Genomic DNA, 41,459 nt, shown 5'->3' with positions numbered 1-41,459 from the left:
ACACAGGAGATTACTTATATCTAAAGATCTTCCCTCCCCCTGCATAGCAGGGGGTTTATTTTTACTGTCACACAAAAAAAGAGCTCCCGGGCACAAATGCCCGGAAACTCTCATAATTCATAAAAATCAAAAAAATCATCCAACCCGAAGTCTGAATTTCTGAATTTCCTTCTCACTGGAAACTCTCTCAATTTCAGCACCTAGGCTTCTCAATTTTTCTTCAAAATTCTCATATCCACGCTGAATATAAACAATGTCATCGACAACCGTAACACCCTCAGCAGCCAGTCCTGCAATAACAAGCGCTGCACCTGCACGAAGATCCGGAGCACTGACACGTGCACCTGTAAGCTTCTTCACGCCATCAATAATTGCGGAGTTCCCCTCCACCTTGATGTTCGCTCCCATTCTGGAAAGCTCATCTGCATACTTGAAACGGTTCTCAAAAATACTCTCAGTAACAATGCTTGTACCCTCAGCCAATGCCAGTGTAACTGCAATCTGTGGCTGCATATCTGTCGGATAACCAGGATAAGGCAGAGTCTTCACATGAGTACGATGAAGTTTATGCGGCGCACGAACACGAACCGCATCATCAAACTCCTCAACCTCACATCCAATCTCCTCAAGCTTGGCAGTTGTAGCTTCCAGATGCTTCGGAATAACATTCCGTACAGTAACATCTCCGCCGGTAGCTGCTGCTGCAAACATAAAAGTACCTGCTTCGATCTGATCCGGAATAATAGAATACTCTGTACGGTGAAGTTTTTCAACACCGCGGATACGGATTACATCTGTACCGGCACCCTTAATATTGGCTCCCATACTGTTCAGGAAATTGGCCACATCAACAACATGCGGCTCCCTTGCAGCATTTTCAATAATGGTACGGCCAGCTGCCATAGAAGCTGCCATCATAATGTTAATTGTCGCACCAACAGAAACCACATCAAGGAAAATGTGGCTGCCATGAAGATTCTCAGCCTTGGCAACAATTGCGCCATGACGGATATCAACCTCCGCACCAAGAGCACGGAATCCCTTCAGATGCTGGTCAATCGGTCTGCTTCCGATATTACATCCACCTGGAAGCGGAACCTCCGCATGCTTGTACTTACCAAGCAAAGCACCAAGAAGATAATAAGAAGCACGAATCTTCTTAATAAATTCGTAGTCAACACTGAGATTGCCGATGGTAGAACCATTGATCTTTACAGTAGATTTATCGACACGATCAACCTGAGCACCAATCTCTGCAATAGCCTCAAGCAGAACATTGATGTCCCTTACATCTGGCAGATTCTCGATTAATATAGTTTCATCAGTCATAATGGCTGCTGATAATATTGCAAGAGCAGCATTCTTCGCGCCTGCAATATCCACTTCTCCAACCAGAGGATTGCCGCCTTTAATCACATACTGTTCCATAACACACCTCTATTATTTTACTCCTCTATGAGCAAGAAACTTTCTCTGAATTTACGACGGAAACATACGTTCCGCAACACCGTTTTTTAGGTCAGTTGTATATTATAACACATATTTCGGATTTGTAAACTATTTCTCTCCCCGTTTCAGTGCATCCAGCACGATCTGAAGGCTTCCCTCCAGATCTTTATCTTCCTCGTCTACAACAATATCCGCATATTTCTCATACAATACAGTACGTTCCTCATAAAGACTCTCCAGTGTCTGGCCCTCTTTCAGAACAACTCCACGGTCTTTCAGATTGCCAAGACGTTTGGACAGCAGCTTCAGAGAAATCTTCAGATATACCACAACTCCTTCTGATTTCAGATGCTGCATTGCCTCATCACAATACACGACACTGCCACCTGTGGCAATGACCGTATTCTCAACCTGGATAGACGCATTCACACGATTCTCCACCGCCTTGAACCCGTCAATTCCATCCTGCTCAATAATCTCACTTAAAGTTCTCTTTTCTTCCTTCTGGATCAGCAGGTCTGAGTCAATAAACTGGTAACCAAGCACTTTCGCAAGTACAACACCGATGCTGCTTTTTCCCGCACCAGGCATCCCTATCAGTGTAATATTATTCATACTGTGTCCTTTCATTTTAACATAGCTGTAACAAAATCTCAACAATCGTTCCTGTGCCGTATTATTCTCAGCGTTTCTTCTTACCGTTTTTCTTCTTCACGCTGTAGCCAAAAGTTCCCACCTTCCGGTCACCAGCCAGATATTCCCCGTGGGAATAAACCAGAAGTCCTGCATCATTGAGATGGAACTTGTTGTTTTTGTCCATATATGCTTCATCCGCATGGACCGCAAGTACATCTGCAAGAAACATATCGTGCGATCCCAGTTCCTTCACCTCACGTACTCTGCACTCGATGGAAACCGGCGCTTCCCCGATCATCGGAGCAGAAACATACTGCGCTTTCTCTTTCGTAAGATTCAGTTTTTCGAATTTGTCAACATCCCGGCCGGAACGGACTCCGCAGAAATCCGTCGCAAAAGCCAGTTTTTCTGTTGTAAGGTTAATAACAAACTCTCCCGTTTTTTTCAGCATTCCATAAGAATAACGGGATGGTCGGACTGAAATATAAGCCATCGCCGGATTCGTACAGACCGTTCCTGTCCACGCAACGGTAATAATATTATCATTGCCCTCTCCATCCGTGACACTGACCATCACTGCCGGCAGCGGATAGATCATATTTCCCGGTTTCCAAATCTGTTTTGCCATTGATCCGGCCTCCTTATGCGTAATCGCTGTTCATCAGCTGAGCAGCCTCCATCATAGCCGGAATCAGCTGTTTCTTTCTGGAAACCACACCCGGCAGGCAGAACGCATCCCCGTCCGGTTTCTTCTCAAAAGCGATCTCTGCCATCTGCTGGCTTCCCTCACCATAAAACAGAAGCTCTGTAGATTCCTCCAGAATATTCGTCAACATAAAGTAAACTCTCGTGATATCGTGACGTCCACACTCGCTGACCATAAACGGCATCAGCTTCTCCTTGATCTCTTTCAGCTCCTCGCTGTCCATGGAACTGATCTGGCCCACACCAAAGGAAACATTGCCCTCGCCGATAAACTTCTTGTAATCCTGGTAAAAAATCTCCTCCGGGGATTTATCTTTCAGATTACTTCCTGCTGAGAACATCTCTCTGGCAAAATCCTCGATCTTGATTCCCGCGATCAGGGCAAGAGCACTGGCAGCGATCTTATCCGTCTGTGTACAGGTCGGTGAACGGAACATCAGCGTATCTGAAATAATGGCCGCACAGAGAAGTCCCGCAATTTTTTCCGGAATCTCCAGACGCTGCTCTCCGTAGATCTCATAAAGGATCGTACCCGTACATCCCACAGGCTCATTACGGAATGCTACCGGTGTCATGGTCTGCAATGTTCCAAGCTTATGATGGTCAATAATCTCAAGAATTTCCGCCTTCTCAATATTATCAACAGCCTGATCCACCTCATTGTGATCCACCAGAACAACTTTTTTCTTGTGCATGTCCAGGAAATTACGCCTGGAAATCGTTCCGATACACTTTCCATGAGGATTGATAACCGGGAACGCTCTGTGGCGGTTTTTGACCATAACATCCTGGATATCATCTGTAAAATCCTCGGTATTAAACGTAACCATGTTATCCCGTTTCATAACATAGCTGACCGGAATACTCTGATTGATCAGACGGGCGATGTTAAAGGTATCATAAGGTGACCGGATGATCACGATATTTTTTTCGTGGGCCAGCTTCACAACCTTCTCGGAAACCACAATGTTCAGCCCTACAATAATACAGCTTACATTCTGGCTGATGGCCTGAAGATGATCCTCCTCACGGTCTCCCATGATGATCATATCATTCTCCTCAATAAATTCCTCCATCATCTTCGGATTGGCTGTTCCAACCAGAACACGTCCCTTGACAAAATATCCGTGGCCATTTCCTTCCACCACTTCTCCGCCAACCGTCTCCGCAATCCTCTGATACTGTGTCCGCGCATTGGAAAGCAGATAACTGTCTGTGGTATCCATATAAGTCTTGGCAATATCTCCGATGGTCACAAGACCTTCCAGGCATCCCTCCTTATCACGGATCGGAAGGGATACGATTCCGTTCTCCTGCATCAGATCCCAGGTATTTTTCAGTGACATGTTTTTGTCTGCCTGGGGACTGAGACGGATATCCATATCCTTGACCTGTGTTCCGATATTTCCCAGATAAGCCGGCGGCTGTACACCAAAACGGTTCAGCACATATCTGGTCTCCTCATTGATCTGACCAGCTCTCTTCGGAATATATCTCTTACTCTGTGTAGTCCTGTTTTTAATATCCGCATAAGCGATCGCCGAACAGATGGAATCCGTATCCGGATTCTTATGTCCGATTACAAATATTCTCTCCTGTTTCTTCATTCACATCCATCCTTTTTCATCCAAAAATATAACAATTAATCAAGTTTGATGTTCGCAAAAAGTGAACCAAGAGATGTGGTTGCCTCTTCTCCTGACTCCGGCAGTTCAAAAGTCTCTTCCTCAACTTCCTTCGCCATCAGATCCGATGCCTCTTTGATACTCAGGCTCAGCTTGCCATCCTTGATCGCAATTACTTTCACCTTAACCTTGTCTCCCACACTTATCGCCTCTGATGGCTTCTTAATTCTTTTTTCGCAGATCTGGGAAATATGAACCAGACCGGAAATTCCGTTTCCAAGATCAACAAACGCACCATAAGGCTGCAGGCTCTCAACCGTTCCCTCTGTCACGAAACCAACCTCAATATTGGAAATCTTGTTTCTGCGCTCCTTCTCTGCTTTCTCACGGAGAAGTTCCTTTGCAGAAAGTACCAGTCTCTTTTTCTCTTTATCTACATCAATTACCTGAACCTGAAGCGGCTTGTTCAGGTACTCTTCTGTATCCTCTACATAATTCAGCGCAAGTTTGGATGCCGGGATAAAACCTCGAACACCTTCCACATAAGCAATGGCTCCGCCGTTTATGATTCCCTTTACAACAACATCCAGTGCTTCCCCGGATTCCTGAAGCTCCTTCAGTTTATCCCATGCAAGTACATCTGCTGCCTCTGCTCTGGAAAGAAGAATATTTCCCTGTCCGTCATCTTTCCTAAGAACGGTTGCCTGGATCTCTTCTCCCGGCTGAACTGCCTCTTTAATATTAAATCCCGGCTCTCTGGAAAATTCCTCTGCCGGAATAAATCCCTCAGCATAATATTTAAGATCAAGAACAACTCCTGTCTCATCCACACTGACCACTGTCCCGGCGATGATATCACCTTCCTCAATTTTCTTAAAAGAAGCCTCCAGCTCCTGCTCAAAATCTTTCATAGACTCCGCCATTTCCTGACCTCCGTTCACGCTTCATCTTTTCATCATTTACTTCCGGCCTTTTTCTTATTCTTTCTGCCGGATTTTCATTTTAATCTTAATTATTATAGCATGGGCAAACCACCGACGCTATTATTTTTTTGAATGCAAAACAGCCTCTTTATACAAAAAACCTCCGCACATTGGCAGAGGCTACATTTCCTGATATTTTTCCCCATAAAACGAGGAGTGCCCCGGTAGTGGCTTACCGGGGCGATTATTATGAAAAAAATTGTATGTGTAATGATACTGATACACACCATTACAGCGTCTTTCGTAGTGTTCTTTCGAACTGTTATTATAGTATCAGATAAATATGAATAAATTATGAACAGCCCGTGAACTTTTAGCGTATTTGCACAATTTCTTTTCTGTTTTTCCTCTTTTTTTATAAAAACGCCACATTTGCTTTATTGACAAGCGTTCTAAATATTGTACATTTTGTACATTTCCAGTAAACTTAAGAATAATAATCCCAATAAAAGTGCCATTCTGAACACCTTTCTCCTACTGACGGGAAAGCATACCCTTAATAAACTCGATCGCTTTCTCAAAAATATTCTTTACATCAGACTTTGTAACACCCATATCTTTCAGAGTACTGTATGCATCGCTTACATAACCTTTAATCTGGTCATCACTGATGTCGATTCCTCTGAATTTGCTGATAATATTCACGAGAGAATTCTTATCATCCTCAGAAAGTGTCACACCATAATGATCTGCTGCCTCATCAATTCCCTGTGAAATCTCATCATCAGAAATCTGATTGGAATCAAAAAGCCCTTTTACATAAACAATAATATCTCCAACTTTATCCGGGTCAGACGCAAGAGATTCGATCTCATTATCCTTAAGAATCTCCTCTGCCTGGCTCATAACAGAGCTGGAATCAGATGCCATAACCATCATTGGTGAAGTACATGAGATAACTCCTGCAACAACCAGTGCTGTGATCCTGTTCATTTTTTTCATAATATTCATCCTCCAGAAGGGCCCTGCCCTCTATCCATAATCTGTAACTGTTTCCAGTTCCATAATTTTCAGTTCCTTATTGACGCCACTCAGTATAACACAACACCCCACCCTTCTGTAAACTGGAATTTTCCTGTTTTTCGCCCTGTCAGGTCTGACTTTATGTATAAGTTCAAAAATATATTCACAATATTTTCATATTTTCAACAAACTTTCCTAACATCTCCTTTATAGAATAAATATTGTAAATTTTTCATTACTTACTTATGTCTGACACCTCAGACATAACCTCCTTTCTATGACAAGTTATATAGATCCGGGTGGGATACCTCTCCAATTGTCCCGTCCGGAAACGCAAAAAGAACCTGGAACAGCTGCCCGGGTTCTTTTTGCGTAATGTTTTATTTATTATTTTTTTCTTCGTAGATACAGTTGGCAAGCATGGCAAACTGCTCCAGTGTCAGCGCTTCGCCTCGAATATTCAGCGGAAGCCCGCACTTCTCAAATATCTTCTCGATCTCTTCTTTTCCAAGGGAAAAATCTCCGGAGTTTTTGATTCCGTTTACAAGAGTCTTTCTTCTCTGGTTAAATGACGCACGGATGAGTCTGAACATGAGGCGTTCATCATGAACCTCAACCGGTGGTTTCTCATACCGTGTCAGCTTGATTACCGCACTTCCGACCTTCGGTCGTGGCATGAAACAGTTTGGTGGTACATTGGCAACAATCTCCGGCTTCGCGTAATACTGAACAGCCAGGGAAAGCGCACCGTAATCCTTGGTTCCAGGTCCCACCTGCATACGGTCTGCAACTTCTTTCTGCACCATAACCGTAATGGAATCCACAGGAACATTCTTCTCAAAAAGTCCCATGATGATCGGTGTCGTAATATAATACGGCAGGTTAGCGACTACCTTTACAGGCTTTCCGCCATTCTTTTCATCGGCGATCTTTTTGATATCTGTTTTCAGGATATCGTTGTTGATCACCGTTACATTATCCCATTCTTTCAGAGTATCCTTAAGAATCGGAATCAGAGAACTGTCGATCTCCACAGCAGCCACTTCTCTGGCTGCCTCCGCAAGATACTGTGTCATGGTTCCGATTCCGGGACCGATCTCCAGTATAAAATCATCCTTCGTTATTCCGGAAGAATCAATGATCTTTTCCAGAACATGTTCATCGATCAGAAAATTCTGACCAAACCTTTTCTGGAAAACAAAATGATACTTTTGAAGGACTTCAATGGTATATTTCGGGTTACCAAGATAAGGTCTGGCCATATTTTTTACCTCTGCTTTTCTGTTTATTTTCAGCTGAAATCCTTTTCAAGAAGTACGGTGAATCCATCACGGTCCACACGCTTCTTGGAGCGTTTAAATAATCCGCCCTGCGCTTTTGCCATGGCATTATCCAGCATGGTCTTCACAGTTCCGATACACATCGGCTGATCTTCCTTCTGGTTTACTCCGATCAGATTATACAGGGCAAGCATACCCATCTGATCAATACGGAATCCATTCTCCATGGTATAAACCTTGGCAAAATTAACAAGTTCATCGTTTGTAAATACAGGAATATTAATCATGGACGTAAACTTTTTCGCAAGTTTCGGATATCTTGCAATGAGCTTACGCATGCCGATCTTTTCATCCTCGAGGATCACGATCATACCCTTTGTATTTCCATTCATTACTTCATCAAGCTCATCTGCTGTTTCCTGGGAAAGCTGGTTTGCGTTCTCGATAACAAGGAAACCGCCTGCAAGCTTGGATGCAATCTCTGCAATATTTTTTCCGTTAAGGTCTTCCGCAAATATGTAGGCAACCTTGGATGCCTCAATATTCAGCTCCTTGCAGATTGCCGGGATCAGACTTGAAATCAGTCTTGTTTTTCCAGTTTCTCTGCCACCCATAACGATTACATTTCCTGTCTGGGATGTATGATCCGCAGCGCCCGTCTGCACATCACAAAGCACATCCAGCAGCTGTTCTTTCATTCCCGGAACTGCTACAAAATAAGTGAAAAGCTGTTTCTCTTCATCTGTGAGCTGTCTTTTTCTGGAGATAATGGTATTCGGATCAATTTCCGGCTGAATATCCTCGATGAACCGCTCAAGCTGCTCTTCCTCCGTGAGTTCTTCTTCACTGTCGTCCTCTTCCATATCTTCTGTAAGGCTTGAGATAAAATCATCCTCTTCGTCATCTTCTGCCTCACTCTGGGCTGAAACATCATCTGTGCTGTATTCTTCTTCCTCATCAAGAGGTGTCTCTTCTTCTACGACAGTAGCAACATCATCCAGTTTCTCCGCTGTCTTTTCAGCAGCGTCATCTTCCGAAACAGCCTCATCCAGAGATAATTCCTCCGGCATATCTGTCAGTTCTTCAATATCTTCAAAAGCGTCCTCTTCCACTGGCTTGGAAACACCGGCCGGGCCATTGAGAAATTCTGCTTCTGCAGCCTGCATATCTTCTTCTGTAACCGGCTCTTCATCTTCGTCCAGAATCAGATCCGGAACTCTTGTGCGCTCACGCTCAGACTGCTTCGCATCTTCTGCCTGCTGTGCGGAAATCTGCGCCATAATATCTTCAATATCTGCAGCATCCGGCTCTTCCGGAACAAATTCATCCGCTACGATATCCAGATCGTCTTCGTCATCTGTCTCCTCAGTTACATCTGACATCTGTACATCCGGTGATTTTTCTTCTTCCGGAATATCAATTCCCTGCTCTGTTGCGGCAGCAAGAATTGTATCCTCCAGATTGAACTCCTGCTCTTCTTCTGTTTCTGCCTTTGTTTCTTTATCCTTGGCCACCTCAGCCGCAATTTCATCAATACTTCCGAAAATTTCGGATGCGTCCGGAATTTTGGCTGCAGCGCTTGCATTTTCCGGGTCTACATTGATCATTGATTTCGGAATCTTAAGCTGTGGCATACGGATTGTCGCTGAGAAATCAGGTTTTCCTTCCTCGTTAAGCGGAACGCCGGATGGCTCTTCTGATTCCTTTTCCTGAGACGCCTTCATGATCTCTGCAACACTCTGGGATAATTCCTGTTCTGTAGTCTGTACAGGCTCTGCTGCTTCTTTCTGGATCTCTGCTTTTAATTCTGCAGTTCCTCCGGACAGATTTTCGATACCGGATGACAGCAGTTCTTCTCCATCTTCAGATTCCGGAATTTCTTCCTCTGTGTCCTCAGAATCCGTTTCCTCATATTCTGCTGATTCTTCTGTGGCAGCAGTTTCTTCTTCCGGTGTTTCTTCACCTTCCTGAACATCCTCTGCCTCTTCCTCAGTGGAATCTTCTGATTCATCCTGTACGTCTTCTTCCATATCCTCTGGTTCTTCCGCTGCCTTCTTATGACCGCCGAAGATATCCCGGATACCTTTGGAAATCTTCTCCTGGAAAGTCTCAGCACTGTTCAGATCTCGTTCATCATCTACCTGAATCGTATCTGTAACCGGTCTGGATTCCTCATACTCGGACTCCCCTGCCGTTTCTGTTTCCTTACTTTCCCTGATCTCCTTCGCCTTTTCCGGCGGAATCAGTTTTGGAATAAAACGCTGTTCGTATTTCTCTTTTTCTTCTCCTGTGAGAACTCCCATACGCTGTTTCAGGTCAAGGGCCTTCATCACATAATTTCCATCATTAAACCAGAGAATCATCTCATTGCAGAGATCCAGGCACTTCTGCTTGTCTCCTGCCTTGTAATAGAGTTTGGCCAGTTCATAGGACCAGCGCTCTGTAAACTCTTTCTCCTTATATTCCTCAAGAATACGGATCTGTTCATTCAGAGATGCATTCTTCGCTCTGGCAATCTTGTATCGCAGTATATACTGACTGTTATCGTTACCTGCCACTTCTCTGTACTCATCAAAGAACTCTGTGGCTTCACTGATCTGTCCCATTTTCAGGGAAACTTCAATCAGGCGGTAAAGTATGTTCTTGCCAATCGGCGCTCTGTGATAGGCAAGAAGAAAAATTTCCTTGCTCTCCTCATAGCGCTTGTTAGCTGCGTAGATCTCGCCCACAACGCAAAGGGTACGGACGTTTTTCACACGACGCCAGTCGATACTGTCAACGATCTGCATGGCGCCTTTGTAATCCCGGGCTTCAACCAGTTTGTTGATCTCTCCCAGCTTGACGCGAAACTCCTCTTTATCCAAAATATTCACCAACTTTCCATAATCAGAATCAGTTTACCATATGCATACGGGCTTGTCAAAACCCTTTAGGCATATAAACATGCCCTTTTACCACCTGAAAAACCTTGTTAATCTCAAACTGATGACTCACAAAATCATCCAGTCCCGTACAAGTAATCAGTGTCTGAATATCGTGTATACTTTCCAGAAGATATGTCTGTCGGTTGCTGTCCAGCTCCGAAAGAACATCATCCAGAAGCAGAACCGGTGTATCTTTGATTTTCTTTTTTACCAGATAAATCTCAGAAAGTTTCAGTGAAAGAGCTGCTGTTCTCTGCTGCCCCTGGGAACCATATTTCCGGATATCGATCCCGTTTACCTTCACGCAGAAATCATCTCTATGCGGTCCCACAGAAGTCAGTTTCATCCGGAGATCCCGATCCCGGTTCTGTGCCAGTTTCTGCTCAAACTCCGATTCTGTCACACTTGGTTCATACAGAATCTCCAGTTCTTCCAGTCCGCCGGTCAGTCCTCTGTGAAGGCCTTTTGCAATCTCATTCAGCTCTTCCACAAATTCTTCTCTTTTTCCGATGATTTTTTTTCCATAATCAACCATCTGCATATCCCAGATATCCAGCGTACTTTTCAGGCCCGGATTCATATAACAGTCTTTGAGAAGACGGTTTCTCTGATTCACAATGTGATTGTAGCTGGCCAGCTCTGTGATATAAACACTGTCCAGCTGACAAAGCTCTGAATCCAGAAAACGTCTTCTCTCGCCTGGTCCGTTCTTGATAATATTAAGATCCTCCGGAGAAAAAAACACCAGATTTACCACTCCGAGCAGCTCTCTCGCCTTGCGAATCGGCAGCCCGTTAATGGCAACTCCTTTTGCTTTGTTCTTCCGGAGGTGCATATCTACCTTGTATGAAAGTCCACCCTTTTTTACCATCATTCGGATATGGGATTCCTCATTCTCAAAACGGATCATTTCCCGGTCCTTGCTTCCCTTGTGGGATTTGCTGGTTCCGGCCAGATAAACTGCTTCCAGAATATTGGTTTTTCCCTGGGCGTTGTCGCCGTAGAGAATATTGGTTCCCTGATCAAAATTCATCTCCAGCGACTCATAATTCCTGAAATTATTCAATCTGATGGATTCAATGTACATTCTTTCACCCAATTACATAAATATCTTTTCCATCGTAGGAAATGGTATCTCCCGGATGGATTTTTCGTCCACGGCGGTTCTCTACCTCACCGTTTACCAGGACGAGTCCGTCGTTAATCGCATATTTTGCCTCAACGCCGTCCTCCACAACGCCAGCCAGTTTCAGAGCCTGGCCAAGTTTGATAAATTCGTCTTTAATTCTGATTTCCAATTTTTTACCCTCTTAAATTTTTCTTTCCCGGATTCGGTTAACACTTTCCAATATATTGTCCAGTGGCGGTAGTTAAATACCCCCGTTTCCGATGTTTTCCTAAAAGGTGGTAATTTAAAATACCACCTTTTGGCAGTTTTCAGAGCTTATCCTATGTCCATTATATTGCACAAGCTGTTATCTGGCCTGATTCTGGTTGATATTTACCGGAAGAATCAGGTACGTATAATTTTCTTCGTCGTCCCGGATAAAGCAAGGAGCTTTCGGGTTTACAAGATAAATTGTAACGGTTTCATCATCAATAACACGAAGTGCATCGATCAGGAATTTCGGGTTAAAGCCAATCATAATGTCTTTACCCTCTTTCTCAATATCAATCTCTTCATTCATGGAACCCATTGTGGAATCAATACGCAGCTCCATATCATTATCTGTAATGTTAATAATAATCGGTTTTTTATCAACTTCACGAACCAGGAGTGTTGCACGGTCAATACAATCCAGGAATTCTTTTTTGTTGATTTTGAGTTTTGTTTCATAATCACTGGAAAGCATCTGGTCAATTCTGAAATATTCACCTTCAATCAGTCGAGAAACCACCATAGTCTGATCAAATTCAAATAAAATATGGTTTTTTGTGAAGTAAATGCTTACCTGATCATCCACTTCGCCGGAAAGAATCTTGCTTACCTCACTTAAAGTTTTTCCCGGAACTACCACCTTACGGTCAGAATATTCTCTCTTAAGGGGCATTTTGCGGATAGCAATTCGGTGTCCATCCAGAGAAACTACCTTCAGACAGTTATCTTTAATTTCAAAAAGTTCACCGGTCATTAGTTTGTTGTTTTCATTAACAGCAATAGAAAAAATGGTCTGCCGGATCATTTCTTTCAGTGTGTACTGAGAAATTGTCAGCGGTTCATCCTTTTCGATCATTGGTAAGTAGGCAAAATCTTCTCCTGATTTGCCAGGAATATTGAATTTTGCTTTTTCACATGTGATGGTTGCTGAATATTTATCATCTGTTCTGATAGTAATATCATTATCCGGAAGTCGTCTGATGATTTCATAAAAGATTTTTGCATCGAGAGCAACTTTTCCTTTTTCTTCAATCGTACCATCTACGATTGTTTCAATTCCCAGTTCCATGTCATTGGTGGTAAATTTAATCTGGTTTGTTGTTGCATCCATAAGAATACATTCCAGTATTGGCATGGTAGTTTTTGATGGAACTGCTTTGAGTGCGATACTTACACTTTTTAACAGACTTGATTTGGAGCAGATAATTTTCATAATGTGTATAACTCCCTTTCTGGATAAATTGTGGTTTTTATAAATATATTTATAGAAAAAATCCGCCGTAACCGCCGTAGGGGGCCAGATTTTGTGAAAAACTCCCACGAGGCCAGTGTTTTCAAGGTTTTTCGAGTGGGATAACTTTGTGTAAAAGTGGTAGTTTCGGATGTGAATAACGCGGGGATAAAATTACCGCCGTTTTTTCGCAAAAAAGTTGTACACATCTCTCCACATACAATCAACACGTTATACACCAGTAATGTGGAAAACTTTCCTAACCTTGTGGATTAATCTTCTTTTTCAATATATCAATGGTATTTTTTAAGTTATCGTCGGTCTGCAATTCGTTTTCAATCTTTTCGATACCGTGCATAACCGTAGTATGGTCACGGTTTCCGAGAGCTTTTCCAATATTTTTCAGTGGTGTGGAGATAATTTCGCGGCAGAGATACATGGAAACCTGACGTGGCATAACGATTTTTGAATTTCGTTTGTTTCCACTTAAGTCTGCGGGTGTTACTCCGTAATGATCAGCAACAACGGATATGATATAATCCGGTGTAATTATTTTTTTCTCATCCGGAGAAATAATATCTTTCAGTGCCTGTTCGGCAAGTTCAAGAGTAACCTCTTTTTTTTCAAGTTTGGCTCCTGCCATAACCTTATTAAAGGCACCTTCCAGCTCACGGATATTGGATTTGATATTTGTAGCAATATATTTGATAACGTCTTCACTGATGCTGTAACCGTTCATTTCCTCATTTTTATGAAGAATTGCCATTCGAGTTTCGTAATCTGGCAGTGTAATATCTGCGATCAGACCCCATTCGAACCTGGAACGGAAACGTTCTTCCAGAATTTCCATATCTTTCGGAGGTTTATCGGAAGATATGATGATCTGTTTTTTGGCACTGTGAAGACTGTTAAATGTGTGGAAAAATTCTTCCTGAGTGGATTCTTTTCCTATAATAAACTGAATATCATCGACGAGAAGAACATCAATATTTCTGTATTTTTCACGGAATTTGCTCATTGCCGTGTTATTTCCGTTTCGGATGGTTTCGATCAGTTCATTTGTAAATTCCTCACTGGTTACATAGAGAACCCGGCTGTTTTTGTCGTGTTCCAGTATAAAATGAGCGATGGAATGCATAAGATGCGTTTTTCCGAGACCGGCTCCGCCGTAAATAAACAGAGGATTGTAGGTATCCCCCGGAGATTCGGCAACTGCGAGAGCTGCTGCCTGGGCGAATTTGTTGTTACTTCCTACAACGAAGGTGTCGAAGGTGTATTTTGGATTTAAATGTGCTTCTTCGTAACGTGTATCACGATTCTGTTTATCATAGGAAGGTTTTTTTTCTTCTTCTTTCTTGAGGAGATCTTTTTCCAGAACGAATTGAACTTCGCATTCTTCCATGCCTGTCAGTACACAGATTGTAACCTGGAGAGGTATTTTGTAGCGTTTGGTGATGTAATTAACACCAATACCTGCCTGCTCAGAGGGAACGGCCACTGTTATTAGATTCCCGTCAACCTCATAAACTTTCAGTGGCTTAAGCCAGGTATTAAAAGGGACATCAGTCACCTCATATTCAGATTTGACAGTTTGCAGGATCTCCTCCCATTTTTCAATAACAGCGTTCATTTTTTCCTCCCATGAGTATTATAATAACCCCAGTCTGCGACTGGAGACAGATATCCTTTTATATATTACAATGAAAATGGTGTTTTCGCAATGGAAAACCTTGAGATTTTGGGGAAAACAATGTGGATAATTTGGGGAAATTACTGTGGATTAGGGTGGAAAATAGTGTATAACTGGCAAATTGGTTTCCATAAGTCGACGTTGTGTGGAAAACACGGAGAATTTATGTGTATAAAATTATCCACTGTCAAAATACCGCAAATAAAGGGATTTTTTGAAGATACTGAAAAAAATAATCCGGAAACAGTGGATAGTTTTGCCGGTAATCCACTAGTTATCCACAAGTTATCCACAAAATGTGGATAATGTTACGTAAACCATAAGCGTAATCCACATATGGGTAAAAAATAAAAACCACGAGGCCGGCGGTATTTTTCAAACCCCTGATTTTATTGGGTTTTTTGCAATTTTCCCTTGACGAAAAGGAGGTTTATTTATATAATTGAAACGATGTTCTGAATGATAAGTTATTTCATAACAATTAAAAATAGATAAAGGAGGTGCTTTACCTATGAAGATGACATTTCAGCCAAAAAAGAGATCCAGAGCTAAAGTTCACGGCTTCAGAGCTCGCATGAGCACAAAGGGCGGACGTAAAGTATTAGCTGCAAGAAGATTAAAAGGAAGAAAACAGTTATCAGCATAAGCTGCAAGACCGCATTTATGTGGTCTTTTCTTCTATCCGGAGAAATATCCGTGCAGACGGAATTTAATTAAGGAGGATTCGTTTGATCAGATCAGAGTCCTTAAAGAAAAATCAAGATTTTAAAGTTGTATATCAGAACGGAACATCATACGCAAATCGGCTTCTGGTGATGTACGTGCTGAAGAATCAGCACAGGAAGAATCGTCTGGGAATATCAGTAAGCAAAAAAGTAGGGAATAGTGTGGTTCGCCACAGACTCACCAGACTGATCAGAGAAAGTTATCGTCTCAACGAAACAGATTTTGACAGTAACCTTGATATTGTAGTAGTAGCGAGAGCTTCTGCCAAGGGCAAAGGCTTTCACGAGATCGAGAGTGCTTTTATGCATCTTGCAAAGAAGCATCATATAACAGGGCATGAACATGATAAAGAAATTTCTGATTAAGATGATAAGACTCTATCAAAAATATATATCGCCGATGAAGAGAACGAAATGTCCTTATATTCCCACATGTTCTCAATATGGTTTGGAAGCAATCGAAAAATATGGCGCATTCAAGGGCAGTCTTCTTGCGGCATGGAGGATTCTGCGATGCAATCCTTTTTCCCATGGAGGCTATGACCCTGTGCCATGAATTATTTTGTGACTGTCTGGCCTTTTCTCGGGCAGGGCAGTTACCATTGGACTTTTACAATTGAATAAGAAGTCTAGGAGGAAATGAATTTGGAACTGTTTTTAGCAACAAAAACCGGAACTCCTATTATCGGACAGATCGCGTCTGTGATGGGATGGATCATGGATGGCATATATAAGATGCTTGACGGCCTGTTCGGAATCCAGAACATTGGTCTTTGTATCATTATCTTCAGTATTCTTATCTTTGCCTTTATGACACCGCTGCAGATCAAGCAGCAGAAATTCTCCAAGTTAAGTGCGATCATGCAGCCCGAGATCCAGAAGATCCAGAAGAAATATCAGGGTAAAAAAGATCAGGACTCCATGATGAAAATGAACGAAGAAACCCAGGCTGTTTATCAGAAATATGGTGTTTCTCCAACCGGTAGCTGTGTACAGTTAGCTATTCAGATGCCTATTCTGTTTGCACTGTATCAGGTTATCTACCGGATTCCTGCTTACGTTGGAAGTGTAAAGAACATTTTTACTGGTGTAGTTGATAACCTGTTAGCTGTAAACGGATACACAGATATCCTGCAGCAGTTTATCACAGACCATTCCATGACACGAGTACGTCTCGTTATGGACAGTGCCGGAAATGCTACAAGTAACTCTATTGTTGATTTTCTGTATGCGCTTTCTCCTTCCCAGTGGAAAGAGCTGGCAAAGATGGACCAGTTTTCAGGATTTTCTGATATGATCACAAGTACTTCTCATGATATTTCCAAGATGCAGGGCTTCTTTGGTCTGAATATCGCAGATCAGCCTCTGTATTATATCATGGAGTTCATTAAGAACCATGGTTCTCTGTTACTTGCAATCGTAGCACTTCTGATCCCGGTTCTTGCATGGGCAACTCAGATGCTGAACCTGAAGCTTATGCCACAGGCTGCAACACAGCCGGCAGACGGAAATGATCAGGCCAGCGCAATGGCAAACTCCATGAAAACCATGAACATGGTCATGCCTCTGATGTCTGCATTCTTCTGTTTTACATTCCCGGTTGGTCTTGGTATCTACTGGATCGCCAGTGCTGTCGTTCGAAGTGCCCAGCAGTTTGCGATCAATCGTCATCTTGATAAGATGAACATTGATGATCTGGTTAATGAGAATATGAAGAAGATCGAAGCAAAACGTGCGAAAGAGGGACTTCCGCCGCAGAAGATTACCAACCAGGCTCATCAGTCCGCCAAGAATATCAATAAACCTGTAATCAATAAGGGTAACAGCGGAAACAATGGTGCTTCAGACAGAGCACATAAGGTTGATGCAGCTTATGAGAAAGCAAGAAATGCAAAATCAGGCAGCATCACAGCCAAAGCTAATCTCGTAAGAGACTTTGATGAGAGAAATAAGAAGAAATAATCAGGAACGGAGGGGTTCGTAATGGAGGATTACATTCAGTTTTCAGCAAAAACAAAGAATGAAGCTATCACAAAAGCGTGTCTTGAGCTTGGAACTTCCAGTGACCAGCTTAATATTCAGGTTATCAGTGAAGGCAGCTCCGGATTCTTCGGAATCGGCAGCAAACCTGCCATAATTAAAGTTCGCAGAATCGAGCCAGTTTCTGATATGCAGGAGATCGATGATCTGGTAGAGTCCGTGAAACTGGACGCTATCAAAGAAGAGAAGAAATTAGACAAGCCATTTACTCCAAATGTAAAGAAAGAATCTGCACCGAAAGTAGCTCCTGTAAAGGAGAAGAAACCGGTGAAGACAGAAGCTGTACAGGTGGAGAAAGCATCCGAAGAAGCACCTGTGAAGGTTGCAGCGCCGAAGGAAAGACCGGCAAGAGATTTCCAGGGCAAAGCAAAACCAGCACGTGAAAAACAGCCGAGAGCTCCGAAGGAGCGTCAGCCGAAAGAAACACGTGAGAGAGCACCGAAGCAGGGCAGACCGGTAGAAATCCTCAGCGATCCGGAGAAGATCAAAGAAGTTGAGGAGAGAGCAGTCGTATTTCTTCGTGATGTATTCGGTTCCATGGATCTTGGAGAAGTGGAGATCACATCGAAATACAACACTGCAGACGGTTCTCTGGATGTAGATTTTGAAGGTGAGGATATGGGTATCCTCATCGGAAAAAGAGGCCAGACACTGGATTCATTACAGTATCTGACAAGCCTTGTAGTAAACAAAGGCGAATCTACTTATATTCGTGTAAAGCTTGATACAGAGGACTACAGACGCCGCCGTAAAGAAACTCTGGAAAACCTCGCAAGAGGAATTGCCTTCAAGGTAAAGAAAACCAGAAAACCGGTAGTTCTGGAACCGATGAATCCATACGAGAGAAGAATCATCCATGCGTCTCTGCAGGGCAACCGCTATGTAGAGACAGTCAGTGAGGGAGAAGAACCTTACAGACATGTAGTGGTAAAACTGAAACGTAATAATTACTGATTCAGTGAAAAAAATAAAAGCCGTATCCCGGAGCGTTAAGCTCTGTGGATGCGGCTTTTTTTCATAAAATCGGAAATTAAAAATTATCATTGCAATCTCCGTAACAATTCTTTATAATCATTGAAGAGCAAATAATAAAAGATATTTCTGCAGCGGATATCCGGAATGCAGAGATCAGCTTTATAAATATGGAAACTGACAGAAGATGTTATTCTAGGTGAAAGCGTGAATAACACGTGTTTTTTGCGTGTAAAAAGCTTTTCCGGAGTAACATTTTTTCGTTTAACCGGATAAAGGAGAGTGAAAAATGGAAGAGACAACGATTGCTGCGATTTCCACAGCCATGAGTGCTTCGGGAATCGGGATCGTCAGGATCAGTGGCCCGGAGGCTTTTGAGATTGCATCCAGAGTATACCGTTCCAAAGGTGGGAAAAAATCTCTGAAAAACGTCCCAAGCCATACCATTCATTATGGATACATCTATGATAACGAAGAGATGGTAGACGAAGTGCTGGTTATGGCCATGCGCGGACCACGGACATATACGGGAGAAGACACCATCGAAATTGATTGTCACGGCGGCGTTTTGGCTATGAAAAAAGTACTGGAAACCGTGTTGAAAAACGGAGCCATTATTGCCGAACCAGGAGAATTTACCAAGCGAGCATTCCTCAATGGAAGGATCGATTTATCCCAGGCAGAAGCCGTTATGGACGTAATACAGTCCAAAAATGAGTACTCATTAAAGAATTCTGTAGGTCAATTGAAGGGCTCGGTCCGAAAAACCGTACAGAAAATCAGAGAAAAATTACTGTACCATATAGCGTACATTGAATCAGCATTGGACGACCCGGAGCACTATGATCTGACAGGATATTCCGAAGAATTAGAGCAGATTGTAGCAGAAGAAAAAGAAAAAATACAGAATCTGTTAAAGACATCCGGAGACGGAAAAATCATCCAGGAAGGCATCCGGACAGTAATCCTGGGCAAGCCAAACGCAGGAAAATCATCCCTGCTGAATCTGCTCCTGGGAGAAGACAGAGCTATCGTAACTGACATCGCAGGAACCACAAGAGATGTTCTGGAAGAGTATATCAATCTGCATGGGATCACATTAAAGATCGCCGACACAGCAGGAATCCGCCAGACCGAAGACATTGTAGAAAAAATCGGCGTATCCAAAGCCAAAGAAATGGCAGCAGACGCAGACCTGATTCTCTATGTTGTAGATTCATCCGTACCGCTGGATGAAAACGATGAAGAGATCATAAAAATTTTGCAAGAGAAAAAGACAATTGTCCTCTACAGCAAGACAGATCTTAAATCTGCTATAGATATAGAAGATTTAAAGAGCAGAATAAACCAGCCAGTGATCCCGATTTCCGCAAAAGAAGAAACAGGAATCACAGACCTGGAAGAAAAAATCAGAGAAATGTTCTTTAGTGGGGAGATAAACTTCAATGATGAAGTATATATCACCAATGAACGGCACAGACAGGAGCTTTTAAAAGCGCAGGAGAGTCTTTCTCTGGTAGAGAACAGTATAGAGAGCGGAATGCCGGAGGATTTTTATTCCATAGATCTGACAGATGCATATGAGAGTTTGGGGCGGATTCTGGGAGAATCGCTTGGGGAAGACCTTGTTAATGAAATATTCTCTAAATTTTGTATGGGCAAGTAGTTCCCACGTGGATTGCGTGAGTACGCAGGGACTTGGCTATGCATATGCATAGGCTGCGGAAACCCGCAGAGGTATTTCACATTGGAATGTGAGAAAACCGCAAAGGGGCACAAGGCCGCGCCCCTCTGCACACCCCTGGGCCTTTTTTTACAAAGTGCAGCGATTGTAGAACACGGAAAGTTACTAACTTATACCTGTATGCTTCTGTACTGGCAATTCAACACTAAGCCGAAATGCGACAAACAGAAAGTATTACAAAAAGCAGCGAAAACCCCGCAGACGTGCACCGCACGTCGAGAATCTCGTTACAGCTACACTGCAACAATCGGCACAGCGTTCCACGCTCAATACCGAAGCATACAGAAATAAGTCAATAAAGCTACATTTACCACAATCGAAGCACTAAAAACAACATCGGCACAACGCTCCACATCCAACACCGAAGCATACAGAAACAAGCCAACACCGCTCCACATCCCCACAACCAAGAACTCTTCAAAAAAAGCCCGAGGGGTGTGCAGAGGGGCCGTGGCTTTACGGCCCCTTTGCGGTTTTCCTTAGCTTCCCAAAGAAAAAAAACTCAGCCCCTTGCCAAGGAAGAAAAACATACATTACAAAATAAACATAACAAAAACAGAAATAAAAAAGAAATAAAGGAGAAAAAGCATGAAAAATCTGGAACAGTTTTTCGACATCATAGTAGTAGGCGCCGGCCACGCAGGCTGCGAAGCATCACTGGCATGCGCCCGCTTAGGGCTCAATACCGTCATGTTCACAGTCAGCGTAGACAGCATCGCCCTGATGCCCTGCAACCCCAATGTAGGCGGCAGCTCCAAAGGGCACCTCGTCCGCGAACTGGACGCCCTCGGCGGAGAAATGGGCAAAAATATAGATAAAACCTTCATCCAGTCCAAAATGCTCAATCAGTCCAAAGGTCCGGCAGTCCATTCCCTTCGTGCCCAGGCCGACAAACAGGCCTACAGCACAGAAATGCGAAAAACCCTGGAAAACACAGAGAACTTAACCATCCGCCAGGGCGAAGTAACCGAACTTCTGGTAGAAGACGGCCATATCACCGGTGTAAAAACCTTCTCAGGAGCCACTTACCACGCAAAAGCCGTAGTCCTCTGCACCGGAACCTACCTCAAAGCCCGCTGTATCTACGGTGATGTCAGCAATTACACAGGACCGAACGGTCTCCAGGCAGCCAACTACCTCACCGATTCTCTGAAAGAACTTGGAATCGAAATGTTCCGCTTCAAAACAGGAACCCCGGCACGAATCGCCGGAAACACCATCGACTATTCCAAGATGGAAGAGCAGTTCGGAGACAAAAGAGTCGTACCGTTCTCCTTCTCCACAGATCCGGAATCCGTACAGATTGAGCAGAAATCCTGCTGGCTGACCTACACAAACGAAAAAACACACGAGATCATCCGCGCAAACCTGGACAGATCCCCACTTTATTCCGGAATGATCGAAGGAACCGGACCACGTTACTGCCCGTCCATCGAAGATAAAGTCGTCCGTTTTGCAGACAAAAAACGCCATCAGGTATTCATTGAACCAGAAGGACTTTACACAAATGAAATGTACATCGGCGGAATGTCCAGCTCCCTTCCGGAAGATGTTCAGTACGAAATGTACCATTCCGTACCAGGCCTGGAACATGCCAAAATCGTAAAAAATGCCTATGCCATCGAATACGACTGCATCAATCCACGCCAGCTCTATCCGACACTAGAATTCAAAAAGATCAAAGGTCTTTTCAGCGGCGGACAGTTCAACGGAAGCTCCGGATACGAGGAAGCAGCCGCTCAGGGCCTCATCGCAGGAATTAATGCGGCTATGGAGGTAAAAGGCAAAGAACAGCTGATTCTGGACCGCTCAGAGGCATATATCGGTGTTCTTATCGATGATCTGGTAACAAAAGAAAACCATGAGCCGTATCGAATGATGACAAGCCGTGCTGAGTATCGTCTGCTTCTCCGCCAGGACAACGCAGATCTCCGTCTTCGCAAAAAAGGCTGGGAAGTCGGCCTGATCGATGATGAGACTTACCATAAACTTCAGGAAAAAGAGCGCATGATCCAGGAAGAGATCGAGCGAGTTGAGCATGCAACTGTAGGCGGCTCCGCAGAAGTACAGAGCCTTCTGGAATCCCTGAACAGCACACTGCTGAAATCCGGAACCACCATTGCAGAACTGATCCGCAGACCGGAACTTAACTATAAAGTACTTGCGCCGATTGATAAAGAAAGACCGGAACTTCCGGAAGATGTATGTGAGCAGGTAGAGATCAACATCAAATACGACGGCTATATCCGCCGTCAGATGAAACAAGTAGAACAGTTCAAAAAACTGGAACAGAAAAAACTTCCGGAAGACATTGATTATGAAGATGTAGGAAGCCTCCGCATCGAAGCACGCCAGAAACTGGAAGCTTACAGACCGGTATCCATCGGCCAGGCATCCCGAATCTCCGGCGTATCCCCTGCTGATATTTCCGTACTTCTGGTATACCTGGAAAGCAAAGCCGGACATAAACATTGATAACATTCTGAACAATAAAACCACAGAAAAACAAAGAATAAGAGAGGAAACTGCATGTACAATTTAGAAATCCTTGAAAAAGGCTGCGAGGAACTTGGAATTACTCTCAATGATACGCAGAAAAACCAGTTCATCCAGTTCTACGAATACCTTGTAGAAAAAAATAAAGTCATGAACCTGACCGGTATCACAGAATTTGACGAGGTTCTCGTGAAACATTTCCTGGACAGCCTCTGCTGCGTCAAAGCCGTAGATATGAGCAAGGTAAAAACAGTCATGGATATCGGAACCGGTGCCGGCTTCCCGGGGGTTCCCCTGAAGATTGCTTTTCCGGAAGTAGAGGCCTGCCTTCTGGACTCCCTGAATAAGAGAGTAAAATTTCTGGAAGAAACCTTTGCTCTCCTTGGACTTGATGGCATCTCCGCCATCCACGGAAGAGCCGAAGAATACGCAAAAAACAAAGCCTACAGAGAAAAATACGATCTCTGCGTATCCAGAGCAGTATCCGGCCTTGCAACCCTGTCCGAATACTGTCTCCCATATGTAAAAGTCGGAGGACTTTTTGTCTCCTATAAATCCGGTTCTGTAAAAGAAGAAGCAGAAGCAGCGGAGAAAGCAGTAAAGATCCTCGGTGGAAAGATCCGCGACATTCAGTACTTCGACCTTCCAGGCTCCGAGATCAGCCGCTCCCTGGTTATCATCGAGAAGATAAAAAACACTCCAGGCAAATACCCGAGAAAAGCCGGAACACCGCTTCGGGAGCCACTGGCATAATTTTCTCCTCCTGTCGAACAAAGTCAAAATTTGTCCGACAGGAGATTTTTTTGCCCATCGGTTTCACAAAATTATCACAAAGTTATCCTACTTTTATCACAAATTACTCTTACACTATACAATGATAGAGATGCCCCTGGATTCCCCCATTCTCTGTTTCATCCAGGGGCATTTTCTATTGTAAAGATGCTTAAAGGAGGAGAGTAAAGTGATCGAAGTAAGTAATCTGGTCAAAAAGTATGGCGATCATACTGCAGTTGACCATCTTTCCTTTCAAATCGAAAAGGGGAAAATTTACGGATTCCTGGGACCCAACGGTGCAGGAAAATCAACAACAATGAACATGATCACAGGATACATTGCTTCCACAGAGGGAAAAGTAATGATCGATGGTCATGATATTCTGGAAGAACCGGAGGCAGCCAAGAAATGCATCGGCTATCTGCCGGAAATGCCGCCACTCTATTTTGACATGACTGTTCTTGAGTACATGAAATTTGCGGCTGATCTGAAAAAAATCCCAAGAAACCAGAAAGACAAACAGATAAAAGAAGTCATGGATATGGTAAAGATCACAGACATGAAAGATCGTCTGATCAAAAACCTTTCCAAAGGTTATCGCCAGAGAGTCGGCCTTGCACAGGCAATCCTGGGATATCCGGAAGTGATCATTCTGGATGAGCCGACCGTAGGACTTGACCCGAAGCAGATCATCGAGATCCGTGACCTGATCAAAAGCCTGAAACAGAAACATACAGTTATCTTAAGTTCCCATATCCTTTCCGAGGTAAGAGCCGTATGCGATTATGTTCTGATCATTTCTCACGGAAAACTGGTAGCCAGTGATACGCCGGATAATCTGGAACGTCTGGCAGCAGGTTCCAACAGTCTCCTTATGAAAATAAAAGGCGAGAAAGACACCATCCGAAAAGGCCTGGAAACCATCGAAGGCGTTACCGGTGTGGAAATGTCTTACGACAGCGATGAAGAGCTGTGGAAAACAAAGCTTTCCGTTCAGGAAAATGTGGACATCCGGGAAAAAGTCTTCTATGTCATGGCAAAAGCAAACTGCCCGATCTACGAGATGCAGGTTAAGAGAGTTTCCCTTGAGGATGTATTCCTTGAACTCACCGAAGGAGAAAAAAAGAAATCCACCGGAAACCCGGAGAAATCACAGTGGAAACCGGTAGAAGATAAATCTGAGGAACCGGAGAAAACTTCTGATGAGAAAGAGGGGGATCAGTCATGACAGCAATTTTTAAAAGAGAACTGAAAAGTTATCTGACCTCCATGGTTGGATATCTCTTCATATTTTTTGTCCTGGTGCTGACCGGAATTTATTTTTCTGCATATCAGCTCTCAGGTGGTTACTCAAAGTTTGAATATACATTAAGCGCACTGACCTTTGTGTTTCTGATCGGTGTGCCGATTCTTTCCATGCGTGTACTCGCAGAAGAACGCAAACAAAAAACCGATCAGCTTCTTCTGACAGCGCCGGTATCCGTATGGGATATCGTATTTGGAAAATACCTTGCACTGGTAGCAGTGTTTGCTATTCCGGTTGTGATCATGTGCTTTTATCCGCTGATCATGAGTAAATTCGGAACAGTAGCATATGCTTCTGCATACACCGGAATCCTGGGATTTTTCCTTCTGGGATGTGCCAATCTGGCAATCGGTGTATTTATGTCAGCACTTACAGAAAGCCAGGTAATTGCAGCAGTACTTACTTTTGTGTTCCTGTTTTCTTTTTATATGATGAATGGAATTTCTTCCTTCTTCTCACAGACTTCCATGTCAACCGCAGTAGCATTTGGACTTCTGATCGTGGCAATCGCAATTATTATTTATACCATGATCAAAAATGTTCTGATCTCTGCAGTGATCGGTGTTGTGGGAGAAATAGCCCTTGTGATCGTATACGTTATAAAATCCAGTATTTTCCAGGGCGGTATCCAGAAAGTACTGAACGTATTTAACCTGAGCGGACATTATGAAAACTTTACAAACGGTGTGTTTGACGTGACAGGAATTGTTTATTTTATTTCTGTTATTGCAATCTGCCTGTTCCTTACCATGCAGTCCATTCAGAAGAGACGCTGGAACTAGGGGGTGAATGGAAATGAAATTCAGTGAAAAATTCAAGAAAAATAAAGGCGAATCAGTTACAACAGAATCTGCACAGGATTCCGGTAAAAAGAAACATAAACCAGATCCGAAAAAACTGGTAGGTACCATCAGCAAAAAGCACATCAAAAACGGTTCCTACAGTATGGCTATGGCAGCAATCTTTATCGTGATCGTGGTTGTGATCAATATGATCGTCGGTGCAATCCCATCCAAATATTCACAGCTGGATGTAAGTTCATCCAAGCTTTACACCATCGGTGATGAAACTAAGAAAGTGCTGAAAGCGCTGGATAAAGACGTTACCATTTATCAGATTGCCCAGAGTGGTTCTGAGGATGATACGATTTCCAATCTTCTGAAACGTTATGAAGATGAGTCCAAACATATTAAAGTTGAGGTAAAAGACCCGGTTGTAAATCCGAAATTTGCATCTGAATATACAACCGATGATCTCTCTTCAAACAGCCTGATTGTAGTTTGCGGAGACAGAAACAAAGTTATCAATTACAACGACATGTATTCTACTTCTGTAGATTATAATACCTGGCAGCAGACCACAACAGGTTTTGATGGTGAGGGACAGATCACAAGTGCTATCGGATATGTAACATCGGAAGATCTTCCAATTATGTACACCTTATCCGGACATGGGGAAAAAGATCTGGACTCCAACTTTAAAGAAGATATCCAGAAAGCCAATATTGATATCAAAGAGCTGAACCTTCTTACCGAAGGAAAAGTTCCGGATGATGCGGACTGCCTGATGATCGTATCTCCGACCAGTGATATTTCCGAGGAAGAAAAAACAGAAATCCTGGATTATCTGGAGGCAGGCGGAAAGGCCATGATCTTCTCTGATTATACACAGGATGATCTGCCGAACTTCGATGCAGTTCTTGAAAATTACGGTGTAAAACGAGCTGAGGGAATTGTATTTGAGGGTGATAATCAGCATTATGGAATGCAGATGCCATATTATCTGGTACCGACTGTCAATAGTACAGACGCAAGCTCTGAGACAGCTTCAGCAGGATCTTATGTACTGGCGCCATATGCACAGGGCATCCAGAAAACAGATGATGTAAGAGATACCGTAACCATCAACAGCATTCTTACAACTTCCGATCAGGCTTATTCCAAGACCAACATGCAGAGCAGCAATATTGAGAAAGAAGATGGCGATGTAGATGGTCCGTTTGATCTTGGTGTGGCCATCACTGAGACATTAGATGATGACAAAGAAACACAGATTGTTTATTACTCCACAGCAAACCTGATGGAGAGCCAGGTAGACCAGATGGTATCCGGTGGAAATGAGAAACTTCTTCTGGAATCTTTAAGCTGGATGACCAGCACAGATGACAGCAATTCTGTTTCCATTCCATCCAAGAGCCTTCAGTCCACAAGCCTGACAGTAACCGATTATGATGCAGCTTTCTGGAAGATCTGTACTATCGGTCTGATCCCGGGAGTGTTCCTTGTTGCAGGATTTTTGATCTGGCTTAAGAGGAGAAAAGCATAATGAAAAAATCAACCAAACTTGTTTCTGCTGTTGTTGTTCTGGCAGTTCTCGGCGGTGTTTATGTAGGATTAAATACCTACGTGTCCAAAGAAGAACAGACAGAGAGCAGCAGTGAAGAGGAAAACAAAACCAAAGTGTTTTCCGTGAAAACAGAAGATATCAAGTCTCTGGAATTTATTGTGGATAAAAAGGAAACCACCTTTGAGAAAAAAGATGATTCCTGGGTAAAAAAAGATGAGACTGATTTCCCTGTAAATCAGACAACTCTGGATTCTGCAGCTTCCGCCATTGAAACGGTGGAAGCGGACAGAGTCTTGGAAAATGTAGATAATCTTACGGAATACGGACTGGATTCCCCGTCCAATACAATAACCGTTGATACCAGTGATGGTACAACGAAATTCAATATTGGAGATGAAAATACTTCCACAAATCAGTATTACATTACAAAAGATGACGATGACAGTACGGTTTATGTGGTAGCGGCATCTACCGTTACTCCGTTTATGGATTCTCTTTATGATTATGCACAGGGAGAAGATTTCCCGACGATTGATTCTTCCACAGTGAAAAAAGTGCAGGTCAGCGAAGATAAAGATTCCTACGTTCTGGAAGAAAATTCCGATGGAGCTACTTGGGATGTTTCCAGTGATGGAAGCAGTGATAAAGAAACAGCAGATACGACGGCAGCAGGAAATGTAACTTCCGGACTTGGAAATTTTGCGTTTGACCAGTTTGTAGACTACAATGCGGAAGATCTTTCCAAGTATGGCCTGGATAATCCGTATGCGACGATTACAGTGGATTATCAGGAAGAGGTGGAGGACACCAGCTCAGATTCCTCTGAAAGCGATTCTACGGCTTCTGAGAGCGATTCTAAAGATACACAAGGTGATGAGGCAGACAGTACGGATGCTTCCGACGACAGCAGCTCTTCTGAAGACACCAAGACAACTACAGTAGATAAACAGCTTGTTATCTACGTTGGTGATGAAGCCGGAGATGGCAGCAGATATGTAACTGTAGATAACAAACAGATTTATACAATGTCCACAGATACATTGAGTGCGGTTATTGATAAGACACCATCGGATCTCTGGTCCCTGATTGTGAATTATCTTTCTGTAAAAAATCTGGATCAGCTTCAGGTTACTTACGGCGGTACAACAAATACTGTAAATGTTTCACGTGAAACAACAACAGACGATGACGGTAATGATAAAGAGACAACAACCTATCAGCTGGATGGAGAGGACATAGAAAGTACAACCTTTACAACCTTCTATAACAAGCTGACAAATATGGCAGGACAGAAGAGGCTGACAGATACCTACACCCCGGCAACAGATCCGGAGATGACAGTTGTATTTACAGACTCTGACAAGAACCAGACAACCGTTACCTTCTACACATATGATACAAACTATTACGCAGCTGTCGTTGGAAACAAAGTATTCCTCGTAAACAAAATGACAGTAAAAGAAATGTTTAATGCATATGAAACTATGGTAAATGGTGAAACAAAAACAGAAGCCACAGCAACACCAACTGCTGAGGCGAAATAGAAAATAATACAAAAAAAACCTGTACAGTGGTTTCAGCCCACCGTACAGGTTTTTTTGTGTTATGTCCAACAGAAGGTTCGGGGGAGCTTCTGTCAGTTACATGTTAGTTAAGCAAGACCTCTTTCTTCCAGCCAGTCGAAGAGAACAACTTTTTCTGCTTTCTTTCTCTTGGCCATGTGATTGAATTGAAGGATTGTCAGGATCGTGAAGATCACAAACAGTACAGCCAGTACAATTACGGAAGTAGTAATACTTCTGCCACCACTGATTGTTGCACGGAATGCATCAACGGTGTAAGTGAATGGCAGGTATGCGTGAATCTTTGAAACAAATTCAGGAGAAATCTCAACCGGATAAGTACCGGCAGATCCTGCAAGCTGAACGACCATGAATACCAGCATCAGGAAGCTTCCTACTTTACCAAGTGTGATGTTAAAGAAATACATCATGGATGTAAAGGTCATTGCTGCGAGGCAGGCGAAGAGGACTGTCTTGCCCATCTCAACAGGGGTGAATCCGTTAAATGCATGTAACAGAAGGATCAGACAAATTGCCTGAAGGATTGCTACCGGATAAAGTACGGAAGCTTTGCTTGCCCACCATGCAAAACCGGATTTCAGTTTGCCTTTATACTGAGCCAGAGGATACATCAGGCAGAATGCCAGTGCACCGACCCAGAGGCCTACAGACATCATATAAGGTGCCATTGCGTGTCCGTTATTCGGAACATCGGTAAGTTTTGTTTCATCGCTCACAACTGGTGTTGCGAACATCTTGATTGTCTCGTCACTTGCTGAATTATCTTTTACAGTTTTAGCTCCATCGCTGAGGCTTGTAGTCAGTGTTTCAGAACCATCTTTTAGCTCTTTCACACCATTTCCAAGTTTCTTGGAACCATCATACAGCTGTGAAGAACCACTCTGAATCTGAGAAGCACCATCTGCCAGCTGTTTTGCACCACTGTTCAGAGTGCTGTTATTGCTTACAAGTTTTTTGGTACCAGTATAAAGAGTAGTAGTACCGCTTGCTAATGTCTTGGTGCCATTTGCAAGAGTAGTAGCACCGCTTGAAAGTGTTTTAGCTCCATTGGAAAGCTGACTGGTACCGCTGGTAAGAGCGGAGCTGTTTGCTGCCAGTTTTGCAACACCATCTGTGTAAGTTTTGATTCCTGCTGTCAGTGTTTCAGAACCATCGGCAAGCTGACCTGCACCGGATTTCACCTGTGGAAGTGCGCTTGTGATCTGTTTTCCGGCTGCTTTCAGATTCTTAGCTCCAGAAGTAAGTTTCTTATCGTTAGCAGTTAATGTATCGAATCCTTCATTCAGTGCCTTGATTCCGGCAGCTGCCTGTGGGAAAGATGTTGTGCTTGTTTCCAGTGTCTGAAGACCTGCGGAAACCTGCTGGGTTCCGGCATTTACAGCTTTAGATCCAACATAGAGTTTATTTACTCCTGCGGAAAGCTGAGCGATCAGATCAGACGGAACTGCTGGGATCTGGCTTGCACCTGCGGCCATTTTTTCTGCACCCGCATTCATGCTGGCTGCACCCTCTGTCATGGAAGCTGCGCCTTTGGAAAGACTGTCTGCGCCAGCAGTAAGACCATTGGAGATTGCGCTCAGTCCGGTTGCTGCTTCGTTAAGCTTTGAAACAGTAGCATTCAGACTTTCCTGAGTGGAGGAGAGCTGACTGGATACACCGGATACTAACTGTGAAGCCTGTTCGGAATAGCTGTTCATATAAGAACCATCTACACCGGACATTCCACTAGCTGCATCGTTCAGTGCACCGATTACTTCGCTAAGGCTTTCAGCAGAAACTGTTCCATCTTCAGAAGCGGATGCCTGAATAGCCTGAAGTGCAGCTGCAGCATTGCTCATGCTCTGCTGTGCAGTACTTATTGTTGTGTTTGCTTCTGTAAGCTTTTCGGTAGTTGTCTGTCCATAGCCTGTGAGAAGATCATTGATCTGCTGTCCAACCTGTGAGAACTGTGCGCCTGCATTCTGTACTGCAGGAATCAGCTCGTTGGAAATGTTGGAACTGGTCTGGCTGGTAATGCCTGCTGCCTGATTGATATATCCAGCAGCGTTGTTGATTCCGTTTGCTGCATCTGTCATACCATTAGCGGCTGTTGTCATGCCATCTGCTGCATCATTCATGCCCTGTTTTGCAGAGGCAAGACCGGCAGATAAGGTTTTGATAGATTCATCAGTAGTGCTGTCTTTTAAAGAAGAAACAGTATCATTGAGGTTCTTTAATCCGGCTTCCAGCTGCTGGGTTCCGGATACAAGTGACTGAGATTTGTCACTGCCCTTTGTAACAGCCTGATTCAGCTGAGAAATACCATTGGAAACATCTCCAAGTTTTTCCAGACCGGAAAGCTGTTTTGCACCAGCTGCCAGCTGTTCTGCACCTTTTACATAAGCAGTTGTTCCATCGACAAGAGTGTCGGCACCGCTTACATACTGTGTGGTTCCACTGGAAAGGGTATTAATACCTTCGCTCAGTGCTTTTGCACCGGATTCCAGACTGCTTGCGCCACTTTTCAGTGCATCGGAATTTTCGTTAAGTTCGTCAACACCTGCGGTATACTGCTGAACACCTTTATCCAGGGTATCAACGCCTTCTGTCAGTTCCGGAACTTTTTCTGTAAGAGTGGCAACACCGCTGTTCAGCTGTTTTGCACCATCATCCAGACTTTTTGCTCCGTCGTTGACCTGTGCTACACCATCGGTGTATGTCTTAAGTCCTTCAGTAAGGCTGTCAGCGCCGCTTACAAATGTAAGAGTACTGGTGGAAAGTTTCTTCAGGTTCTTGGTAATGGTTTTATTACCATCGGCAACTGTACTTAAACCGTCTTCGATTTTTCCGGATCCGTCAGCTGCTTCCTGCATTCCGTCACCAGCTTCTGAGATAGAATCAAAAACGGTTTCGGTGTAGGTTTCAGTAACCTGTGATGCAATGTTGTCACGAAGTTTCAGGATCGCGGTTTCACTGAGCTTGGAAGCTATGTAGTTGGTTCCTGGGTTGGTCTGATAGCTCAGCTCCATCTGTTTTGGATTATCATCCATTACTGTAGAAGCATTTGCGGAGAAGTCTTCCGGAATGGTAATAACCATGTAATAGGTTCCGTTTGCCAGACCGTCCTCTGCTGTCTTACTGTCTACAATGTTGAATGCCATTGAGTCGTTGTCTTTCAGCTCATCCGCCATATCCTTGCCTATACTTAGTGTCTTGCCATTGTACTCGACGGGTTTATCTTCGTTTACCACAGCCACCGGCAGGTTATCCACGCTTCCATAAGGATCCCACATGGATTTCAGAAACAGGCCTGCATAGATGATCGGGATAACGATGATTGCGATTACAACGATAAGCATGAGCTTATTGCGAAGTAAGCTTTTCCATTCGTTTTTGATCATTTTACCTATCCCTTTCTTATTAAATTTTTTGTATTTATAGTTTGCAGCGTTCCGATTAATGATTACATTGAGACAGATTCTGAAAAAATTCTTCCTGATGTAAGGATTTTCTGGATTGCTACAGTTGATTAATCAAACTTTATTCCAGTAATGGTATCGAGTTCTATTAATCACTCTTGACTCTATTAATAGTTCTTAAATCCATTATCAAACAAAGTGTTGATTTTCTTTACGTGATGTATTATACTAAACACATACCACAGATACAACCATTAAATATTTGCGGAATGTACATTAGTAGACATATATTGAATATTTGTCTATAACACAATAAAATCTACAAGATAGACAAATAACAGCTATTTTTTACAGGAATGATTGGGGGAAATTTGAAATGGCGGAAAAAGTTGACAGAAGAGTACGAAAAACGAAAGCGCAGCTTCGTGCAGGACTGGCTCGCCTTATGCAGAAGAAGAGCATTAAAGAGATTACCGTGAAAGAACTTGTCGAGGAAGTGGATATTAACCGTTCGACGTTTTATCTTCATTATACAGATATCTATCAGATGCTTGAGTCTATTGAGGCGGAATTGATGGATGAGGTTTCTCATCTGGTAGCGGATTATCCTCTGGATCCTATTAATAATAAGGAGAGTTCTTATCCGTTTATTGAGCAGATTTTTACGATTCTGGACAATAATAAGGATATTTGTATTGCACTTCTCGGAAAGAATGGCGACATGGCGTTCGTCAGTCGGATTGAAAAGTTAATTGCAGATACAGTTCTGCATCGCCTGTCTATTCGTCTGCCGAAGGATAACCGTGACATTGAGTATGCGTATGCTTTTTGCCTGAATGGATGTGTAGGAATGATTAAAACATGGCTTTCTTCTGAAAATCAGGAATCTACACAGCATATGGCAGAACTGACACATAAGTTGATTGATAATACAACACATATGTATTTAGAACAGGCTTTGAGATAGTAGAATCTTTGATGTTTCACGTGAAACAGTAAATAAAAAAATGAAATAAGAAAATAGAGGCTATATAATTGCTATAAAATTATATAACCTCTATTTTTTTATGAAATCTTATGAATGTTTTTTAATAAATATTTTCTGGATTTACAGGAAAATAGATACCTGCTCCAGAAAATGCTCCGGATCTTCAAGGTGAGGAAGATGTCTGGTTTCGGGGATTACAGCAGTCTCAATGGAAGAATTCAACTTCTGATATTCTTCTGCAATAAGAGAACCGGAAGCTTCTTTTTCGCCGGAAATAATATAAATGCAGGCATCAGAAGATTCTACAGCATTATTAATACTGATGTTGAGATATTTTCCAATATAGCTGGAGTACAGATATTTGGCATTGGAACCGCCTTTATGAGCGGACTCATAATAAGTATCGACCAGTATATCTGTCACGTGGAACGGATTATAGAATAATTGTTCCATGAAAAGACTGCTGATAGTTTCACGTGAACATGCAATATGATAGATCAATGTTCCGAAAACAGGGAATTCGATCAGGCGTTTGAATAATTTATTATCCTCACAAGGTGCCTGCTTCAGAGAACTGAGGCTTGGCGGATTGACAAGCATAATTTTTCGGAAATAATCAGAATTATTACGATATGCCATAATTGCAAAGGATCCGGAAAAGCCGCTGGCAATAACGTCTGTTTCCTGCTGAATAACATTTTTTGCAAAATCGCAAAGTAATTGAGCATATACAAAATTGGTGTAAGTAATATCCGGCTTTTCTGATCGGCCACATCCAAGAAGGTCTAACGTGTAAACAGTATGTTCTGTCGCAAGCTGTTTTTCAACGGAACTCCATTCATATCCGGATGCTCCTGGCATCATATCGTGAACAAGAAGAAGCGGAGCCCCATGTCCCTGTTTAGTATAGTGGATTTTTCCAAAACGCCAGTTATAGGTTTTGCTATGTGGCTGTTCCAGCATGTCTTTAAGCTGTGATGTAGCATCTATAAAACGGTTGGCAATATGAATGACTCCTGCGGCTGTGCCTAATAAAGCTACAAGTGTAAATAGTTTGTGTCCATTTTTCTTCATTAAAAGCCTCCTGAAATTCGTACAAAGTGATCAGGGAAAATATACTGCTTTATGCGCTAAAACTTCACTGATCTAATGTGTTTTGTCTGAATATTTCTTTGCTTTATTATACGCTATTGAGGGGGATTTTACAATGCTTTTGTAGACTGGGAGAAGAAAGGTGAAACGTGAACAGTAACATGTGAAAAACAATAGAAAAGAAACAATTTTATGAGTTTTACAATGTATGTTTCACGTGAAACACACATTGTAAATACATGGCTGTAAATAATATTACACAGATTATACAGGATTTCCAAGAATGATATTGATTAAAGTTTTATTGAGCATAATTGTCCGATTCCAGGGATTAATAATTACTCCTTCAATAGATGGTTCCTCCAGTGCGGAATAAAAAAGTTTGTCAATATCGGCGGTAAAAGTAGACATGATCTGGTTACTGCCTTTTAATTCTTCGTCAAAGCTGGTAAAAGTAGCCCACCATTGTTTTCCGTCGCTGGTTTTTATGGCCTGAAGATTGATTATTCCATCACCTTTGGGTGGTTCTACTGCGATGATCAACTGAGCACGCTCTTTCGTTCTGCGACGAATTACAGTGAGAACGTGCGCCAGCATTTCTTCTGTAGCGTCCTGCTGGAGAGCAGCGATTGCAGTTTCGATTTTGTCATTTCCCTGAAGCGTTTTATCTAATTGGGCCTTTGCCTGATCGTGGTTAATTGGATTCATGATAGAAATATTCCTTTCAATATAGATAGATTGTTAATGGTTGTATTATAGCATTTCCGGAAATAGAGCGGCAAGATTAAGTTAAATGCAAATATGCATGCTTTTATGGATGAGGGTGTGAGGAAGGAAATGTAGAAAGAAAATATATATGTCCAATATATCGGACTTTTCTGTGAGAAAGAAAAATAAAAGAAGAGATATGACAAAACATAAAGGTTTAACGCTAAAAATAGCATAAAAGTACGATTTATAGTACTATAATAATATTAATGTACGATTTATAGTACATATATAAAAATGCACAAAAATCCCCTAATACCAATATGTGCACCTGCACACACCGAAAATGCAACAAATACTACCGTTTTTATTGCAAATACCTTATGAATAAGGACCTGAATGGGCGACGGTACAAAAAAAGTCCTTTTTATTTCTGAAATGGCACAATTAAAGGGGATTTTTTTAATACTTTATGCGGCTGTACGTCTTAAATATGCTGCTGTAATGGTGCATGTAGGTCCTGAATATAGCTATTTTGATAAAAAACCCTTTTGATGATGGATTTGAGGCTTATATATAGAGAAGAAAAGGTACTTTGAGCTGCCTGAAAGATCAGTTTGGACAAATCAGAAGAGCTTCAGATGGAGATTTTGAGACCGATAAGCTATGAATGGAGAGATACTGGCAGGCAAATGTCCTGGGGATGACTGAAAAAAATACAAATACGCCGCTTCGCGGCGTATAGCCAGAATAAAAAGATGACACAAAATGAAACTTTGCTGTCTGAAATAAGAAGATGACAAATGTTTTTCACAAGATATAAATTCAACTATATTGTGCTTGTAATGACTATAAAATAAGCATTTTTAATACTTTATAGTTTCTATATATTATATAAAAATGACAAAAACAGCAAAAATCAGACGTCTCTAAAATACGCCAAAATTCGCTGTTTCATTTTGCTATATGACAAAATACGCCGATATATTTCCTGAAACGGTACCAAAAAATCTTTCACAACATTTCGCTCTTCATCGTAATATCAATTGGTTTTACTTCTGTCCTGAAAAGAAAATAAGCGACGTTTGAGTGCCACAATGTATAAAAGCAAGTCCCCACCCACTGCTTATTGCTTTTCGCAACCCCGCAGGGGACTTCCTTGATTCGGTTAAATGGCGATAAAGCTCAGGCTATATACGCCGAAAAAAAGAGGCGTAATTGATGATAATAAAATATGAAATAATTGCATTTATAACAGGACAGGTTCTGGAGTAAGAACCGTGTATTGTAAGAGCAGTTTAAGAGCCCTGAAGTTTGGGTATACTACACAATAAATAAAATAATTCAAAACCCATTTTCTATTGTTTCACGTGAAACATTATGTGGCGGTTTAAAAATAAAAGTGTTATAATGGTATCCAATGAGTAAAAATCCCTTAAAAAATACAAAAAAGGAGGGGTAAAATGGGACGAATCATTGCAGTTGCCAATCAGAAAGGCGGGGTTGGAAAATCAACAACGGCAATTAATTTATCGGCCTGCCTTGCTGAAAAAGGGAAAAAGGTTCTTGCCATTGACATAGATCCGCAGGGAAATACCACAAGTGGACTTGGCGTGGACAAGAATGCAGTAGAAAATACCCTTTACGAGCTGCTGCTTGGAGAAGCAGAGACAAAAGATACCATTATAAAAAACGTAGTAGATAATGTTGACCTGATACCATCGAATATGAATCTTTCCGGTGCTGAGATTGAGCTGGTAGATCTTGAGGATAAGGAATATATCCTGAAAAAGATTACTGACAAGCTGCGTCGGAAATATGATTACATAATCATGGATTGTCCGCCGTCACTGAGCATGCTGACAATCAATGCCCTGACGGCGGCAACTTCTGTTCTGGTACCGATTCAGTGTGAGTATTACGCACTGGAAGGTCTGTCACAGCTGATACATACCATCGAACTGGTGAGAGACAGATTGAATAAACGTCTGAAAATCGAAGGCGTGGTCTTCACCATGTATGATGCCAGAACAAATCTGTCACTCCAGGTTGTAGAGAATGTAAAAGAAAACCTGGATCAGAATATATACAAAACGATCATTCCGAGAAATGTACGACTTGCAGAGGCTCCAAGCTATGGAAAACCAATTAACCTGTACGATTCAAGATCTACAGGAGCAGAAAGCTACCGTCTTCTGGCAGAAGAAGTTATCAGCAGGGAGGGCGAATAATGGCTGCAAGAAAAACAGGAGGCCTTGGAAGAGGTCTGGATGCACTGATTCCTAATAAAGCCGGCGGACCGTCAAAGGAAACCGCAAAAAGGACAAGATCCACAGTTAAGAAAGAAAAAACAGAAGCACAGGAAAAACCTGCGGCAGAACGTCTTGTAAAAATTTCCAGTGTGGAGCCGAATCTGAATCAGCCGAGAAGGCATTTTGATGAGGACGCACTGATGGAGCTTTCTGAATCCATCAAGCAGTATGGAGTTCTTCAGCCACTGCTGGTATCAGATAAGAAGGATTATTTTGAGATCATAGCAGGGGAACGTCGCTGGAGAGCAGCCAAGATGGCTGGACTTAAGGAAGTTCCGGTTGTGGTAAAGGAGTTTACAGATCAGGAGATTGTGGAAATTTCTCTGATTGAGAATATTCAGCGGGAAGATCTGAACCCTATCGAGGAAGCGATGGCTTATAAGCGTCTGATGGAAGAGTTTCACCTGAAACAGGATGAAATCGCAGACAGAGTTGCCAAAAGCAGAACCGCGGTAACCAATTCCATGCGTCTTCTGAAGCTTACTTCAAAAGTCCAGGAAATGGTAATTGCAGATATGATTTCTGCAGGTCATGCAAGAGCACTTCTGGGAATTTCCGATGAAACCTTTCAGGAAAATACAGCCATGAAGGTTTTTGATGAGAAACTCAGTGTCCGTGAGACAGAGAAACTTGTAAAAAATCTGGTTTCCCCGACTAAAAAAGAGAAAACAGAGAGAAATACCGCAGAAGATGCCATTTATGAAAGCCTGGAAGAAAAAATGAAAGGCATCATGGGAACAAAGGTATCCATTCAGCGAAAGAAAAACAACAAAGGTAAAATTGAAATTGAATATTATTCCAGGGATGAACTGGAGAGGATCATTGATCTGTTCGAATCTATCAGATAGGAGGCAGAATGAGCGGAATTTTTGAAAGCATAGGAATTGATTCCGGGATTGTGATCATTATTTTGCTGATCCTTACCATCATTCTTCTGATTAATGTGGTGAGCAGCAATATGCGTCTGAGCCGTCTGGAACGGAAATATAAGCTGTTTATGAGAGGCGGAGATGCACAGTCACTGGAAAAAGTTTTTGTAAGAAAATTTGCACAGATCGACCGGCTGTATGAGGCAAAGGAAGATCATGATCATGACATCAGCTTTATCAAAAAAAATCTGAATGTAATGTTCAGCAAATATGGTGTTGAGAAGTATGATGCTTTTGATGATGTAGGTGGAAAACTTAGTTTTGCGCTGGCACTTCTTGATAAGAATAACACAGGTCTGATCCTGAATGCGGTTCACAGCCGTGACAACTGTTTTCTTTATTTAAAGGAGATTGTAAAAGGTGAATCCTATGTTGTCCTCAGCCAGGAAGAAGTGGAAGCTTTGAGAAAAGCCGTAAACTTCGGACTTGGTGAGATCGAGAAAGAATAAAAATTACAAAAATAAGAATATTTTTAATACAGGAGGAATATCATGTTAGACATTAAGTTTGTGAGAGAGAATCCGGAGGTTGTAAAACAGAATATCCGCAATAAGTTCCAGGACAGCAAACTGGAGCTGGTTGACAAGGTTCTCGAACTTGATAAAGAAAACAGAGAGATTAAGCAGGAGGTTGAGGCTCTCCGTGCTGAGAGAAACAAGATCTCCAAACAGATCGGTGCTCTTATGGGCCAGGGAAAAAGAGAAGAGGCAGAAGAGGTTAAAAAGCAGGTTGCTGCATCCGGAACCCGTATTGAGGAACTTTCCCAGAGAGAGAAAGAGGTTGAGGAAGAGCTTCTGAAAGACATGATGGTAATCCCGAACATCATCGATCCGTCTGTACCGATCGGTAAAGATGACAGCCAGAACGTAGAGATCGAGAAATTCGGTGAGCCGGTTGTTCCGGATTTCGAAGTTCCGTATCATACAGATATTATGGAGAGCTTTGACGGAATCGACCTTGACAGCGCAAGACGTGTTGCAGGTAACGGATTCTATTATCTGATGGGAGACATCGCACGTCTTCATTCCGCAGTAATTTCCTACGCAAGAGATTTCATGATCAACCGTGGATTTACTTACTGTGTACCGCCTTTCATGATCAGAAGCAACGTTGTTACAGGCGTTATGAGTTTCGCTGAGATGGACGCTATGATGTACAAAATCGAGGGTGAGGATCTTTACCTGATCGGTACAAGTGAGCATTCCATGATCGGTAAATTCATCGACCAGATCATTCCGGAGGAAGAGCTTCCGAAGACACTTACAAGCTATTCTCCATGCTTCCGTAAAGAGAAAGGTGCTCACGGACTTGAGGAGAGAGGTGTTTACCGTATCCATCAGTTCGAGAAACAGGAGATGATCGTTGTCTGCAAACCAGAAGAGAGCAAAATGTGGTTCGACAAACTGTGGCAGAACACCGTAGATCTGTTCCGTTCTCTTGATATTCCGGTTCGTACACTTGAGTGCTGCTCCGGTGACCTTGCTGACCTTAAAGTAAAATCCCTCGATGTTGAGGCATGGTCCCCACGTCAGAAGAAATACTTCGAGGTAGGAAGCTGTTCCAACCTTGGCGATGCACAGGCACGTCGTCTGAAGATCCGTGTAAACGGAAAAGATGGTAAGAAATATCTTGCACATACATTAAATAACACAGTAGTAGCACCTCCGAGAATGCTCATCGCTTTCCTGGAGAATAACCTGAATGCAGACGGTTCTGTAAGCATTCCAAAAGCTCTGCAGCCATACATGGGCGGTATGACAAAGATTGAGAAAAAGACACGCGCGTAAGAGAAACGCAGGCTTTTTCAGGGAGGTGTTCTTGTGCATAGTTATTTAAAGGCCGTTGGCTTTTCACAGGTTACCAGAAGAAGTGAAGTAAAAGAAATCATCCGTGATGTGATCGTAAACTACGATGAAAAAGTTTGCGTGGAAAATCATCCGGAAGGCGTATTTGTACAGTTTTCCAAGAATTACGGCTGCGACTGTGGAATCAGCGTTTGTGGTCCGTACGATGAAAACGGTGAGTTTCACGTGGAATATTATTTTCCGTTTTTCAGAGGAACAGGAATCACATCCAGGGAAAAAGTAACTGTTGAACGTCATACAGAGAAAGAATCTTATGCAGGTGCATGTGATGATCTTCGCATTGGTGTGACGATGATCTTTTATCTGCAGAACCCGGCAGAATATATGCAGGAAAAATGCAGAGGCCTGAAAGATCCCGGAAACAGACCTGTAACAGTTTCCGGTCTTGCTTCAGAAGGAAAGATCCTTTTTCCGGTGCAGAAAGATAAAGAGGCTGTAAAGGTGGAACGTGAGCTTGCCAAAAACAGAACAAATCTTATCGAGGCTGCAAGAAATGGTGATGAGGAAGCAATGGAAAGCCTCACAATGGAAGACATGGATACGTATTCCATGATCTCCCAGAGGATTGTTACTGACGATATTTTAACCATTGTGGATTCCTATTTCATGCCATATGGAATTGAGTGTGACCAGTACAATGTACTTGGCGAGATTCTGGATATTATGAAATTTAAGAATATTCTGACTGGCGAAGAAATCTGCCAGATGACTATTGAGAGCAACGATATGCAGTTTGATGTCTGCATTAACAGCAAAGATCTTCTCGGTGAGCCTGCAGTTGGCCGCCGCTTCAAGGGAACGATCTGGCTGCAGGGACAGCTGCATTACTAAGTTTCCGGACCTGGAATTAATTCTTGTAATTTCAAAATAAATATAGTAAAATAATGGTTGTGAAACTTCTGGAAGCATCCGAAATGTTTCACAACCATATATGTCCTCGTAGCTCAGCTGGATAGAGCACTCGCCTCCTAAGAGAAAGCCGAGGCATTCCCCAAAGGGAAAAAATGAAAAACAACTTTCAGTTCGAATCTATTCTGAAAAATGCTAATGGTGACAACAAAGCATTCCCAAAATTGGGGAACGTTCTAATGTTACCAAATCAAAAAAATCTGTAGATTGACAACTCGAAAAAGAGTTGATAATCTTATATATGGCCGAAGGGAAAAATCCCAGAAACCCAGTAAAATCAAGGGTTTGCGGCATGTGTCGTCATAGCTCAGCTGGATAGAGCACTCGCCTCCTAAGCGAGGGGTCGGAGGTTCAAATCCTCTTGGCGACGGGCTTCAAAGCGTTCGAAAATGTTAGCTGGATTAGCTG

35 protein-coding genes and 1 tRNA gene are annotated in these 41,459 nt (G+C 42.6%); 21 read left to right on the top strand and 15 right to left on the bottom strand.

The genetic code is table 11. The annotated features are described in order from the left end of the window. Window positions 1-135: 135 nt before the first annotated feature. The 12 genes from murA to dnaA all read right to left on the bottom strand — a co-directional run bounded on the left by murA (window position 136) and on the right by dnaA (window position 14,804). Window positions 136-1,428: a UDP-N-acetylglucosamine 1-carboxyvinyltransferase gene (murA, locus tag GPK88_RS11475; protein ID WP_215707833.1), complete on the bottom strand. Its 1,293-nt coding sequence runs from the start codon at window positions 1,426-1,428 to the stop codon at window positions 136-138. Between the two features lie 129 nt (window positions 1,429-1,557). Beyond that, window positions 1,558-2,064: a shikimate kinase gene (locus GPK88_RS11470; protein WP_148445726.1), complete on the bottom strand. Its 507-nt coding sequence runs from the start codon at window positions 2,062-2,064 to the stop codon at window positions 1,558-1,560. 67 nt (window positions 2,065-2,131) lie between these two features. Further along, entirely contained in the window at window positions 2,132-2,713 is a 582-nt protein-coding gene (locus GPK88_RS11465) for a flavin reductase family protein (RefSeq protein WP_215707832.1), read from the bottom strand. A gap of 13 nt (window positions 2,714-2,726) precedes the next feature. Continuing rightward, entirely contained in the window at window positions 2,727-4,397 is a 1,671-nt protein-coding gene (locus GPK88_RS11460) for a putative manganese-dependent inorganic diphosphatase (RefSeq protein WP_118063668.1), read from the bottom strand. A gap of 35 nt (window positions 4,398-4,432) precedes the next feature. Beyond that, the gene (locus tag GPK88_RS11455) at window positions 4,433-5,338 is read right to left on the bottom strand and encodes a 30S ribosomal protein S1 (RefSeq protein ID WP_215707834.1); all 906 of its coding nucleotides are present in this window, start codon (window positions 5,336-5,338) and stop codon (window positions 4,433-4,435) included. A gap of 534 nt (window positions 5,339-5,872) precedes the next feature. Then, window positions 5,873-6,340 (bottom strand): DUF1002 domain-containing protein, encoded by a 468-nt coding sequence (locus GPK88_RS11450; RefSeq protein ID WP_173762170.1) that lies wholly within the window; start codon window positions 6,338-6,340, stop codon window positions 5,873-5,875. A gap of 401 nt (window positions 6,341-6,741) precedes the next feature. After that, a complete protein-coding gene (rsmA, locus tag GPK88_RS11445; protein ID WP_148445722.1) occupies window positions 6,742-7,623 on the bottom strand; it encodes a 16S rRNA (adenine(1518)-N(6)/adenine(1519)-N(6))-dimethyltransferase RsmA in 882 nt (293 codons plus the stop codon). Window positions 7,624-7,652: 29 nt separating this feature from the next. Further along, entirely contained in the window at window positions 7,653-10,514 is a 2,862-nt protein-coding gene (locus GPK88_RS11440) for a tetratricopeptide repeat protein (RefSeq protein WP_334300489.1), read from the bottom strand. 46 nt (window positions 10,515-10,560) lie between these two features. Continuing rightward, window positions 10,561-11,652, bottom strand: a complete 1,092-nt coding sequence (recF, locus tag GPK88_RS11435) for a DNA replication/repair protein RecF (RefSeq protein ID WP_148445718.1) — start codon at window positions 11,650-11,652, stop codon at window positions 10,561-10,563. A gap of 4 nt (window positions 11,653-11,656) precedes the next feature. Next, a complete protein-coding gene (locus GPK88_RS11430) occupies window positions 11,657-11,863 on the bottom strand; it encodes an RNA-binding S4 domain-containing protein (protein ID WP_021650164.1) in 207 nt (68 codons plus the stop codon). A gap of 177 nt (window positions 11,864-12,040) precedes the next feature. Further along, window positions 12,041-13,156 carry a DNA polymerase III subunit beta gene (gene dnaN, locus GPK88_RS11425; protein ID WP_148445716.1) on the bottom strand — a complete coding sequence of 372 codons (1,116 nt, stop codon included), beginning with the start codon at window positions 13,154-13,156 and terminating at the stop codon, window positions 12,041-12,043. 277 nt (window positions 13,157-13,433) lie between these two features. Then, window positions 13,434-14,804, bottom strand: a complete 1,371-nt coding sequence (gene dnaA / locus GPK88_RS11420; RefSeq protein ID WP_148445714.1) for a chromosomal replication initiator protein DnaA — start codon at window positions 14,802-14,804, stop codon at window positions 13,434-13,436. A 90-nt stretch (window positions 14,805-14,894) separates the two neighbouring features. Between dnaA and GPK88_RS11415 the strand changes: the two genes are divergently transcribed. The 13 genes from GPK88_RS11415 to GPK88_RS11355 all read left to right on the top strand — a co-directional run bounded on the left by GPK88_RS11415 (window position 14,895) and on the right by GPK88_RS11355 (window position 28,811). Continuing rightward, a complete protein-coding gene (locus GPK88_RS11415; protein ID WP_215707830.1) occupies window positions 14,895-15,170 on the top strand; it encodes a hypothetical protein in 276 nt (91 codons plus the stop codon). Between the two features lie 205 nt (window positions 15,171-15,375). Further along, window positions 15,376-15,510 carry a 50S ribosomal protein L34 gene (rpmH, locus tag GPK88_RS11410; RefSeq protein WP_005423866.1) on the top strand — a complete coding sequence of 45 codons (135 nt, stop codon included), beginning with the start codon at window positions 15,376-15,378 and terminating at the stop codon, window positions 15,508-15,510. An 82-nt stretch (window positions 15,511-15,592) separates the two neighbouring features. Beyond that, window positions 15,593-15,955, top strand: a complete 363-nt coding sequence (rnpA, locus tag GPK88_RS11405; protein WP_173762165.1) for a ribonuclease P protein component — start codon at window positions 15,593-15,595, stop codon at window positions 15,953-15,955. Further along, entirely contained in the window at window positions 15,933-16,145 is a 213-nt protein-coding gene (gene yidD / locus GPK88_RS11400; protein ID WP_015526553.1) for a membrane protein insertion efficiency factor YidD, read from the top strand. The genes rnpA and yidD overlap by 23 nt, the downstream gene beginning before the upstream one ends. Window positions 16,146-16,228: 83 nt before the next feature. After that, window positions 16,229-17,551 carry a membrane protein insertase YidC gene (locus GPK88_RS11395; protein ID WP_215707829.1) on the top strand — a complete coding sequence of 441 codons (1,323 nt, stop codon included), beginning with the start codon at window positions 16,229-16,231 and terminating at the stop codon, window positions 17,549-17,551. Between the two features lie 21 nt (window positions 17,552-17,572). Beyond that, entirely contained in the window at window positions 17,573-18,583 is a 1,011-nt protein-coding gene (gene jag, locus GPK88_RS11390) for an RNA-binding cell elongation regulator Jag/EloR (protein ID WP_173771676.1), read from the top strand. Between the two features lie 307 nt (window positions 18,584-18,890). After that, window positions 18,891-20,267, top strand: a complete 1,377-nt coding sequence (mnmE, locus tag GPK88_RS11385) for a tRNA uridine-5-carboxymethylaminomethyl(34) synthesis GTPase MnmE (protein ID WP_148445706.1) — start codon at window positions 18,891-18,893, stop codon at window positions 20,265-20,267. Between the two features lie 666 nt (window positions 20,268-20,933). Continuing rightward, window positions 20,934-22,820: a tRNA uridine-5-carboxymethylaminomethyl(34) synthesis enzyme MnmG gene (gene mnmG / locus GPK88_RS11380; RefSeq protein ID WP_148445704.1), complete on the top strand. Its 1,887-nt coding sequence runs from the start codon at window positions 20,934-20,936 to the stop codon at window positions 22,818-22,820. A gap of 54 nt (window positions 22,821-22,874) precedes the next feature. After that, window positions 22,875-23,594 (top strand): 16S rRNA (guanine(527)-N(7))-methyltransferase RsmG, encoded by a 720-nt coding sequence (gene rsmG / locus GPK88_RS11375; RefSeq protein ID WP_173762160.1) that lies wholly within the window; start codon window positions 22,875-22,877, stop codon window positions 23,592-23,594. 208 nt (window positions 23,595-23,802) lie between these two features. After that, window positions 23,803-24,843 (top strand): ABC transporter ATP-binding protein, encoded by a 1,041-nt coding sequence (locus tag GPK88_RS11370; RefSeq protein ID WP_148445700.1) that lies wholly within the window; start codon window positions 23,803-23,805, stop codon window positions 24,841-24,843. Further along, on the top strand, window positions 24,840-25,703 hold the full coding sequence (locus GPK88_RS11365) for an ABC transporter permease subunit (protein ID WP_148445698.1): 864 nt from the start codon (window positions 24,840-24,842) through the stop codon (window positions 25,701-25,703). Before GPK88_RS11370 ends, GPK88_RS11365 begins: the two co-directional genes overlap by 4 nt. A 13-nt stretch (window positions 25,704-25,716) precedes the next feature. Continuing rightward, a complete protein-coding gene (locus tag GPK88_RS11360) occupies window positions 25,717-27,246 on the top strand; it encodes a GldG family protein (RefSeq protein ID WP_173762159.1) in 1,530 nt (509 codons plus the stop codon). Continuing rightward, entirely contained in the window at window positions 27,246-28,811 is a 1,566-nt protein-coding gene (locus tag GPK88_RS11355) for a DUF4340 domain-containing protein (protein WP_173762158.1), read from the top strand. Before GPK88_RS11360 ends, GPK88_RS11355 begins: the two co-directional genes overlap by 1 nt. Window positions 28,812-28,918: 107 nt before the next feature. Here the strand turns inward: GPK88_RS11355 and GPK88_RS11350 are convergent, their stop codons facing one another. Then, window positions 28,919-32,230: a YhgE/Pip domain-containing protein gene (locus GPK88_RS11350; protein WP_173771682.1), complete on the bottom strand. Its 3,312-nt coding sequence runs from the start codon at window positions 32,228-32,230 to the stop codon at window positions 28,919-28,921. Window positions 32,231-32,624: 394 nt separating this feature from the next. Here GPK88_RS11350 and GPK88_RS11345 point away from each other — a divergent pair, with 394 nt between their 5' ends. Continuing rightward, a complete protein-coding gene (locus tag GPK88_RS11345; protein WP_148445690.1) occupies window positions 32,625-33,215 on the top strand; it encodes a TetR-like C-terminal domain-containing protein in 591 nt (196 codons plus the stop codon). Between the two features lie 141 nt (window positions 33,216-33,356). Here GPK88_RS11345 and GPK88_RS11340 read toward each other — a convergent pair whose 3' ends face one another. Both GPK88_RS11340 and GPK88_RS11335 read right to left on the bottom strand, forming a co-directional pair. Then, on the bottom strand, window positions 33,357-34,310 hold the full coding sequence (locus GPK88_RS11340) for an alpha/beta fold hydrolase (RefSeq protein ID WP_173762156.1): 954 nt from the start codon (window positions 34,308-34,310) through the stop codon (window positions 33,357-33,359). A 282-nt stretch (window positions 34,311-34,592) separates the two neighbouring features. Further along, the gene (locus tag GPK88_RS11335) at window positions 34,593-35,036 is read right to left on the bottom strand and encodes an SseB family protein (RefSeq protein ID WP_148445686.1); all 444 of its coding nucleotides are present in this window, start codon (window positions 35,034-35,036) and stop codon (window positions 34,593-34,595) included. A 399-nt stretch (window positions 35,037-35,435) separates the two neighbouring features. On the opposite strand from GPK88_RS11335, the gene GPK88_RS11330 reads away from it, so the two are divergent. The 7 genes from GPK88_RS11330 to GPK88_RS11300 all read left to right on the top strand — a co-directional run bounded on the left by GPK88_RS11330 (window position 35,436) and on the right by GPK88_RS11300 (window position 41,421). Further along, the gene (locus tag GPK88_RS11330) at window positions 35,436-35,591 is read left to right on the top strand and encodes a hypothetical protein (protein WP_215707827.1); all 156 of its coding nucleotides are present in this window, start codon (window positions 35,436-35,438) and stop codon (window positions 35,589-35,591) included. A gap of 908 nt (window positions 35,592-36,499) precedes the next feature. After that, a complete protein-coding gene (locus GPK88_RS11325) occupies window positions 36,500-37,267 on the top strand; it encodes a ParA family protein (RefSeq protein WP_118071877.1) in 768 nt (255 codons plus the stop codon). Continuing rightward, a complete protein-coding gene (locus tag GPK88_RS11320; protein WP_173762154.1) occupies window positions 37,267-38,196 on the top strand; it encodes a ParB/RepB/Spo0J family partition protein in 930 nt (309 codons plus the stop codon). The genes GPK88_RS11325 and GPK88_RS11320 overlap by 1 nt, the downstream gene beginning before the upstream one ends. A gap of 8 nt (window positions 38,197-38,204) precedes the next feature. Continuing rightward, on the top strand, window positions 38,205-38,726 hold the full coding sequence (locus tag GPK88_RS11315; RefSeq protein ID WP_118170150.1) for a DUF4446 family protein: 522 nt from the start codon (window positions 38,205-38,207) through the stop codon (window positions 38,724-38,726). A gap of 42 nt (window positions 38,727-38,768) precedes the next feature. Further along, on the top strand, window positions 38,769-40,064 hold the full coding sequence (gene serS / locus GPK88_RS11310) for a serine--tRNA ligase (protein WP_021976386.1): 1,296 nt from the start codon (window positions 38,769-38,771) through the stop codon (window positions 40,062-40,064). Window positions 40,065-40,097: 33 nt separating this feature from the next. Then, window positions 40,098-40,973 carry a DUF3881 family protein gene (locus GPK88_RS11305; RefSeq protein ID WP_173762153.1) on the top strand — a complete coding sequence of 292 codons (876 nt, stop codon included), beginning with the start codon at window positions 40,098-40,100 and terminating at the stop codon, window positions 40,971-40,973. Between the two features lie 374 nt (window positions 40,974-41,347). Continuing rightward, window positions 41,348-41,421: transfer RNA gene (locus GPK88_RS11300), tRNA-Arg, on the top strand. The last annotated feature ends 38 nt before the right edge of the window (window positions 41,422-41,459 follow it).

Origin of the sequence: Blautia sp. MCC269 (assembly GCF_018785655.1) — a bacterium.
Taxonomy (GTDB): domain Bacteria; phylum Bacillota; class Clostridia; order Lachnospirales; family Lachnospiraceae; genus Blautia_A.
This window is presented reverse-complemented; position numbering and strand designations above follow the sequence as displayed.

Bases quoted from the DNA above. Each gene is read 5' to 3' on its own strand.
- murA (WP_215707833.1), bottom strand. From the start codon at position 1,428: ATGGAACAGTATGTGATTAAAGGCGGCAATCCTCTGGTTGGAGAAGTG.
- rsmA (WP_148445722.1), bottom strand. From the start codon at position 7,623: ATGGCCAGACCTTATCTTGGTAACCCGAAATATACCATTGAAGTCCTT.
- GPK88_RS11315 (WP_118170150.1), top strand. From the start codon at position 38,205: ATGAGCGGAATTTTTGAAAGCATAGGAATTGATTCCGGGATTGTGATC.
- GPK88_RS11355 (WP_173762158.1), top strand. From the start codon at position 27,246: ATGAAAAAATCAACCAAACTTGTTTCTGCTGTTGTTGTTCTGGCAGTT.
- GPK88_RS11320 (WP_173762154.1), top strand. From the start codon at position 37,267: ATGGCTGCAAGAAAAACAGGAGGCCTTGGAAGAGGTCTGGATGCACTG.
- dnaA (WP_148445714.1), bottom strand. From the start codon at position 14,804: ATGAACGCTGTTATTGAAAAATGGGAGGAGATCCTGCAAACTGTCAAA.
- GPK88_RS11465 (WP_215707832.1), bottom strand. From the start codon at position 2,713: ATGGCAAAACAGATTTGGAAACCGGGAAATATGATCTATCCGCTGCCG.
- GPK88_RS11460 (WP_118063668.1), bottom strand. From the start codon at position 4,397: ATGAAGAAACAGGAGAGAATATTTGTAATCGGACATAAGAATCCGGAT.
- GPK88_RS11415 (WP_215707830.1), top strand. From the start codon at position 14,895: ATGGAAAACCTTGAGATTTTGGGGAAAACAATGTGGATAATTTGGGGA.
- GPK88_RS11350 (WP_173771682.1), bottom strand. From the start codon at position 32,230: ATGATCAAAAACGAATGGAAAAGCTTACTTCGCAATAAGCTCATGCTT.
- mnmE (WP_148445706.1), top strand. From the start codon at position 18,891: ATGGAAGAGACAACGATTGCTGCGATTTCCACAGCCATGAGTGCTTCG.
- recF (WP_148445718.1), bottom strand. From the start codon at position 11,652: ATGTACATTGAATCCATCAGATTGAATAATTTCAGGAATTATGAGTCG.
- GPK88_RS11395 (WP_215707829.1), top strand. From the start codon at position 16,229: ATGAATTTGGAACTGTTTTTAGCAACAAAAACCGGAACTCCTATTATC.
- mnmG (WP_148445704.1), top strand. From the start codon at position 20,934: ATGAAAAATCTGGAACAGTTTTTCGACATCATAGTAGTAGGCGCCGGC.
- GPK88_RS11325 (WP_118071877.1), top strand. From the start codon at position 36,500: ATGGGACGAATCATTGCAGTTGCCAATCAGAAAGGCGGGGTTGGAAAA.
- yidD (WP_015526553.1), top strand. From the start codon at position 15,933: ATGATAAAGAAATTTCTGATTAAGATGATAAGACTCTATCAAAAATAT.
- GPK88_RS11330 (WP_215707827.1), top strand. From the start codon at position 35,436: ATGGGCGACGGTACAAAAAAAGTCCTTTTTATTTCTGAAATGGCACAA.
- rpmH (WP_005423866.1), top strand. From the start codon at position 15,376: ATGAAGATGACATTTCAGCCAAAAAAGAGATCCAGAGCTAAAGTTCAC.
- GPK88_RS11340 (WP_173762156.1), bottom strand. From the start codon at position 34,310: ATGAAGAAAAATGGACACAAACTATTTACACTTGTAGCTTTATTAGGC.
- GPK88_RS11335 (WP_148445686.1), bottom strand. From the start codon at position 35,036: ATGAATCCAATTAACCACGATCAGGCAAAGGCCCAATTAGATAAAACG.
- dnaN (WP_148445716.1), bottom strand. From the start codon at position 13,156: ATGAAAATTATCTGCTCCAAATCAAGTCTGTTAAAAAGTGTAAGTATC.
- GPK88_RS11365 (WP_148445698.1), top strand. From the start codon at position 24,840: ATGACAGCAATTTTTAAAAGAGAACTGAAAAGTTATCTGACCTCCATG.
- rsmG (WP_173762160.1), top strand. From the start codon at position 22,875: ATGTACAATTTAGAAATCCTTGAAAAAGGCTGCGAGGAACTTGGAATT.
- serS (WP_021976386.1), top strand. From the start codon at position 38,769: ATGTTAGACATTAAGTTTGTGAGAGAGAATCCGGAGGTTGTAAAACAG.
- GPK88_RS11450 (WP_173762170.1), bottom strand. From the start codon at position 6,340: ATGAAAAAAATGAACAGGATCACAGCACTGGTTGTTGCAGGAGTTATC.
- GPK88_RS11345 (WP_148445690.1), top strand. From the start codon at position 32,625: ATGGCGGAAAAAGTTGACAGAAGAGTACGAAAAACGAAAGCGCAGCTT.
- jag (WP_173771676.1), top strand. From the start codon at position 17,573: ATGGAGGATTACATTCAGTTTTCAGCAAAAACAAAGAATGAAGCTATC.
- GPK88_RS11470 (WP_148445726.1), bottom strand. From the start codon at position 2,064: ATGAATAATATTACACTGATAGGGATGCCTGGTGCGGGAAAAAGCAGC.
- GPK88_RS11360 (WP_173762159.1), top strand. From the start codon at position 25,717: ATGAAATTCAGTGAAAAATTCAAGAAAAATAAAGGCGAATCAGTTACA.
- GPK88_RS11455 (WP_215707834.1), bottom strand. From the start codon at position 5,338: ATGGCGGAGTCTATGAAAGATTTTGAGCAGGAGCTGGAGGCTTCTTTT.